This is a genomic window from Collimonas sp. OK607 (genome assembly GCF_900111995.1).
Taxonomy (GTDB): domain Bacteria; phylum Pseudomonadota; class Gammaproteobacteria; order Burkholderiales; family Burkholderiaceae_D; genus Collimonas.
On the sequence record NZ_FOKF01000012.1, the window covers coordinates 57672 to 115342 of the forward strand.

Consider the following 57671-nt stretch of genomic DNA (forward strand, 5'->3'; position numbering starts at 1 on the left):
TCAAGATCGGCGATCAGGATGCCTTCGCCGCTGCGCAAAGGTTCTGCCAGCAACTTACCTTCAGGAGAAACAATTGCGGTGCAACACCCGCCGCGCAAGGCTTTCTGTATTTCGCTATCTGGAGTGATGGCAGCGATTTGCTGGTCAGTCAGCCAGCCCGTGGCGTTGACCACAAAACAGCCTGATTCCAAGGCATGGTGACGTATCGTTACTTCCATCTGATCAGCAAAAATTTGTCCGACCATGGAGCCGGGGAATTGCGCACAATGAATTTCTTCGTGCTGGGCCATCAGCGCATAGCGCGCCAACGGGTTGTAGTGTTCCCAGCAAGCCAGCGCCCCGAGTCTGCCGACGGCGGTATCGACCACCTTGAGGCCACTGCCGTCACCCTGGCCCCAGATCATGCGTTCGTGATAAGTCGGCGTGATTTTGCGACGCTTCAGGATCAGTTCGCCGTTCGCGTCGAATACCAGTTGTGTGTTGTACAGGGTGCCGTGATCGCGCTCATTGACACCTAGCACTACAACCACGCCAAAGCTGCGCGCGGCGGCGGCTACCGCTTGGGTAACCGGCCCGGGAACCACCACTGCACGTTCATACAAAAGCAAGTGCTCCGGACCGGATGCGAAGGGCGGCCTGACAAACGAAAAATAGGGATAGTAAGGAACAAAAGTTTCCGGAAAGACGACCAGATCGGCTCCTTTCGCCGCAGCATCGGCAATGGCCTGGCATACCTTGTCCAGCGTGCCGGTCGCACTGTCTAGGTCGGGCGCGATCTGTACCGCTGCTGCCCGTACCGTTTTTTTCTTCGTTGTCATGATCCGCTCTTTCGTTGCTTATAGGGTCCAGGTATCGAGGATGAAAGCGTTGTCGCGACGATGCAGCAATACCAGGTCCAGAACATCGAGCGGATTGATCGGGCGAATGCCTTCGATCAGGGATGGTTCGCCGTGGCCGTACAACGCTTGCAGAGCGAAACGGCAGGCGTAAACCTTGCCGCCTTCTTCCATGAACTTGGTGATCTGCTTGTTGAAATTGAGATGTCCTGGAAATGCTTCGTCGCCCAGGGTGGGGAATCCACGCTGGACGCCCAGAGTGACGCCGGGGCCATACAGCAGGATCGATGTTTCGAAGCCCTTGCGCTGCAGACGTGTGGCTTGCAGTAAATTGACGAAGCCGATCGAGCCTTCGAATGCCACTGTATGGAATGTCACAAGCGCTTTTTCGCCCGGCTGCGCTTTGACATCTTCAAATACTTTCTCTTCGTAATCGACAAAAAAATCACCCTTCGCGTGAGCGGATTTGGATACTGCTGGCATGGTAGAACTCCTGGTAGAAATTGAAAATCGAGACTGCGCCATTCCGGCGAATCGGTCCGGCAAGATGCCGCGACACCACAATTGAATGCATGCGCTGTGCCATCCAATCGGGTCGACTGATGAAATTGAATGGAATATTTTCCGGTCAATTCAGATGTCGAAAGTCGGTCTGCATGCCACTGTTGATTTTGCGCCGAGGCGCTTGCAGTAAGACTTTCCATCGAAAAATGGAGATCCATACAATGTCTGCATTCAATTTGAAAAAATTCCATGCACTCACTTGTGGCAAGGTGTTTTCTGTTGGTGCGAGAATGGCGTCCGTTAGCGCTGCATTGGTGCGTATGTACGCTGATTGTATGGAACGCGAATTGCATGCAATTACAGGTATCAATCCGGTCAATAAGGAAATATCGTCATGCCGAAATCACATCAGATGTGGGTGCCGAAACTCAAAAAGGGTTCGGGCCCGGTCTATCTTTCGATTGCCAAGGCGATCGCAGAAGATGTCGCGACCGGGCAGTTGGCGGCTGAGCAACGCTTGCCCGCCCAGCGCAAGCTGGCTGAAGCGTTGGGTCTGGACTTCACTACCGTCGCACGGGCATACAATGAGGCGCACAGACGTGGCCTGGTTGATTCTGTGGTCGGACGCGGCACATTTATCTGCGGTCGTCGACGCCCCATAATTCCGCGCGTGGTCGAAGGCCGGCCCAACGTCGATATGTCGATGAACATGCCGCCGGAACCAGAGTCCGCAGAATTGCTTATATTGATGCAAGCAGGGTGGTCGCATGTCAACGATAGAATGCGCGATCTGATGCGCTATCAGGATTTTGGCGGGTCGCAGGATGATCGTGAAACTGGCAGCCTGTGGATGAGGCGCCGCGGTTTATCGGTGGAGACTGATCGCTTGCTGGTGGTGCCAGGAGCGCAATGTGCCTTGTTGTCCATACTGACTATGCTGGTAGGTCACGGGGCGGTAATTTGCTGCGAAGAACTGACCTATCCCGGTTTGCGGGCGCTGGCAGGGCAACTTGGTATCAAGCTGGTCGGTTTGCCGATGGATGCGGAGGGCATTGACGCGGTGGCGTTTGCCGGCGCATGTGCGCAATATGCGCCCAAAGCCTTGTACTGCAATCCGACCATACTCAATCCCACCACCCACACGATTTCATTGGCGCGTCGCCAGGCGCTGGTTGAAATCGCCCGGCATTACGGCGTGGCGATCATAGAAGACGATGCTTACGGCTTTTTGCCGCGTTCGGCACCGCCGGCAATAGCCAGCATCGGTCCGGATTTGACATTCTATATTGCAGGTCTGGCCAAAAGCGTGGGCGCCGGTTTGCGTGTTGCCTATATGGTCGCGCCGGATGCGTATTATGCAGGGCGGCTGGCGTCTTCGCTGCGAGCGACTACGGTCATGGCGTCACCCATTACTTCGGCGCTCGCCACGCGCTGGATACGGGACGGGGCGGCTGATCTTGCATTGACCGGGATTCGTAAGGAATCCATGTTGCGGCAAAAGATGGCGGCGCGCATTTTACCCGTCGGCAGTTATATCTCGCAACCGGAAGCTTTCCATCTGTGGATCAACCTGCCGGCATCGTGGAACCGCAATGACTTCTCCGCGCAAATGAAATCTTCGGGCATCGGCGTGGTCGCCAGCGATGCGTTCGCGGTATCGAGCCAGCCACCGGAAGCCGTTCGCGTGTGCATAGGCGGCGTCGCTAGCCGCGACGAGATACAGCACGCTCTGGAGATGATCCGCGACACCTTACGGGTGCGGCCGCTTGCCATGCCTGCGGTGGTGTAAGAAGCAAAAATGTTCTATCGCGTTAAGCAAAGTGATCGAGTCGCTCATGTAGACTGCTGCCTTTGAAAAAAGGGCGAACCGACATGCTCAATACCAAAGGGATGCGATTTCCCATCGACGTGATTCTGGTCTGCATCCGAGGGCGTACAGCCTACACATTGAGTTACCGCCACCTGGAAGAAATGATGGAAGAACGCGGCGCGGTTGTCGATAACTCATCGATCAATCGTTGGCGATCAGATTTATACTGCTGCCGGAAAAAGTAATCCGCAAATACAAGCTGGATAAGAGCAGCGCTAACAAGGCGGCGATCGATGATATAAATTCCGACAGAGAAATTCAAATCGTGGTTCGGCAGGTCAAATACCTCAATAATGTCGTCGGGCAAGGCCATCGTGCGGTCAAGCGCGTGATCAAACCGATGCTCAACTTCAAATCATTTCAGCCCGCCAAAAAAACCTGGCTTGGACACGCGCGCAGAAGATCGCCGTACCGTCTGCTAGCCGGATTAGTCAGATCGATAGCATCGCCGCCTGAGCGATTCAAGTTGGACCGAGGAGACAGTGTTCGCCAGGAAAATAGATCGCTGTTTCCTCATGCCGATGAGCACCAAACCGCTCTCGATCGCTCAGCGGTAACCACAGTCATTGTCTTATAGTCCTTGGCATATTTATTCGACATATTTATTTTAAATTGCATTATAGTGCTTGGTGTGTCCATTCTTTGAATTCATCAATATGCATTATAGTGCATATTGATGAATTCTACGGATATGTTTTTTTGTGCGCATGAGCGCATGATAAGCGGGCACAACCCGCTTATCCTTGAATGTGTCACATTGCGTGCGACTGACGAGTGATCCCAGTCTGACGGCGTCGTTGCGCTGCGTCACCGCGGATATATGGGGCAATGACAGCATCATTCTGGAGACAAAAAATGGCAGACATGCGTGTCGCTTCACCGGGGGCAAAGAACCGAACAGCTTCTGTCGACTCGGAGAGAATCCTCGCAGCGCAAAGGCGACTCAGGCGCACTTTGTTGGATTCGCGGTCCTTGACTTGGCGGGCATCACGCGAGCTGGCCGCGCGAATGATGCTTTGTCTAGACGATCCACAGTCCTGCTGGATGGTTGCATTGGAGTGGTTGATTGACGAACTCGGAGTCGAGCGGGTCGACGGCGGTTGGGCGCACCCTGGCGACAATGTATACCGCGCCGGTCAATTCGAAAAGGTCCGTGACACGGCTATGCCCACGATGGCAGGTCTCACAGTAAACAGTCAGAGTCGGACGATCCGCCTCCTCTGGGATTCCTCTCGGCCGTTGGTTCAAGAAGACATGGATTCGACATGCCTTTTCGATGACGACCTTCGACACTACTTTTTGAAGCAAGGCGTCTACACAAAGATGACATCATCCATTATTCACGAGGGACGCTCCCTCGGCTTAATCTGCGTCGACCGAGTGACTCGCCAGCGACGGTGGAATCAGTGGCAATACGAATGCTTCGCCAGTGTCGTCATCGAAGTCTTGGCACCGATTCTAGATGAGGTTGACCGGATTCGGAGACCGTGCTCATCCAACGTATCTACGGTCGGCTTGGATGCCGAACCAAATCGGGTTCTTAGCCCTGCAGAATCTAGAATCTGCGAACTGGTGGTTCAGGGATGGAGCTACAAGGAGATCGCTCGACATATTAATCGATCGGTTTTCACCGTTGATCACCACTTGCGCAATGTGCGCGAGAAGATGGGCGTTTCCTCCACCGCAAGACTAATAATCGCGCTTGCTGGCAGGCATCCATCGCCGAACGATGACGCAATGGATGCGACCTGACTAGCAAAGCGGCATCAGGGAACTTCTTGGACGCGCTGAACTATTGACGTTTCTGCGCGACGAGACGCGCTTTAAAACTTGGTTGCGAGTTCGACCACGCATTGGAGAATTTTTGACCTAGTCATGAGCGGTTTTATGTCACAACTAGCTACTTGTCGCATCATTTCGTCCATTAGGATGCACCTTGGGCAGCGTGAAACGCGGGCGGGCGAACATCAGATTTCCAAAGGCAAACGGGTAAATAACTGCGCGGTGTTCTTTGCCAGACTCCGTTCACGCGTTTTGCGATGAGGACATAGATTCTTCAACACATGGAACGGATGCTAGACTGTCGTCCGCATGTTCTCCTTGAAGTGTTCCAGCTATTCACGCCACTGGTCAAGTTTGCACTGCGGCAATTGCTTGCGATTGTTCAGACTCGTCGCCATACGCCAAGTGACTTCAGGGTGGCAGTTTTCTTTCCTTCTTTCGACACACTGATAGTCGGCGGCGCCGATCGCCACGCACTGGCAGCTTTGCCGCAGCGTATGCTCCTGTGCGATATTGGCGACGTTGCTTGCCGTACCAACGAGTGTGTGAACCAGTCCCGACGTTGCATCAACGCCGATGTGTGACTATATCCAGAAGTGCTTGACCTCGCCGTTCTTCGACTGATGCTTTTCCGGCTCGCGCTTGCCGTCTTGGTTCTTAGCCGAGGGTGGTGCTGCGGACAGCGTGGCGTCGACAAGCAAGGGAAATTGACGTCGGTTATATCGGTACCCCCCTAGTCTGAGGTATGAAGAACCTACGATTCTTCGCAATAGCGCGGGCAGTTGAATCGCCGTAGAGTTCTTCTTCAGGGTCAATCCGATCCTGAAACGAGGAGACAACATGAATGATTCAACCCCCCAGGATTCCTATGCCACCTACATCCGCTGCGACGACGACCCTTGGCTCCTGCTAGATTCCACCAGCGGCGCAGAGATCAAGCTGTGCCGCCTCACGCCATCCACCGGCGAAATCGTTTGTCTCATCCGTGTGCCTGCCGGTCAAACGCTCGCCAAGCACTATCACGCCGGTACTGTCGTGGTGTACACGATTGATGGGACCTGGTCCTATAACGAAGGTTGGAACGCAAGTCCCGGGGATGTGGTGTATGAACCTGCTGGTTCCACGCACGCTCCAACGATGACTGGCACTGGGCCGACGACCATCTTTGCAATTATCCAGGGCGGATTCGAGTTCGTTGACGAACAAGACCAAATCACCGCTCGCTGTACTTGGAAAAATCTTAACGACATCTACGTCGACCACTGCCAGAAGAACGATTTGAAGATGCGAGACCTAACGGCCTGATATCCGCTTTAGATTCGATCTATTTCAACACGGTTCCATTGCTGAGGTAAAAAATGAAAGTATCCAATAAAGTCGCATTCCTTACTGGCGGCACCGGCGGTCTAGGTGCCGAAGCAGCCCGGGCGCTAATTCGTGAAGGAGCGAAGGTTATCATCACCGATGTCAACGAAGAAGCTGGTACTGCTTTGGCGAGACAGATCGGCGCAACCTTCTACAAGCACGACGTGACCGATTTGAACCAATGGCAAGAGTTGGTCGCTCGTGCCATATCTGAACATGGTCGTATCGATATACTTGTCCAGTTTGCCGGCATCGAGGGGGATATCACCAAGGATGTCTTCCACACAGAGCCTTCAATGTGGAACAAGGTCATTGCGATCAATCTCACCGGCACATTCTATGGCTGCCGTACCGTTGTGCCACACATGATGGAGCGTGGCACGGGCTCGGTTATCAATATCTCCTCAATCGTATCCTTTATGACGACCGCGGGTCCGGCGGCTTATGGCGCCAGCAAGGCCGGTGTTCAGCACCTGACCACGAGCGTGGCAGTGGCGGCGTCCAAGGGTGGCAACCGAGTGCGCGTCAACTCGGTTCATCCAGGTGTGATCAAGACGCGCATGACCGACAACATTATCGCCCAGATGGCACAAAACCTCGGTGTAGATGAAGCTGCAGCAGAGGCTCAGTTGATGTCGGGCTGTCCGTTCCAGAAACGCGGTATGCCTGTAGATGTTGCAAATTTGGTTCTTTTCCTGGCATCGGATGACTCTGAGTATGTGACGGGCTCCGCCTTTCAGGTCGATGGCGGTTGGCACCTCAAGGATACTGGCGCCTGAATTTCCCCGGAATGTGCTGGCCAAAATATGCCTTAACTGTTGGAGTGAAAAATGAATAGTAGAGCAGGTACCAAATCGATAGTTGATGTCCAGGTAACGAGCGAGACGACACTGTCGAACAGTTTCATGGGTGAAGCAATGCAAATCTGCGTCGTTACTCGTGACCTCCATCGGACGATGCAGCAGTTCGTTCGACTCGGTGTTGGCCCTTGGCGAGTCTATACATTCGACGAAACAACGGTTAAGGACCTTACCTACAGGGGCGAGAAGCGCCCTTACTCCATGCGACTGGCGCTCGCCTGGTCCGGATCGACCTTTTGGGAGATTATCCAGCCGCTTGATGGGGAATCGATCTACACCGAGTGGCTTGCGAAACACGGAGAAGGCATACAGCACGTGGCTCTGACCTGTAACGGCATCTCGTTTGAGGATCGCATCGCAGAGTTCGAACGCCGCGGGCACAAGTTAACCCAATCCGGCAGCTATTTGGGTGCCGTTCGCTATGCCTATCTGGATACCGAAGAATCAACTGGCTTCGCCGTTGAACTCCTCGATTTTCCAGAAGGCTTCGAAATGCCGGAACCTGAGGAATGGTATCCGGCTGCACCGGCGGTAAAGCCCTGATCGGTCGATTCCTCCAGTGCTGTTGATCGAGTAAGCAGACAGATCAGGAGCAGAAGAACTCGTCGCAATCTCTCAGCGGCGTCCAATGAGAAGGTGGGCTCGACGCCCTGTGAGGCGACGAGACGCTGGCTGAGCTGGCGAATCTGCACGACGTGCATCCAACCAGAATGTGGACTGGAAGCATCAGTTGCTCAAAGGAGCGGCCAACCTGTTCGACACCGAGGTACCTGAGTCAGCCGTCAACCTAAAGGATCTGTACGCAAAGGTCCGCCAACAGTCGCTGGAGGTAGATTTTTCCAGCGTGCTCACCAGGGTTGGCCTGCTGAGCGCAATGCGATGAAGACCGCTCGCAAGCTTTGCCGGTCGCGCGCCAGGCCGAACTGGCGGGCTTGAGCAAGCAATGAATGCGGTGGCAAAAAAAACGATTTCTTCGATGCGATTTAGATCGTAAAGAAAAATGCAAATAAATATTGTTTTGCAAAATACGAAATTATATATGGAGGAAGTACGCAACGGTTATAGAGCCGCATGAGTTCAAACAAGATTCATTGGGAACGTACCTTTCAAGAAAAAATACGCCCAAATTTAGAAATCCAATAAGAGGAGACAAGTATGAATCGTGGTAAACGAAACTCGATATTCGTGCCCAAAGCGATGATTCTGGCAATTACTGCAGGGTTTTCGAGCTATGCCTTTGGGGTCGATTTCCAGGTGGGTGACGGATGGCAGGGCAGTTGGACTTCATCCATATCGGCCGGGTCAAGCTGGCGTGCGAGTAATCCTGACAGCCGGCTTTACGGTCAGGCGAACGGGGCACTGGTTGGCCGCACCAATGGTACCGGCGCTAATACGATCGACGAAGGCAACCTCAACTACGGCAAAGGCGACCAGTTCTCTTCACCTTTCAAACTGTTGACCGAGGTAGAGATCAAGAAGGGCGATATGGGAGTATTTGTCAGAGCCAAGGCATGGTATGACTACACACTGGAAAATCAAAGCGTCAAGTTCGGCAACCAGCCCAACGGCTATAACGGCTACAGCCCGGCCACGAATTCCCTAGGATCGCCGCGGCCTTTATCCGACAATGGTTTTGAGCCTCTGAACAAGTTTCAGGGCATCTCCGTGTTGGATGCATACGTGTACGACACGTTCAATGTTAACGGCAACCCCCTTCAGGTCAGACTGGGAAACCAGGTGGTGAACTGGGGCGAAGGGATATTTATACAAGGGGTGAACCAGATTTCTGCGATTGACGTCCCGTCCTTCCACAAGCCCGGTGCGCAGTTGAAAGAGGTTTATCTTCCGGTGCCGATGCTGTTCGCAAGCCAGGGTCTCGGTGAATTCGGAAACGTTGAGGGATTTTATCAATTCAAGTGGCGAAACACACCGATTGATTCCGGATGTGGGAATTATTGGGCCCTGGCCGGCGGCAGCATTTCTTCGACCCCAGGCGGATGTAACAACGCTGTGACACTTACCGGTTCCAACCCGTTGGGCTATAACACCGGCGCCTATGTCCCGACAATTGCAGGCAGGGAGCCCAAGAACACTGGCGAGTTCGGGTTAGCGTACCACTTCGATGTGAAGCCGCTTGATACGGAGTTTGGGCTTTACGCGATGAAAATCAATCCGAGAACTCCTGTCGCTACGGTTAATTTCGGAAACTACGCTAGCTTAAATACGGTAAGTCCAATTTCAATCTCCTGGGATTATCCGAAAGATATGAAGGTATTCGGTGTCAGCGCAGCCACGAATCTATTTGGCTGGTCGGTCGCTGGAGAGCTCAGTTACACGAAAGACTTTCCTGCCCAACTTGACGGAAATGATCTGTTGTTTGCAGGTTTGGCTGCTGGTGGTTTGATCGTACCTGGCTCGTCGATACCCCTTGGACCACTTGGGCCGTCCGCAGTGGCTGCTGCTGCGGGCAACGGCGTATTGGGTGGCTACACGCTTGCCAATAAGACTCAGTTTCAGGTGAACGCTATCAAGGTAGGTAACGGTATCTTGGGCGCAAGTCAGTACTCGTTAATCGGTGAAGTTGGGTTTCAGTGGAACAATTTGCCCAACTACAAAGATGATCCTAACGCACCACGGTATAACCGCGCGTTCATTTTTGGTGCAGGCTCCAGCTCAGCGTACGGGGGAAGCACGTGCGGAACGCTCAACATTTCAGCTGATGGCTGCAAGAACGATGGCTACGCTACGCCCTTCGCATGGGGCTATCGGCTGAAGGGCGAGTTGACTTACCCAGGCCTGTTTGCTGGAGTGACCGTGCAGCCGAGCGTGTTCTGGTCACACGACGTTCAAGGCTACTCGATAGACGGACAGTTTCTTCAAGGTCGTATGGCCTTGGGACTCGGAGCACGCTTTACCTACGATAAGAAATACGCTTTAGAGCTAAATGCGGTTCAGTACAACAGGCATGCTACCTATGATCCTTTGAGCGATCGCAGTTTCTTCTCGGCCATCGCCAGCATGAGTTTTTAAATTACAAAAGGAGACCGCATCATGAAAACCATAAAAATCGCTACGACTCTTTTCATTGTCGTATTAGCATTCGCCACTAGTTCCACAAGAGCGGAGCTATCGCCGGCAGACGCCGAGCGTCTCGGAAAAGACTTGACTCCTAACGGGGCAGAGAAGGCTGGCAATAAAGACGGCACCATTCCAGAATGGACCGGCGGCATGACTAAACCGCCGGCAGGCTGGCAGCCGGAGATGGGCTATACAGATCCATTCGCTAGCGAGAAACCGCTTTTTATTATTACCGCGCAGAACGCTGAGCAATACAAGGATAGGCTTTCAGCCGGATTGATGGCAATGCTGAAGAAATATCCGACCTTTACCATCCCGGTATATACGACACATCGTACCTTCGCATTGCCTCAAAGTGTCTATGACGCGACAAAAGCGCAGGCGTCCAAGGTGAAACTCGATGGTTTAAGCATTAAGAACTACAGTTTGCCAGGTACGCCTTTTCCAATTCCGAAGAACGGCGTCGAGGCAATGTACAACCACTTGAACAAGTGGTACGGGAGCTATAAGCGCTGCGCGGAGTGGCTGCCGGTCAAGGCTAGTGGCGACTACTACCGTGTTGGGTTCTGTGAAGATTCAGTTCAAGGACAAAACTTCGACAAACCCGAACCGAATCATATCTTTTCCTTTTATGGGTATTACGATGCGCCGGCGGCCCTTGTAGGTACCATCTATCTTATAAAAGATCCGATTGACTACACGATCAAAAGCCGCGAGGCGTATATCTATAACGCCGGCCAGCGCCGCGTTCGCCGTGCACCCGATGTCGCCTATGACAACATCGATGACGGTACGGAAGGCATACGGGGAAGCGACGATTACTGGGGGTTTAACGGTGCAATGGATCGCTACGACTTCAAGCTTCTGGGAAAAAAGGAGATGTACATACCGTATAACGCCTACAAGCTGATCGATGCAAAGCTCAAGTATAAAGATATGGTTCAGAAAGGTCACCTCAAGTCTGACCTTTTCCGCTATGAATTGCACCGGGTCTGGGTCGTCGAGGCAACCCTCAAGCCGGGTATGTCGCATGTGGTCGCCAAGCGCACGTTTTATCTCGATGAGGATAGCAATATTATTGCTCTTGTCGATGGATACGACGGCCGCGGAAATCTTTGGCGCGTCTCTACGCTGCCACTCGTGCAGGCTTATGACGTGCCGCTGATGTTCCAGGCTCCATACATCGTGAGTGATCTGAGCAACGGTAGCTATTTGGTCACGGGAGTCACGAACGAACGAAAACAACCCGCTTACGTCTGGAATGCCAAGGCCAAAGTGGATGACTTCACGGTCGATGCAATTCGACGAAAAGGTACCCGATAAGGGCGCTATTATCCTGCCGGTGCCGAACTAAGAGCCGCCTGCCAAACCGATGCGGTGCGGCAGAGGTTCTTCCATTTTTTAACCGGCAATTTCTCACAGCAGGGTCAGACATCCCATACCTACATGGATACAGTTCGATGAAAATCTTTTTGCTAAGCGTGGTGTTCCTCCTGACGCAGCATTTTTCTCTGCCGGCTTTGGCAGATCAGGCGCCGTTGCCAAGCGGAGCGACCAACGTGTTGACTATTTCATTATCAGATCTAACCGCTGTCGGCGGAAAACTGATCGCCGTCGGTGAACGCGGCTTGATTATGCAATCGGCGGATCAAGGTAAAACCTGGTCAGGGGTGTTCGCGCCTACGACGCGCATGCTGACAGCGATTGCCTTTGTCGACGGGAGAGGTGGCGTTGCCGTTGGACATGGAGGCACGGTTCTGCGCACAGAAGACGGTGGTAAAACTTGGATTTCGGTTGCAGTGGCCGATGCCGGCAAGGACGCCATACTTGGCGTGACTGCCATGAAGGACGGGCGATTGGTTGCCTATGGCGCGTTTGGTCTTTACATCGAATCGGTCGACAAGGGAAAGACTTGGGTACGTAAGAAAGTCGTATCTGATGATTTTGAACGACATATTTCCAAGGTTATTGAAATAGGCGAAATATTGTTGCTCGTAGGTGAGTCGGGAACGCTTGCCACATCGGCTGATCGCGGCGTGACCTGGACGCGGATCGAGTCGCCTTATGTGGGATCTTTTTTTGGCGCACTGAAACTGAGCGACGGTGCCGTGCTGACCTACGGGATGCGCGGGAATGTCTTTCGATCAGCCGATGCGGGCCTGACGTGGACGAAGGTGCCGTTTAAATCAACCAGCACGCTGAACGGCGGGGCGGTCGGTCCAGACGGCAAAATAGCGCTTGTAGGCAACAACGGATTAATTGCCATAAGTACAGACGATGGTCAGACTTTCAGCATTCAAACTGCGCCTCAGGGAACACCCATTGCACAGGCCATTTATGGAACAGATGGTGCACTTGTGTATGTGGGTTATTTGTCCGGTGGACGCATTCAAAATGCCAAAGCAGGGGGCGCACAAAAGAGCCCGGTTTTGCAAACAAAGAGACTATGAACAGACATAATATAGGTGACCTTGAAGTCGAGGAGCCGGCAAACGCAACGACCGAACGCAACGGATCGGTTCACGGCGAATTCAAGTCTGAAGGATTTGCTAAAGGAATTATTGGCAGGATCGGCTATGTCATCTTTCATTGGCGGAAGTCGTTGCTGATTGCGGGCATCCTCATCACGCTGGTACTAGGTTTCTTCGCCATGCAGTTGAAAGTGACATCGGGATTTACCAAAATGATTCCGCTGCACCATGAGTTCATGAAAACTTTCCTTGACTACCAGGGTGATTTCGGTGGCGCGGACAAGGTACTGATTGCGATCAAGGTCAAGCATGGCGACATATATCAGAAAGATGTCTTGGATATCGTGCGTCACATTAACGACGACATTTTCTACATAAAAGGCACCGAACGCAGTTCGATCGTCTCGCTGTTCTCGCCAAATGTCCGCTATAACGAAGTTGTCGAAGATGGTTTCAAAAGCGGCAATCTGATTTCGGCAGATTTCGTGGGCCGCCCCGATCAGCTAGCGCAGGTCAAGCAAAATGTGCTTAAGTCGGACTGGGTCGGTCGGATTGTTTCCAACGACATGACTGCGACTATCGTAGCGGCGTCATTGCTGGATAAAGATCCCGATACGGGCCAGCGCCTGGACCTTAGGGACGTCGGAGCGCAACTCGAGAAAATTCGCACCAAATATGAGGGCGATAAAGTCTCTGTTCACATTATCGGTTTCGCCAAGTCGAGTGCCGATATCGCAGAAGGTGCGGCGAAGGTTCTAGGTTACTTTGCTGCGGCATTTTTTGTGACAGCCGTGCTGCTGTATTGGTACTCAGGATCGTTAATGCTGACCGCCTGGACGTTGGTGGCTGCGGGTATTCCTGTCGTATGGCTGCTTGGCTTGCTGCCGCTGATGGGCATCGGTCTCGACCCGATGTCGATCCTGGTGCCGTTCCTGATCTTCTCGATTGGCATCTCCCATGCCGTGCAAATGACGAATGCGTGGAAACTGGAGACGCTCAATGGCGCTGATAGCATTACCGCATCGCGTAACTGTTTCAATAAGCTATTTATTCCGGGCGCCACGGCGCTATTGGCCAACGCGCTTGGGTTTATCGTGATCGCTGTGGTGGACATTGAGATCGTGCGGGAACTTGCACTGACGGCGACCGTCGGCGTGACAGTCATGATCATTACCAACAAAGTGCTGCTGCCGATTCTGCTGTCGTATATGAAGTTCTCGGCGGTCACGGCGCAGAAGTTGCGTGGCAAGGAGACTTCGGGAAACTGGCTGTGGATCCGGATAGGCGCTTTGGCGACGAAGCGGGGCGCAATTCTACCTTTGCTGGCGGCTGCGGGATTGACAGCATTCGGATTATCCCAACTGCATAACCTGAAAATTGGCGATCTCGGCCGGGGCGTGCCGGAATTACGCCAAGACTCGCGCTACAACCGAGATGTTGACATGGTGACGCGTAACTTTGCGATCGGCGTCGACATGCTGCAAGTCATCGCGGAAGCAAAAGGGGGGGATTCACCATGTGTCGACCGTGCGGTCCAGGATAAGATCGAGAAATTTGACTTTACTATGCGTCAGGTCAGTGGGGTAAGTGCGGTTCGTAGTCTTTCATCTTTCATTGGTGCTGTGACGCAAGATTTTGCAGAGGGCTGGGTCAAGTGGCGGATGCTGCCGGAAACAAAAGAGCAAATTGCGCAAGGTGTGGGTTTTGCCACACGATTAGGCAGCGAGTATAAAAACTCGAGCTGTACCGCTATGCCGATCTCGATTTATACCACAGATCATCAGGCGACAACCATCCGCAATATCGTCGATAAAATTCAAGCATTCAAGGTAGCCAACGACTCTGATGTTGTGAAGTTCCGTCTTGCATCCGGCAATGTGGGTGTCATGGCCGCGACCAACGAAGTGGTGGAGCATGCGGATAGGTGGGTGAACATCACCTTGTTTGCTGCGGTAACGCTGCTTTGCCTAGTTACGTTCCGCTCGATTCGGATCACGCTTTGCATCATTCTACCGCTGGCGCTGGTAACGCTGCTCTGTAATGCCATCATGGCAATGCTCGGCATCGGCGTGAAAGTAAACACGCTGCCCGTAATTGCGATCAGCGTCGGGGTTGGGGTCGATTACGGCATTTATCTGTTCGAGCGCGTGAAACATGAGTTAAAGGAACGCAATCGCCCCCTCAAGCATGCGTTCGTAGAGGCACTCAAGCAAAGGGGGACCGCATCGTTTTTCACCGCGGTCACAATGAGTTTGTCGGTGGTGACCTGGGCATTTTCCACGCTCAAGTTCCAGGCCGATATGGGCATCCTGCTCGCGTTCATGTTCATGGTGAATGTGTTCGGTGCGATCCTGCTAATGCCTGCTCTGGCGGCGTTCATCGTAGGGGACAGGTTGCGTCCTGCTGTTGACGCCAAAGCGCCCTCGTGACAGATTCATGAGGCCAATGGTGATGCCTCGCGCGATTGTCTGGATTGACTTCGCCACCTTCTGTCGGGAATTGATTGAACGTATCAAGCTTAGCGGCGACTTTTCTCGAAGGCGTTGATTAGCCTGATCAATTCTTCCATGCGGCTCTGTTCCTGATTTGTGGTGCGGCGATTCCACAGGATGTCGAATTCGACCACGGTCAAGTGATATTCAATCTCGCTCAGCTCGTCTATCTCGCCGATAGCGTCGGCGTTTGTTTCTTGCTCAAACATATGCACCTCCTTACATGCAGATCAATCTCAAATTTTCGACAACAGTTTATGCGGAAATTCTTTCAGTCTGTTGGTTTCGTCCTGGCTGAAATCCGCCAGGACCTGGCACAGTACATGGATGATGCATGCCATCAGTTTCGGAGAGATAGACCAGCCCGTCGAGGTTAGTTCGAACGTGATCTCCAATAAATGAACTGCTTTTGACGCATTTCGAGAAAATATCGGTAATCCAATCTTCTTGGATCTCTCGGGGAATTTCTGCGCGTCGGATTGTTCAGTTTTTAGACACGGATTTTCCGGTGGTACTGTGTCATTAGAGCGGAAAGACGCGATCGCCATCGCCAGGTCGACAGCCGCCGGCGACCGGTGTCCAGCCACGGTGCACGACGATCTGCCGGTCGTCATGACACACTTCAATGCGTTCGCTGCCGGGCAGACGCTCTCGAATGAAGGTCTCTATTGTTGATGGCAGGCTGATCTTCAGTTTCATTGCGAAGAGATCGTCCTCCGGATGATCGTCGAGATGGAGCAACGGTACAAATGTTGCTGCGAACATCAGTGCGTGCGAACCGACATCCACCGGTTTGGGGGCGTAGTCCACCTCTTGCAGCCAATGTTGTGCGCGCCCGCGCAAGTCGTCGCCGTCGGCTAGATTGCCCCAAGCTACAGCGAGCATTTCCATCACCCATTGATTACAATTCTGGTGGAGAGTACTGAACGGGTAGGCGTTGGCACTGTAGCTCGTAGCCAGCAGATGCTGGACGCGCGGCGTATCGAGCGATGCGTCTCGCAGCGATTGGGCGGCGTCGGCTGGCAACTGCACGATCGAGACGTAGCCGAGCGATGGATCGTCAGTGCCCATGACGAAACCGGCGAGGCCTTGATCGTAGATCCGCGGTCGGCCTTCATCGCAGGTGTAGTAAAGCTGGCGTGCTGACCATGTGCCGGCCTCACCACGCCAGGTGACGGCGGCGTGCGAGTAACGGATGCGAAAGCGCGAGAGATCGAGTCCCGAGCGACTGATCAGTGCAGTGTTGCCTTCCATTGCATCGAGTTCATTACGGACCACGGCGGCAAAGCGCAGCAGCCGATCCTGTTGGCTGGCAGTAAGCTGCTGCGCGCGGTCACAGAAGGCTGAAGAGGTCGAGTAACCAGACGGACCAGATTGCGCCTGAGCAGGGCCCACCGCGACTAGCGCTATCAAAGCAAACGCAAATGCAAACGCGTAGCAGACCTTCAAAGGCTCACCGGTCGCGCTGCAAGTTCGTTGTACCACTCGTCGGCGAGCACGAGATAGAATGCCTCCTGCGTGTCGCCGCGCGCGAACTCGAAGCCGTACACGCGGTGTTGCGCGTGCACAAGATCGCCTCGGCCAAGACTCTGCTTCTCGACAATGGCATGCGGCATGTCGAGCACTATGCGCTGCTGCGAATCGTCGACTTGCATTGTGACACGCGTGATGCCTACGCGATCGGGCGCCGCGGCGACATCGATGATGCGATAGTTGCCATCGGCAGTCTTGTCGCCGCCGGTCGAGCTGTTACTTGAGCCGTGCAGCGATGCGGACACACTGTCGCTAGACGCCGAACCGGCGCTGGCGGCCGAAGAGGTGAAACTTTCGGCATGCGCGTGCAGCGTGACGCTGATGGCCGCGGCGAGGCAGACGAGGCGACAGGTGGTAAGGAAGTTCATTGAATACTCCTTAGTAATGTGAGATGGTTGATGTGTGGCGCAGCCAGGGCGTTGTAAGTAAACGGGTTTCATATCAAGAAATTTCCTGCTTCTCGGGAAAGACGTGATATTGGTTGTAACGTGTCAAGGAATTTCCAGTTTCTGAGGAAATAAGTGATATTTTTTGTGATGTACGTATTGCCGTTGCAATATCGGCGGCGGCGGCGATGACAATGTGTTGATATGCGGCTACCACGCTGTCCAACCCGCCCGGCGTCGGCAATTCCACCTGCGTACGGCCCGACGTCACTTTACTGTCTGGCAACCGCTGTACCGTCCAGTTGATGATGGCGTCAGCGCGCCCGCCGAGTTCGGCATCCATGCGCACCACCTCGACGGTAACCCGATACAACGGCGCGTTGCCGGACGTGCCTTGATGGTAGATGTCAACGGCATTCAGGCTGGCTTGCAAATGCTGCGACAGTGCGTCGCGCAACTCATCGGGAAACGGCGCTGACCAACGATCCTGTTCCATCACTTTGAGCCTGCTATCTCCCCTGTTCAAAAGCAAATTGGCGCGATTGAGACGATCAGGTACGCGAACTGGGGAAACCTCGATCAATACTGGTTCTTGGCCCTGCTTGGCAGCGGGCGCGGCAGTCGCCGCAATGATCGGCCTCTGTGACAGTGTGTAATAGCGGGGCTCGGGCGAGACGCAGCCGGCCAACATGGCAGTAACCAGCACCAACTGCGCAGATAGTACGGACAAACTGACGGTTGTGGTCATGGTTTCTCCGTATCCACCTTCCCGCGCAGCAAAGCTTCGGGATGGCGCTCCAGGTAGTCGGTCAAGGCGCGCAGCGAGGCCGCGCTGCGCGTCAGCTCCTGCATCATGCGGCGCGCATCTTGTTGCAGCGGGGCATTTGGGGCAAGCGTATCGTTAGCCATCTGCAGAGTCTGGTGTGCGTCCTGCAGGGCTGCTGTGATCTGCGGTACGACATTGCCATCGACCTGCCTGACCAGTTTGTCGGCGTTATTCAAGGTTTTGTCCAGCGCTGCCATCGATGTATGCAGATCCTGGCCGATTTGCTCGAATGGCACCTTGTCTATCTTGTTGACGATGGAGCCTAGCTTGGCTTGCAGTTCGTCAAACGCGCCGGGAGTGGTGGCCAGTTCGGGCATGGGACCGTCGACGCTGATCTTGACCGGCGGCGCCTTGGGGAAAAAATCAAATGCCACGTAGAGTTGACCGGTCAACGGATTGCCATTGCGCAGTTGCGCACGCATACCGCGTTTGTTCATGGTTTCAGCGATATCGTATGCCTGCTGTTTATCTTCCAGGTCACGCGGGCTGAAGCCCATACGGGATGGATAAAGTTCCACTATTACGGGAAAACGGAAGGTTTTCTTATCGCGCTGATACTCGATCCCGATCGAGCGTACCTGGCCCACCACTATGCCGCGAAAATCTAGCGGTGCACCTGGCGCCAGGCCACGCACGGATTGGTCAAAGTTGAGGACGGCAAGCGCCGGCTTCAATTCTTCAGGAGCCTTCATGGCCTCGGTCTGGTCGCCGGCCAGCATGAATTGGGTATTCTCGCCGGCTGCGGTGGCGGCCTTGGAATCGTCGGGATCCTGGAAGGCCACGCCGCCAAGCAGCATGGTAGCAAGCGCCTGCGTATTGACCTTGAGGCCGCCGGCGTCCAGCTTGATGTCAAAACCGCTGGCATGCCAGAAGCGCGTGTTGGCCGTGACCAGCTTGTCGTAGGGCTGCTCGATAAATACGCGCAAGGAGAGATCTTTGCCGTTTGGTGCGAGCTGGTAGGCCACTACCTGCCCCACCCGCACGCGCCGGTAGTAGACCGGGGAACCGATGTCGAGCGAGCCGAGATCCGCGGCTCGCAGCACGAATTGCTTGCCGGAGGTGTCGGTGGCTACCGCCGGTGGCACTTCCAGTCCGGTGAAAGTGCGTATACGCGTTTCCGACGTACCTGCGTCCACACCGATATAGGTACCGGACAGCAGCGTCTCCAGGCCTGAAATACCCGAGAAGGCAAAACGCGGACGCACGACCCAGAAGCGCGTGTCCTTGGCCAGGAAGCTTCCGGCATCGTTGGTCAACGCTATGGTGGCAATCACGTGGGAACGATCCGGCGCCAGGCGCAAAGACTTGACCACACCGATATCCACTGCCTTATAGCGCACAGGAGTCTTCCCGGGTGCGAGCCCATCGGCGGTACGGAAAGTCACAGTGATTTCCGGGCCGCGCTCGGACAGCGTGTGTATCAGCAGCGATAACCCGACTATAGCGGCAACGATCGGGATCAGCCATACCAGCGATGGCAACCACCGTGCGGGCTTGTGACGTTGCGGTGGCATTGGCAACGGTAGTGCCGGAAGATTAGAAGAGTCTCGTTCAGTCATTGCGTTTAGCCATTGTTTTCATCTAGCGAATCCCATAGCAAGCGGGAATCGAAACTCAGGGAAGCGAGCATGGTCAGCACTACCACCGAGGCAAAAGCCAGGGCTCCGGGGCCGGGAATAATGGTAGCCAGCTTGCCGGCGCGTACCAGCGCGGCCAGCATGGCCACGACGAAAATATCGAGCATTGACCACCGCCCGATCACTTCCAGCAGGCGGTACAGCCGGGTCTGCTGGCGGATGCGCCAGGTGGAGCGGAACTGTACCGAGAGCAGCAGCATCGTCAAGGCCATCATCTTTAACAGCGGCACCACCACGCTGGCAATCAGCACCAGGAGCGCTAACGCCATGGAATCCGAAATCCAGAAATAGACGATGCCGGAGAGGACGGTGTCGTTCGAGGTCCCGAAAACAGACTGCGTGGTCATCATTGGGAGCAGGTTAGCGGGAATGTAGAGGATTACGGCAGCGATCAGAAAGGCCCAGCTACGCGCCACGCTATCTGGCTTTCGACGGTGCAGGACGGTCCCACAGCGCGGGCACCTCAAGCCTTCGAGCGCCTGTGCGCTTAGCAAGTGGCAGGCGTGGCAAGACACCAGTTTCATCGGCGTGGCCGTCGACACGGCGGCGGCAGGCAGCGGCACGCTCATCGCGGCGGTTCCGTCTTTATGTATTGCCACAGGTCGCGCGGATCGAACGACACCATGGCCGCCAGCACCACCACTAGTACACTGAACGACCATAATGCAACGCCCGGCAGGATATCCGCAACGCTGGACAGCTTGACCAGCGTCACCACCACGCCCAGTAAATAAACCTCGATCATTCCCCACGGCCGTGTGTGTTGGATGGCACGCATGATGAGCTCGAAGCCGGCCGGTAACCGGTGTCGCGCCATCAGTACCAGCAGGTAGAGCATCATCAGCATCTCTGCCAACGGAAACAGGATGGTAGTCGCAAACACCAACAAGGCCACCAGCACCATGTGATCGGCATACAGTGCCTCTACCGCTCCCCATAAGGTGGTCTGCGTGCGAATGCCCTTGAGCTCCATCTCAACTATGGGAAAAACGTTGGACAGCAAAAACAGGATGAGCGCGGTTACCACTAATGGCAGCAGGCGATGATAGACGCGCGTGCTCTCGCGGTATAGCGTAGCGCCGCAACGCCGGCACTGCGCACGCTCGCCCTCAGCAACGCCGGTGCGTTGGTAGACAGCGTCGCAGTATTCGCAGGCGATCAGGTGCTGGCGGTCGGCACCTGAAGCCGGCGCATCGCGCGCAATGTCATGGTTTGTCATGGCATCTCTATCTGCGGATTTAGTCGTTGCAGAGCTTTTATCGCGCCGCTTATTTCAGGTACGCAACCAGCGCATCCGCACCCTTGTCGATGCCAGTTTTGGCAGCATGGAGCGAACCGAAGGTCGCCGCAATATTCATTGCATTGGGATACTGCTTTGTCACGAACGCCTTCAGGAGTTGGTTACTCGTCGCATCATAGATTTCGACCGAATAGCTGACTGACCCCATGAACATTCCTTCTTTTCCACGTATGGATTGGACGACGTTGTAAGGCATTCCAGCCAAGTCAAAGCGGGTCACCGTCGATGCCACCGCAGTGTTTGTCCCCGCGCCGGCCAAGGTCACTCTGAGCTTGAGAGTATTCGATCCGGGATTGGCGACTACTTGAAATCGCTGACTTAATGCTTTTCTGAACGTCGTATCCATGTAGCGGGCGAGTTCCTGCTTGTCCGCCTCTGACAAATCTCCAAACTGATGATCTGGCCCTCTGTAGATCGCGACCGGATCAATGATGATCGTGTTGTATTTCTGCCATTCCACAGAAGTCGAATAGCTGTACGGAACACGGCCGGTATCGTCTTTCTGATTCGGTACCAGCTTGGATGACGAGGCGATTCCCGAATACGCACTCGGTTGCGTGGTCCCGCAAGCGGCAAGCGCCACGCATAACGCTGTAACCGCTACCGGCCGGATTGCATTGATGGATATGTTCATTTCGATTCCTCTTCAGATTTTTCCAGGAATGACTGTCATCGCCTGCTACAACTTGGTAGACGAGCGGGGCATGGCCGTGACGGAGATCAATGTCTAGCGGTTTGTACGAACCTGGCTACGACATTCAACTGATAACGAGATCAACCTCCGGCCGCCCCTTTCGCGCTAGCTCAGGGAGCGAATATAGCATTGAATATTGAATTTGCAAACCGGTTGGTCGGTTTTATTTTGATTTATAAAATATGCTGAAATCTTGCAGTAGAGAAAGGGGGCGGTCATTTATAGCAAAGGAGCGAGCCCAGGCTCGTTCAGCGAGCTATGCTCTGTGACGCTGCGTCAGCTATCGAACAACCTTTGAGGAATGTCCGACATGTGGAGATCAAAGAAAAATATGATCAGCTTATCGCAGCCGAGCACACGGTCTCCTGCGACAGGGCGTGCACGAGGAGCGTTCTTCTAAGTCTTGTTATGAGTCAGCCATTGCTGGCTGTCGAGCAAGCGATCAAAAAGGCGCTGGCGCTCATCATCCGAAAGGGAGCATTGCCCGAGCAGGGCGCTCAGAAGCATTCCCCTGGCAGCATACCAGCGCAGGGTCGCTAATTCAGGATCAACGGCCTCTGTCTTGATGGATTCAATTTTCTTGGCATCAATCTCTTTAAACATGGACAAAAGCCCTGGTTCTTCGCTGATGGCACCGAGCATTGCAAACGCAACCGATTTTTGCGTAGTGACAGCTTCGCGGGCTACCGCGATCTGTGTCGACAAGTTGGCTTCGGGCGACGTAGTACCTGCCTCGGTCATGTAGTGCTGAGAAAATGTATCGAAGTATTCGGCCTGATATTCCAACATCGCCCTTAGCACAGCCTCTTTCGACCGGAACTGATGCATTAGCCCGCCTTTACTGACACCGGCTTCGCGTGCAATGGCATCAAGCGTCAAACGACGAGGGCCATCGCGTCCGATGATGATCAGGGCCGCCTGAATGATGGCGTTGCGTGATAGCTTCGATCGAGTAGTGTTATCCATTATCTATTTCCATTGCGGGATGGAGAGCTCCCAAACCAGTGAAGATACCTCGGAATGGCGGAAAAAACAATCTTTCTGGTCGGTTTTTGAATTGCCTTGGTATTCATCTGCCGTTTACGTTATGGCGAGACTTTGAATAGCGCGATGAGGATCCAGACTGCCATCGTCGCATCGAAATGCCACAGCAATCCTTGATCCAATTGAGTTGGTTTTTCGACCAAATCGAATACAGAAATGATAAGGGGGATTGGCGAACTTTCGGCATCGAAGCAGAGATCCAGGGCCAGTCGCCGGTTAGACGCCCGCTGGCGCGGCGCGCTCGATCATGTTCCTTATGCGGAGCTCGTATATCTTCGCACCAAAAGTAATGTACTCTATCGATCCTGATAACTCACTAGAACTTGCCGTGACGCGCGTAGCGCCGGCGGCCCATAGCCAGCTTCTACGTCACACAAAACTATTTACAATGGACAATCCGACACGTTCAGAGACAACCCGTAGAAAAGCAATTGAAGCCGCATTTGCGATCCTTACCAGAGAAGGCGTGAAAGGGTTGACTTTCGATTCGTTGGCGCAGGAAAGTGGCATAAGCAAGGGCGGGCTTATGCACCAGTTCCGTACGAAGAACGGGGTGCTGAAGGCCTTGCTTGACTTCCAGAAGCAGGACTTCGATCGCATTGCACGAAACCATCTGGCGAGTGAGGGAGCATCAAAAACTGAGCAAATCCTCTCTATGCAGATCGCAACGTATAGGGCTGCCTCCAACCAGTCACACTCGGTGGCGCGCGCTATATTGGCAGCTCTGGTTGAAAATCCCGAATTACTGATTGAATCCCGGGAGTCGGAGATCGCCAAGATGAAGAAGCTGCAAGACGATGCAGTCGACCCGGAGCTTGCTCTGCTTCGCTATTTTGCTGCTAGTGGCATTGCGTTCAACGTTTTACTCGGACTCTCACCGATTTCAAAAGCAGCACGCGAACGGTTGTTCGCCAGGCTGATGGACGACAATAACTGGAAAATAGAACCTCGTCAGGAGCGGACGAAGAAGCGGCCAGCCCGCTGATGGCCGAAATACGATATGGTGACACGCATGTCTTTAGTGCGAGTTAAAGGTAGAGACACTGTTATAAGTCTCTCATGTCGGCTTGTTTTAGATCCAGGAACAACTGCTCCGCACGACGCTGCTTTGCTGCAACCTGTCGAATGAAAGGTGCAGTATTGCTACCCATTTTTCGCCACTCGCTATGCTGTGGTTCCCTGAATTTTTCCTCTGTTTCGACCATATGATCGGCCGCTGGCCACGCCTTGCGACGCTCCCATGTTTCCCACGAAATTGCCGAGATGCACCGGCTCGTTTGAATAAATGGGTCTCTTCGATAAGGCGTGGCCGATCGTCATCCTTTAGGGAGGGAGGAGGACAAGCGGGCTGCATTCGCAAAGCGGCGTGAAATTTGATTAGCGATCCAGACGACGATCGAAAAATACAATGCGCCGAGCGCCATGGAGATCATTAGCTGCGGATATTGGCTGCTTGCCTGGATCGAGGGGATCGTGGCAACCGTCAAGAAGAGCATGGTGGTCATATTGATCGCCACCACGAACCAACCCATGATTTGGAAAAATACCAAAACAATCACGCCGGCAATGCACGGCGCCAGCGCAGCTGCTCCCAAAGCCAACGGCAGTGCATGCAAAAAGTAGGCTACCGTCAAGCCAACGGCGGCGCCTACGATGCAATTAGATAGCTTCTTGAAATTGGAACGCTCAAGTCCGCCCCAATAGAGCGCAAAGAGAAACCCGACCCACATATCGGCGACTGCCAACGCATAGTTCAAAGCTATAAACGATCCCACTACGACCACTGCGGTGATGAGGGTAAACAGCCCCTTGCCAACCGAAGTTTTGCGGACATGGTCGTTCGTCCGGACAATCTTGCGTGCCGTATCTTGCTGCTGTGACATTTTGTCTCCTCCAATTGTTTGCACATCAAAAATTTTTTGTGGACTGCTGATGTGTGAGGTGTAGCGTAGCACTGAATTTTAATAACGTAAACCGCCTATCCGGATTGTTTTGTGTTAGCTTTGCATGAATCGCAGCTGTGCAAAACAGGTTGACTGGAATTTTCTCGAGAAACTTGTATCAGTGCTTGACGCCGCTGGGTTTCAGCATTTATATTAAATGAATACTGGTTCATGAATCATAGTTCATTTAAAGTGGCGCCTTATTTTGTCGTTTGATTTCCTCGAAAAAAGAAGCGCCGTCAACGGTGCACAAGACGGAGACACGGAATGATTCGACTACCCGGAACAGCCGCCATTTATCCAGGTTCTGGCAATGGGGCGACAGAAGCAGTTCTGAATCTATCGGGAGTGAAAGCCACATATTCATTCTCATCGAAACATCACCACGCCAGCGTGGAGCAGAACATCGCGGTCTCCGGGTACGTCGAATCCGAAGGCAAACCGCGGTTGCAGATCTTAGAAACCTAAGACCTGCGGAAGTCTAGAGATTCGACGGAAATAATAGAAAACAAAATAATTTAGGAGACGAGCAAATGAGTTTCAATACTATTGGTATCGCCCATATGATTCGCTTATCCGGGCGGAGTTCTGTCGATGTAATCTCCGGGCGAAAGAAAGTCGAGCGCTTTCGATGTCGATCGCTCGCGTATTCTGGAGTCGCGCTGAGTGCACTTGCGATCAGCGCGTGGCCGGCCAAGGCTGCTGAACAATCCGTCACAACGCAGGTTTCCGAGCTTCAGTCACCTGTCGTCGTGGTACCGGAGTCGCCTGTTGCATTGAGCATGTCGGCGCCACCGACGTCTGCTGAGCGAGGCCGTGCTTTGGACGCGAAGTATGGATACAAAGGATGGAATGTGATGTTTCCATCCTACGGCGACAGCCTGGTGGCCGACGATGGAAATTGGCGGACTAACCTGGCTTCCCATGGCTTTGGTTTTTCGGTACAGGGTTCAGCAATATTTCAGAACAATCTCCTCGATACGCCAGGCCGGATTCCTTCATCGGGCTATGCGCCTTGCGGGCAGAACAGTCTTAACTACAACTGCGCGGGCGGGCGTTCGTATTTTGGTCAACGTCCCAGCATCATGGTGGCGAACTCTGCATTTTTGACGTACGACATGAGTCAGTACGGGGTGCCTGATGGGCAGATTGCGGTTGGAGCGAATTTCGGCGCCAGTACAGACCAACAGTACAACCCAAATACATTTCGTTTCAATGGCATATCGTGGTACCAGACGTTTCTGGACAAAAAGCTGGAAGTCAAGGCAGGCTATTTTGCAAACCTGCCGGAATTCGCCGGGACCTTCGTCGGTGGAATGGTCGTCAATCCATTCGGCCCGTCGGCGTCTATTCCAATTGTTTTGGGCATGTCGCCAAACAGCATAAGCACGCCAAATTTGCGTATTAAATGGAACATCACAGACAAGCTGTATGCGCAGGCGGCAGTTCAACGCAGTCTGCCGGTCCTTGGACCTACGGGAAACTCCATTTATGACGAGGTGAATGCAAATCCATCTGGCCTTGCCTTCAATTCCTCAGTTCCGGGAACGCGCGAATTGTACATCAGCGAGATCGGCTACAAGCGCCCATCTGCGACGAACACGCCATTTACGTGGCTCCGTGCCGGGTACATGTACAACACATCGACGTTCGCGGATTACAGCCGCATGCTGCAAGATCCCCACGCAACGAAGAACGGGGCGTATGGACTTTATGCACTCGCGGATTATCAAATTACCCAGTCGGCTCCTGCGTCACCATATACGGCCTACAGAGGCGTGTATGTAGGCGGAAGTTTTATGTATGGCGATCAAAAATCGACCCCTTTTACTCAGTACGTTGAGGCGCGCGCTTACTTGGTAGGGCCATCTGCGAGTAGGCCAAGCGATATGCTTTCGTTCGTCTATAGCCACAACAAGGCGAACAAATATCTTCAGAAAGCCTTGAACGTCTATTCCGCCTTTACAAATTTCTATCCCATCGGCGAATCGAACAGCATCACTGCCGCCTATACGTATCACGTCATGCCGGGCCTTTATGCCACTGCCGGACTGGGCTATACGGACAAGCCAAGCTTGTCGCAATTTAAAGGGGAGGGGAGTTCGCTTAGTGCCCTGCTCAGTTTGTATTGGATCTTTTGAGAAAGGCAGATCCGTTGCTTCGGGAGCGAAGCAACGGGGCACTGCACTATCGCTCCACATGACTTACCCGCTTAGCTCAGCTATCGGAAAAACAACATGAGCTAAGCAACGAAATTCGCGGTAGAGCATGAATGGTTGAGTATCAAAAAAGGAGAAGATTTATGACTAGCACGTTCGACAAAAATATATCGCTCGCCGGGAGGACCGCCCTGATCACCGGGGGGGCTTCCGGGATGGGCCGAGCTTCAGCGCTGCTCTTCGCTACTCAAGGAGCACATGTCGTCATCGTCGATCGAAATGGCTTGGCTGCAGATGAAGCCGTCGCCGAAATTCGACGTGCGGGAGGTTCGGCTGAGTCGCATCATGTGGATCTGGTCAACCAGGCCGCCCTCAATGATTTCGTCGACGCGTTCCTGCGTGAGCACGATGTCTTGGACATCTTGTTCAACCATGCCGGATTGCCGGCACCGGCCGGTTTCGATTACGACGCACAGAGCTTCAACACCTGCATGACGATCAATGTCTGGGTTCCGATGATCCTGACAAAGCGGTTTTTGCCGCTGTTACGCAAGTCACGTTCAGCGTCGGTCATTTGTACTTCGTCGATTGCCGGTCTGAAGGCAGTGTCGTTCTTCCCGACCTATTCAGCGAGCAAGGCCGCCCTGATTCAGTACGTCAAGTCGATCGCTCAACTGTTAGCTCCTGAGGGCATACGGGTGAATGCGATCTGTCCGGGGGCGACAGATACGCCTGCGCTAAGACGCGACATTGCAGACGGAATTGTGAGGGCGACGATGGAGGAGATCTCGGCCTCCGTTCCGCTACGGCGAATGGGAACTCCAGAAGACATGGCGCATATGGCGCTATTCCTGGCATCTGACGCATCGAGTTTCATGACCGGTGTCGCGGTGCCCGTCGACGGCGGTGCGACTGCCTGATACCACCTTGAATGCATGCAGAGGATGGGCTTACCCACTTCCGCAGAGTAATGAGAAACCAATATTAGAGGATAACAACATGACCGATATTCAATTACACCGCCCCGGAAAGCTGGGCAATCCCGATCTCGTAATCAGGGACGACCCGCGCGCTGACCGACGTCTCGTCGCCGCGCTGGACACAATGCAAATGGCCGGAGATCCGCCGGTCTATATCAACGCAAGTACGCCGCTTGAGGGTATTCGCCAGTATCTCAAAGCGGCCGAGGAAGGTTCCGTCGAATTTTTTGAGTCGTCGGTCGCAGGCATGCCGCCGGTAAAGGGCGTAACTACCACGGTCGAGAAGATCGTGGGCGTTGATGGAAACGAAATTACACTGTTCATCCATCACCCGACCGGTGTCGACGGTCCGGTGCCCGGCGTGCTGCACTTGCACGGCGGCGGTATGTGCATCCTCGATGCCGAAGGCCCGCTTTACACCCGCTGGCGTAACGACCTCGCCGCCAAAAAGATGGTCGTCATTGGCGTCGAATTCCGCAATGCCACGGGACGATTGGGCGTGCACCCATTTCCGGCGGGTCTCAACGACGTCTCATCCGCGCTCCGGTGGGTAAGCAAACACAAGGCGAGACTCGGCATCTCAAAACTGGTCATATCGGGCGACTCCGGAGGAGCTAACCTTGGCCTGGCAGCCACCCTCAAGGCCAAGCGTGACGACAGGCTGCATGAGGTTGACGGCGTCTATGCCCTTTGCCCGTATATCTCGAACTCCTACGTCAACAAGCGGCCCGAACTGCAGTCACTGTATGAGAATGATGGCCTTTATACGCCTTTGGCCGTGGTCGCAGCGACCGCCATCGCCTACGACCCGGACGGGGAAAATGCCACCAATCCGCTGGCATGGCCTTATCACGCAAGCGAAGCCGATCTGGAAGGACTTCCTCCCCATGCTATTTCGGTAAACGAACTGGATCCGTTTCGCGACGAAGGCCTCGCTTATTACCGCAAGCTCCAAGCCGCCGGCGTTCCATCGAGAGCGAGGATGGTCATTGGTACTTGCCACGCCGCCGAAATCAATTTCATGAAGGCGATTCCGGACGTGTACCACGCTACGCTCAGCGACATCGCCGTTTTCGCATACTCACTCTGACAGTCAAAAAGGAAAAATCATGACATCACTAGCTACTCATGACTCTTTTGCCCCGCCCCGCGTAGAAATGCTGATCGTCGGAGCAGGCATTACCGGACTCTACCAGTTGTATCGGGCGCTTGAAGCCGGTCTCAGCGCCGTGCTGCTGGAAGCCGGCGACGGGGTTGGCGGCACGTGGTTCTGGAATCGTTATCCGGAGGCCCGATTCGATTCGGAGAGCTATACCTACGCCTACCTATTTTCTAAGGAACTCTACGACGAGTGGCGCTGGTCGGAGCATTTTGCCGGGCAGCCCGAGATTGAACGCTATCTTAATCATGTCGCTGATCGATTCGACCTGCGGCGTCACATCCGGTTAGGAACGCGCGTCACTTCAGCGGTGTTTGATGAGAAAAGTGGCAGCTACACCGTCCAGGGGAGCGACGGAACGAGCTATCAAGCTCGCTACCTGGTAGCCGCCACCGGCGTACTGTCAGTGCCGTATTATCCTGCTGTCCTGGGTCGTGAGGACTTCACCGGAGAGTCTTACCACACCGGGCTCTGGCCTACGACGCCCGTGGACTTCAAAGGCAAACGCGTTGCTGTGATCGGTACCGGATCCAGCGGAGGCCAGATCATTCCCGCGATCGCGGACGAGGTGGCTTCGTTGACCGTCTACCAACGTTCGCCGAACTGGTGCACACCGCTCAACAACCGGCCCATCACCGAAGAAGAACAGCAGGAACTGCGCGCCAATTTTGAGGCGATCAAGCAGACACTGGACACCAGCCTCAGTGGCTTTTTGCATCAGCCGTACGACCGAGCCTCCACCGACGACAGTGTTGAAGATCGCCAGGCTTTCTATGAAAAGCTATGGAACAGCCCCGGCTTTTCGAAGATGACTGCCAATTACAGCGACTTCTTCACTAATCCTGATCTCAGGAAGGAGTTTTCCGATTTCATCGCAGGCAAGATTCGCCGAATCGTCGAGGATCCGGCGACGGCCGATAAGCTGATCCCCAAAAGCCATATCTATGCCCAGAAACGTCCACCCTATGCAACCGGATTCTACGAGGCGTTTAACAAGCCGAACGTCAAGCTGGTCTCACTCAAGGAAACGCCGATTCAGAAGGTGACGGCAAAGGGCATTGAAACCGAGGATGGTTTCCAGGAATTCGACGTCATCGTATGGGCAACCGGTTTCGATTTCGCGCGTGCGCTTCAGCGTATGGGTATTCGCGGCAATAACGGTGTCGCGCTGGAGGACGCATGGAAGGACGGGCCACACACGTTCATGGGGATTCAGGCCGCTGGCTTTCCCAACCTTTTCTTCCCCGGCGGGCCGCATGGCGCCGCAGCCAACAACCCTCGCTATAACGGCGACCAGGTCGACTTCACCATGGAATTGCTCGCCTACATGCGCGAGCATGGTCAGAACGTCGTCGAACCGAGTCGGGCCGCAGAGGATGAGTGGAGCAACATGGTCAGCGCCATGGCCGCCTATTCGCCCTTTAGCCCGGAGCACAGCTACTACTTCGGCAGCAACATTCCGGGAAAACCGCGCACGTTCTTGATTAATCCGGCAGGTCGGGGCGTGCTGTTCGACGTCATGACGAAGAGTCGGAGCAGTCAATTCAGTACTTTCACCATGTCGCAATCTGGTCATGATGGCAACGACGATAAAGTGGCGCAGCGCACCGGAGAGTATACGTTATGAACAATTCCGCCAGCAAAGAGCCAACCGATTTTCGCGTCGCGCGGCTGTTCCATCCGACTGCGCAAACGCCTGACCTGGCACAAACCGAACAATGGTTTGCAAGCGCCTTCGGGCGAAAGAGCACGCCGCTGACGGCGATCCTGCCGTCAAAGCCCGAGTATCCCACTGAGTATTCGACCTTTACGGTAATCCGCGACGTTTTTTTTGACAGCATCGACCCGAAGCTGCACTTCATTAACGGCCGACAGCGCTATCCAACTGTGCAGACGCCTGGCCTCAGGGGATTGGGCTGGTACATCGATGGCATGGAAAATTTCTATCACGCGCTGCGGCGCAATGGCATCCGCTGCATGGATCTGTCGGATAAGGTCGCAGAAGGCGACGAACCACCGCTCTCACCGGGCGGAGGCGTCGTGACCTTCTTCGCGGTTCCCGAGGACGCCGGGATGCAATACCAGTTCTTCCGCGAAGGTCCGTTCCCGCTTGATCCGCGGGCCACCCCGGGCTGGACGCTCGGTCCGGTTGAGGCGGATGATCCGCTGGGAATCGAGCACTGTTCGCACCATACTATTCTGACTAGTCAGCCCGAGCGCGCGCTACGCTTTGCAGTGGACGCACTTGGCGGTACGGTCGTGCATCAAGGCCGCAACGAACTCCTTGGCACTGCCAGCATTTTTGTCACGGTCGCTGACGTGTTGCTCGAATACGCTGTACCTGATCCAGGAACACCCGCCCACGCGGATCTGGTAAAGCATGCGCCGAACGACTCCTACTATGCCATTACCTGGAAGGTGTCAGACCTCGATCGGGTAGAGCGTCATCTCGCCACATTGGGTGTCGGCATCCGCGAGCGATCTGAGCAAACCATTGTCACCCGACCGGACAGCAGCCACGGCATCCCATGGGGATTCACCACAGCGCTGCAACCGGGCGATCCTCGGGGGACCCCTTCTGGAGCAAGCGCGTTCAGCACGTTGGACGATGCATCCGAAGGCGGTGAGGTGAGCCAATGAGTGCGCCTGATAGCGTACTGATCGTCGGCGCGTCGGCCGGCGGTCTCTGCACTGCAGAGGCGCTACGACGTGGAGGCTACAAAGGGAAGATCACCTTGATCGGCGACGAGCCACATGCGCCCTACGATCGTCCACCTTTGTCCAAACAAGTCCTTCACGGCGCCTGGGAGCCAGAGCGGGCAGCACTGCGGCCCGCGCAGGCTATATCTGCACTCGATGCTGATTTCGTCCTGGGTGACGCGGCGGTGGCGCTGGACGTAAACGCCCGAACCGTACGTACGGTGTCGGGACGTTTTTTTGAAGCGAATGCGATTGTAATTGCGACGGGTGCCCGCGCGCGACATTTACCGGGACAGGAATCTCTCGCCGGCGTGCACGTTCTTCGCTCGCTCGACGATACGCTAGCGCTTCGTGCCGAACTGCTTTCGGCTTCGCGGGTTGTTGTAGTGGGAGAGGGAGTGCTCGGTTCGGAAATCGCTGCCACCGCACGCATGTTGGGGTTGGATGTGACTCTCGTGGGGCCGCTCGCCGCGCCTATGGCAGCTCAGATTGGGCCACTTGCTTCCGGATTGCTTGCACAGGTGCACCAGGAACACGGCGTGCGGCTGCGTCTGGGCTCAAGCATCACGAGTCTGACCAGTCATCGAGGGCGCGTCACCGGCGTGTGTTTGGCAAACGGTGAAGAATTGCCGGCAGATGTGGTGGTGGTCGCGATCGGAGCATCGCCCGCAACCGAATGGCTCGCCGGTAGCGGGTTACGCATCGACAACGGCGTCGTTTGCGATTCCCGTTGCAGGGCTGCGGACGGAATTTATGCGGTTGGGGACGTCGCGCGTTGGCATCACGAGAAACTGGGCCGTCTGACTCGCTTCGAGAATCGGACCAATGCCACCGAGCAGGCTGAAGCCGTCGCGGCGGGAATCCTTGGCAACGACGCGCCATATGCTCCGGTGTCCTATTTTTGGACGGATCAGTTCGACGTCAAGATTCAAGTGTTCGGTGTTATCTCGGCTGGGGTTGAGGCGGAAGCGGAAATTATCGCGGGCGACCTGTCTGCGCGCCGGTTCGTCGCGCGATACACGAGCGCCGGAGTCGTGACAGGTGTCTTGGGTTGGAACATGCCAAAGCAAGTTCGTCAGCACCGGCAGGATGTGATTAACGCGATGGACGCAAATCGAATCAGTCATTGAGCATGTTCGCAGGAGGGCAGGGCTGGTTCAGTATGCCAAATTTTTTTCGATCAGTTTAAAGCAACCATAAAAGGAGTTTGAAATGAAGATTTTCATCGACCAGGAAAAGTGTGTCGCAGCAGGGCAGTGCGTGCTCTACGCGCCTAATGTTTTCGACCAACGCGAGGAAGACGGCATCGTCTTCTTTGTGAACGAGAACCCTCCGCCGGAAGAAGCGGCGAACGTCCGTCAGGCTGCCGCAGCATGCCCGGCGCTCGCCATTCGCGTTGAGGAATGACCGTCGCTGGCTGAATTTATCAAATAAACAAGGAGACAACATGACCGCCACCGTAAGCAATTCACCCGGGAAAATCCTCGACTATCCGACCCCGAGGGATCCGGCAGCCCCATTTATGCCGTCACCTGAACTACGCGCGCTGCAAAATGCCGGGGTCGAGATTACCCGGGTCCGTATTTGGGACGGCAGCACGCCGTGGATTCTTCTGTCGCATGCGGCACAGCGTACTATCATGTCCGATCCACGTGTCAGTGCCAACGATCATCTGCCCAACTTTCCCTTCATGAACCGGGCGATCGCAGAAACCATCCACGACCGGCCGAAGACGATCTTCGATACTGATGGCGAGGAGCATTCGCGACTGCGTCGGATGATGACGAACTCGTTCACGCGCCACCGGATGGAAAAGATCCGCCCAAAGATCCAGCAGACTACCGACGATCTGATCGACAAAATGCTCGCAGGACCGAAGCCGACCGATCTGGTCCAGGCGTTATCGCTTCCACTGCCGTCGTTGATGATATGCGACCTGCTCGGTGTTCCTTACGAGGATCATGATTTTTTCGAGAAGCATTCGAGGGTTGCCAATGCCCGTGACCAATCTCCCGACGACAACCGCGCGGCGACGCAGGCCCTTGGGGAATATATTGGCAAGCTGATTCAAGAGAAGATGGACAATCCCGAAGAAGACGTGGTTTCCGATCTCGGGCAACGTGTGAAAGACGGCGATCTTGAGATGGCGGATGCGGTGCAGCTAGGTGTCATTCTTCTCATCGCAGGGCATGAAACCAGCGCCAACATGATCTCGTTAGGAACCGCGCTGCTGCTCGATAATCCCGACCAGATGAAGCTGCTGCGCGAAACCGACGATCCGAAGATCGTAGCCAGCACTGTCGAGGAGCTGTTGCGCTATCTGACCATTCCTCATTTGCTGCAACGACGTATCGCACTTGAGGATATTGAATTCAATGGCGAGGTCATCCGCGCCGGCGAAGGTATCGTATCGTCGCTGCCCGCAGCCAATTTCGACCCCGAGGCATTCCCCAATCCGACCAAGGTCGATATTACTCGCGATGCGCGTCATCACCATGCCTTCGGCTGGGGACCGCACCAATGTATCGGGCAGCAGCTCGCACGCATTGAGCTTCAGGTCGTTTATCCAACCCTATTACGTCGTATTCCTACGCTGAAATTTGCTGTGCCGTTTTCAGAGCTGCGGTTCAAGCACGATTCGCTGGCATACGGCATCGAAGAACTACCGGTGACCTGGTGAGGCGGAAGCGCCTCTAGCATAGGAGAAGAAAGATGACCGTTGAAAAGAAAGCGACGTCCGGTGTGAAAGCAACCCCCGATTTGCGCGCGGAGGGAATTGTGGCGTTACGCGCGGCATTGCCGGGTGTTTTCCCGGACGGCGACATTGATCTGCGCGACGGCAAGTTCGGAGAAGAGCTCGTCGAGATTGGCCTCGTGAGTGTCTGGGGAGCGTTATGGGCACGGGATGGACTCAGCGCCCGTGACCGCAGCCTGGTCACGCTGGCGATCCTGATTGCCCTTCATGCCGACACCGAATTGCGCACGCACGTCAAGATTGCTCTTACGAATGGCCTGACCGAGGATGAAATCGCCGAAGTGATTTATCACTCATCTGGCTATGTCGGTTTTCCCGCTGCGGTCGCCGCCCGTACTGCAGCTCGCGAAGCACTGAGCTCCTGACCAGAGCGCATGCCCGAGCATCATCAATAAAAGGAAAAATAGAAATGCTACTTAATGGAAAAAATGTTGTTGTTACTGGCGGCGGCCGTGGAATCGGCCGCGGAATCGCGACAGTGCTCGCCGCTCGAGGCGCAGCTGTTGCGGTCTGGGATCTCAATGCAGAGGGCGCGGAACAAACGGTCGACATCATTCGTAAAGCGGGCGGCAAAGCAATCGGCATAGTGGGAGACGCTGCGGACGCCGGCGCTATCGCCATCTCTGCGGCGCGCACTCGAACAGAACTCGGCGCGATCTCGATTCTTGTCAACAATGCGGGGATCAGCAGCTACGTGCCCTTCACCAGCCTTACCGAGGACGTGTGGGACCGGATCATCGGCGTCAATCTGAAGGGACCATTCCTGGTGACGAAGGAATTTATTCCCGACATGCTGGAAGCTGGTTGGGGCCGGATTGTCAATATCTCATCGTCTTCCGCGCAGACCGGCGCGCCCGCGATGGCGCATTACGCTGCGTCCAAGGGTGGGGTGATCGGGTTCACCAAAGCCCTTGCGATCGAATTTGCCGACAAGGGAATCACCGTCAATCATGTCCCGCCTGGCTTCGTCGACACGCCGCTGGTGCGCGAAGGCCCCATCGACGTGGAAGCAGTGGCCAAGGGGATGCCAATGAAGCGTGCCGGGCAACCGAACGATATTGCTTACGCGGTAGCTTATCTCGTGTCCGAAGAGGCTGGCTATGTGACCGGACAGACACTCAGTGTCAACGGTGGGCGTTACCTTTTTTAACCGGAAACACAATGACAAAACGTATCAAACAAGACGGACTGTTGCAGCGCTATCGCACCATGCGCCTGATCCGCACGGTCGAGACGCAGCTGTCACGACTATTCGCGGACAGTGAAGTGCCGGGTTTCATCCACCTGAGCATCGGCCAGGAAGCGATTGCAGCCGGTGTCATGGCGGCGCTCGACGAGAGGGATTCGATGGCCACCAATCATCGCGGCCATGGCCACGTGCTGGCACGTGGAATCGATCTCGATATGTTCTTCATGGAAATCATGGGCAAGGCCGGCGGTATCTGCGGCGGACGCGGAGGTTCCATGCATGTGGCCGACATGGCGCTGGGCATTATCGGCGCCAACGGTATCGTCGGCGCCGGCATCCCGATTGCACTGGGCAGCGCGATCGCGCATTCGGTGCGCAAGACCGGTGGCGTGGCGGTCGTGTTCTTCGGCGACGGCGCGATGGCGGAAGGGGTATTGCACGAAAGCCTGAACATGGCTTCACTATGGAAACTGCCGATTCTGTTCGTGTGCGAAAACAATGGCTGGTCGGAATTCTCGCCGACCAAGGACCAGTTCGCCGCCGAGCTAGGCAAGCTGGCGCAGGCGTTCAAGCTGGAGCACGTTCTGGTGGACGGCAACGATGTCGAAGCGGTCGCAGCGGCCGCACAGAAGGCGGCGACGCTAGCCCGAGCCGGGCAGCCGCAGGTACTCGAATGCAAAACACATCGTGTGCGCGGCCATTACGAAGGCGACCCACAAAAGTACCGTCCGCAGGATGAAGTGGCAGCGACCGGTGATGTCGATCCGCTCAAACGTGCTGAACAGCTTCTTCTCAAAGGCGGACTCGGCGGGACCGGGCTGCAGCAAGTCATTGATGAAATCGAACAACGTGTGGCTGCATCAATTGAAATCGCCAGGGCCGCGCCGCAACCGGATTTCGAACTGGCGCTGCAAGATGTTTATACCGTAGCAGAGAAGGAGTTGCAGCATGTCTGAGTTACGTTTTGCCCAAGCCGTCAATCTGGCGTTGACCGATGCGATGCGCAGCGATGACAGCGTGATCGTGCTGGGCGAGGATGTTGCCGCTGCCGGTGGCTCCTTTAAAGCTACCCGCGGCCTGGTCGAGCAATTCGGCGCTGCACGCGTTCGCGATACCCCGATTTCCGAATCGAGCATCGTATCGGCCGCCGTTGGCGCCGCCATGGGCGGTCTCAAGCCGGTGGTGGAAATCATGTTCATGGACTTCATCACATTGGCCATGGATGCATTGGTCAATCAGGCAGCCAAGGCGCGTTTCATGTTCGGTGGCCGTAGTCATGTGCCGATGGTATTGCGCACCCCGCATGGCGGCGGCTTGAGCGCCGGCCCGCAACATTCGCAATGTCTGGAGGCATGGCTGGCTCATGTTCCGGGCTTGAAAGTGGTGTGCCCGTCGACACCGCAGGACGCCTATTCACTGCTGCGCGCCGCCATCGACGATCCCGATCCGGTGATCTTCGTCGAGCACAAAGGCATGTACGGCAAGAAAGGCGAAGTCGACCCGAACCAGCGCGCAACCATTGGCAGCGCCCGCATCGCGCGTGCCGGCACAGATGTCAGCATTGTTACTTACGGCTCGACGGTCGATCACGCATTGGCGGCGGCAGCGCAGCTGGAGAGTGATGGCATCAGTGTCGAAGTGCTTGACCTGCGCTCGATTCAGCCCTGGGATCAGGCTGCCGTGCTGGCCTCGGTGGCACGCACGCATCGGGTGGTGGTGGCGCATGAAGCGGTACAAGCGTTCGGCGTCGGCGCCGAGATTGCCGCCTGGATTGCAGAGCATGGCTTTGATGAACTGGATGCGCCAGTCGTGCGGGTGGCGGCGCCATTCATGCCGGTACCGTTTTCCAGCGCATTGGAACAACACTACATGGTTACCCCGGCGCGACTGGTGGCGGCGGTACAGAAGACGCTGGCCTGAGCGCATCAGCTCGGCGCCGCAGTTTAGCTATTCAACTTAGTCTGGAACGGATACTCACATGACCCTGCATACCGACAACATATTGACTGAAATAAAACAACGTATCGGCATCATCACCATCAATCGGCCGCACCAGCTCAACGCCCTTGATGTCGCCACGCTGGAACAAATGGAACAGGCATTGACCACGCTGGAAGGCGATCCCGGCGTGCACGTGATCATGATCACCGGCGCCGGCGACAAGGCCTTTGTAGCCGGTGGCGATATCGTCGATCTCAACAGCCGTCAGGGGCTGGCGCACTACAACGAATTCGCCGAAGTGATACATCGCGTGTTCCGTCGTTTTGAAAACAGCGATAAGCCGACCATCGGCGTGATCAACGGCTGGGCGCTTGGTGGCGGCACTGAATTGCTGCTGACACTGGACATTCGCCTGATTGCCGAAGAGGCGCGTATTGGCTTGCCGGAAATCACACTTGGCCTGTTTCCCGGCGCCGGCGGCACACAGCGCGTGATTCGCCAGATGCCACTGTGCCGGGCCAAGGAACTGATGTTTACCGGCGATCAGATCACGGCGCAGGAAGCGGTGGCGCTGGGCTTATGCAATCACAGTGTGCCGCGTGCCGCTCTGATGGATGAGGCCTTGGCAATGGCAGCCCGGATTGCAGACAAATCGCCGCTGGTGCTGAAACTGCTCAAGCGCAATTTGCGGCACGGCGCCGAAATGCCGCTGGGCGCAGCGCTGGCGCATGAACAGGCGATGATCGGACTAGTGCTCGATACCCGTGATGCGCATGAAGGTTGCCGCGCGTTTCTGGAAAAACGCAAAGCCGATTTCAAAGGAGCCTGAGCGATGACCAATGCATTGCTCATGCCCAAACTCGGCCTGACCATGACCGAAGGGTTTTTGGCAGAATGGAACGTCAAGCCGGGCCAGGCGTTCAAGGCCGGCGACAGCCTGTTCGTGGTGGAAACCGACAAAGTCGCCACCGAAATGCCAGCCGAAGCCGATGGCGTGCTGGACAGCATAGCAGTAGAAACCGGAGCTACCGTGGCCGTCGGCGTGATCGTCGGTTATTGGCGCAGCACCGGCGTTGCTGCCGATGCATCCGCAGCAACGCCGCCACAGACGAAATCTGTTGCGATCATTGAAGCTAACCCGGCAACGAGTGCAGGCATTGCCGGGGCGCAGCCGCAGCTATCACAGCCAATCGTGGCGGTACCGTCGACCGCAGGCCGGATCATATCGACTCCGCTGGCGCGCCGCATCGCGGCTGAACGCGGCATCGCTATCGCCAGCGTTACGGGATCAGGACCACGTGGCCGCATCAAAGCCGGCGATATACCGGCGCAGGCCAGCGCACCGAAGCCAGTGGTGGCCCCCGCAGTTGCAAGCGCAGTGGCCGGTCGCGATATGGGAATCGGCAGCAGCCCGGATTCGATCCAGCAGACTACCGCGCGGCGCCTGACCGAAGTTAAACAACAAGTGCCGCATTTCTATCTGGCGGTCGATGTCGAGATTGATGCCTTGCTGCAGTTGCGCAAAGAACTCAACGCATTGCAACAGTTGGCATCGCGCCCACCATTCACGCTCAATCACTTTGTGCTGGCGGCAGTCGGGCGTGCGTTGGCAGATTTGCCGCAAGCGAACCGAATCTGGGCCGATGGCAAGATCGTCAGTTTCCGCAGCACCGACGTTGGTGTTGCCGTCAATACCGACCGTGGTTTGCTGGTGCCGGTGCTGCGCGATGCCGGTCGCCAAAGTCTGGATCAGCTCGGCGTGCAGGCGCGGCGGCTGGTTGATGGCGCCCGTAACGGCAAGCTGACGCTGGCCGACACTGGCGGCGGCGCTGTCACGGTATCGAATGCCGGCATGCATCAGGTGCGTTACATGACACCCATCATCAATCCTGGCCAGGCCATGATCCTCGGCGTCGGCGCTATTGGCAGCGTGTTTCGTCCCGATGCCGAAGGGCGGCCGTCGCTACGGCAAGAAATGGGGCTGGTGCTGGCGGCCGACCATCGCATTCTGGATGGCGTATCCGGTCTTACTTTTCTTAGTCGCGTCACTGCTTATCTGGCGCAACCGATGACGCTACTGGTCGGTGTTCCACATTCCAACGGAGAATAAAAAAATGGATTTTTCTTTATCAGACGAACAGCAGATGATGGTCGAAACCGCACGTCGTATCGGCACCGAATTCGGCGTCGAATATTGGCGTGAACAAGATGCTGCCAAGGCCTTCCCGCATGCCATCTGGAAGGCCATCTGCGATGCCGGTCTGTGCGGCGTGGCATTGCCGGAACAATATGGCGGCAGTGGTCTCGGCATGTTCGACATGGCGCTCATTGTCGAGGCACTGTCGGAAGCTGGCGGCGGGGCCACTTTGGGCCAGTTGTTCATGGTCAACCCGATTTTCGGCGGCGTTTCGGTCTCCCGTTTCGGTTCCGAAATGCAAAAAAGCGAATGGCTGCCGCAAATCATTGCCGGCAAGATGCATTGCTGCATGGCGCTGACAGAACCGGACGCCGGCAGCAATACGCTGGAGATCCGTACTTTCGCGACTCCCGACGTCGATGGCTGGCGCCTCAACGGTCAGAAGATCTGGATCACGGCGGTACCGACTTCGCACAAAATGTTGGTGGTTGCGCGGACGCTCAAACAGGACCAGATCAAGCGCCGCACTGAGGGCATCAGCATGTTCATGATCGACACCGACCGCGCCGGCATCAGCCATACGGCCATCGACAAACTGGGCACCCATACCTTGCCGTCGAGTTCTGTATTTTTCGATAACGTCCGAATCAAGCCAGACGAACTGCTCGGCACCCTGGATCATGGCTGGAATGAACTGCTGGATGTCCTTAATACCGAACGCATCGTGACTACCGCCGGTCTGGTGGGGGCGGGCAGGCTGGCGATCAATCTTGCGGTGGAGTATGGCAATCAGCGTAAGGTATTCGGCGGCAAACCGATCAGCTCCTACCAGGGACTGCAGTTTCCGCTGGCGCAGGCGTATGCCGAACTGGAGTGCGCACGTCTCATGAACCGTCGCGCAGCAACCTTTTGCGACGAGGGCAAACCGTACGGCAGCGACGCCAATATTGCCAAGCTGATCGCCGCGCAAGCCGCAGCCGACGCCACCGAACGTTCCATGCAAACCATGGGCGGCATGGGATATTCCAAGGAATTCCACGTTGAACGGCTGTGGCGCGACGCGCGCTTGTTCCGGTTTGCGCCGGTGGCAGAAGAGATGGTGCTCAATTTCATTGCCATTCATGATCTTGGCATGCCAAAGTCATATTAATAAAAAAATAATAATTCGGAGACGAAGACATTGTCATGGTTAATCTAAGCGCCCATATTCTGTATCACGCCAGCCGTACGCCGGATCGGCTGGCGATCATTTACGAGCGGCAACGCGTCAGCTATGCCGATCTGGCTGATCGGGTATTGCGCATGGCGGGCTGGTTACAGGCGCGCGGCGTAGCGCCTGATCAGGTCGTGGCCGTGGCGATGAAAAACAGTGCGGCTTTCATCGAGATTGCGTTGGCCGTCAGTCATATCGGGGCCATTTTTCTGCCGATCAATTTCCGCCTGTCCGCCGGAGAAATCGAATACATCGCCGACAATGCCGAAGCTGTACTGTTATTCGCCGACGAAGAATATGCCGCGGTTGTTGCGAGAATATCGTCGGTAGTGCTGGTCGATGCGGCGACACAGAGCGATAGCCGTGTCCTGTCGCAGGATGCTGCTGCATCGCCGATGGCGATACGCCGCCCGGAAAATCTTTTCCGCCTGATGTATACCTCGGGAACGACCGATCGTCCCAAGGGCGTGATGCATACCTATGACAACTACTACTGGAAATCGCTGGATCACATCGCGGCGCTGTCCCTGACCGCCGAGGAGCGTTTGCTGGTGGTAGGGCCACTGTATCACGTGGGCGCTTTCGACCTGCCCGGCACGACGGTGCTCCACCTCGGCGGCATGATACTGATCCAGCGCAATTTCGATGAGGCGGAGGTTTTTGCCGCCATCGAGACGGAGCGGCTTACCGGCGCATGGTTCGCACCGGTAATGGTAGGGCGTTTGCTGGCGCACGAAAAATCTGACGACTACGATCTGAGTAGTTTTCGGTGGGCGATCGGCGGTGGCGAGAAAACTCCCGAAAAACGCATCCTGGCGTTCGGCGAACTGTTCCGTAGCGGCCGTTATGTTGATGCCTATGGACTGACAGAAACCTGCAGCGGCGACACCATGATGGAAGCCGGCCGCGAAATGGAAAAAATCGGTTCGACCGGGCGGGCCATGCCGCATGTGGCTATCCGCATCTGTGACGATAACGGCAACCCGGTGGTCATTGGTGAGGATGGGGAAATCTGCCTGCGCGGCCCCAAAGTCACCCGCGGATACTGGAAGGAAGAAACTAAGACGCGCCAAAGCTTCTTCGGCGACTGGTTCCGCACCGGCGACGTTGGCCATCTGGACGAAGAAGGATTTCTTTACCTGACAGATCGCAAGAAGGACATGATCATCAGCGGCGGTGAAAATGTTGCCTCGTCAGAAGTCGAGCGCGTGATTTTCATGCTACCGGAAGTTGCCGACGTTGCCGTCATCGGTTTGCCTGATCCGAGCTGGGGAGAGTGCGTGGCGGCAGTCGTGGTGTTGCAAAGTGGGCGCAACCTGGATCTGCCGACGTTAGCAGCGTTCTGCCGTACGCACATGGCCAGCTTCAAAGTGCCTAAACATCTGATCCTGCGCGAGCTGCTGCCGCGCAACCCGAGCGGCAAGATTCTCAAACGCGTCTTGCGCGATGAGCTGGCCACCACCGCAACATGACAAGTAAGGAAAACAACATGAGTTTGAGTACGCAACTGGCTGGGCAGTTTGATCTGATCGTGCTGGGCGGTGGGCCGGGTGGCTATGTCGCCGCGATTCGGGCTGCACAATTGGGATTGAAGACGGCGCTGGTCGAGCGTGAGCACCTGGGCGGCATATGTCTCAACTGGGGGTGCATTCCGACCAAGGCATTGTTACACACGGCGAGCGTGTACCGTCAAATGCAGCATGCAGAGGACTTGGGCCTGCGCGCCAGCGGCGTGTCGTTCGATTTCAAGCGCGTGATCGGACGTTCGCGCGAGGTTGCTGCGCGCCTCAATACAGGCATTGGTCATCTGCTGAAGAAAAACAAGGTTCAGGTTTTCATGGGACAGGGGCGTCTTCTTTCGGCCGGCGTACTGGAGGTCAGCCAAGTCGATTCGTCGGGTGTCGCCGGTGGTAAACCGTTGATGCTGCATGCATCTCATATCATTCTGGCGACGGGAGCGAGAGCACGCGATCTGCCGGGCATGGCCACCGACGGCGATCGCATCTGGAATTACCGGCATGCGTTAGCTGCTGATACGCTCCCCGAATCTTTGCTGGTCGTAGGCGGTGGCGCTATAGGTATGGAATTTGCCAGTTTCTATAGCCACATGGGCAGCAAGGTGACGGTAATTGAGGCAAAAGATAGAATTCTGCCGATTGAGGACGAGGATATTTCCGCCTTTGTGCAAAAGGCGTTTGAAGGGCAGGGCGTGCGCATCTTGAATACCGCCTCAATGACTAAGCTGACGTCGCATGCGAATGGGGTTCAGGTATTATTGCAACACGACAAAGAGGATATCGAGATTGATGTTGAGCGGGTATTGCTGTCGGTCGGTATTGTCGGTAACACTGATGGATTGAATCTCGCAGATGTTGGCGTGAAGGTGGAATCAGGGCATATCGTTACCGACGCCTGGGGTTTTACCGGTGTTCCGGGGCTGTATGCCATCGGCGATGTTGCCGGCGGTCCGTGGCTCGCGCACAAAGCCAGTCACGAAGCTGTGGTCTGTGTCGAACGTATTGCAGGGCATGGAAGTGCCCATCCATTGCAGGCGACGCAGATTCCGTCTTGCACATATTGCCATCCGCAAGTCGCCAGCATTGGTCTGACGGAAGCGCAAGCCAAACTTCGTGGCGGAAAGCTGCGGATAGGGCGGTTTCCGTTCGTAGCAAACGGCAAGGCGATTGCGTTGGGAGAAGCAAACGGCTTTGTCAAAACCGTGTTTGACGATGCAACCGGTGAATTGTTGGGAGCGCATATGTGTGGTCCGGACGTCACCGAACTGATTCATGGCTTTGGCATTGCCCGTACACTGGAAGCGACAGAAGCGGAATTGATGGAAACGGTGTTTCCGCATCCAACCTTATCGGAAGCAATGCATGAAGCGGTATTGGCCTCTTATGACCGTCCTTTGCATTTTTGAATAAACTAATCGTGAATAATAATGGAAACAAAAAAAAAGCCAGGCCGTAAATCAACCGTTAGCGCCCCTGGTCCGGACCAGACGCCGGAACATTGGCGAACGGGTCGCAACCGCATCGAAAAATCAGAATTGATTCGCAATGCCTTATTGCAGGCAGCTGCCGAAGTAGTGGGCGAGCTAGGCTATGCGGAAGCATCGATTACGCGCATCACGCAAAAGGCCGGTGTAGCGCAAGGTACTTTCTACAATTATTTTGAAACTCGCCAGGATATTCTGGACGAGCTGCTGCCCGCCTTGGGCGCCAAGATGCAGCGGCATGTCAAAGATTGCGCATTGGGTGGGCATAATTTTGCGGAGCTGGAAGAGCGCGGGTTTCTTGGATTCTTTTCTTTCCTCGAGCAAGAACCGCATTTTTTTCGCATCCTCAACGAAGCCGAAAGTTTCGCTCCGGTTGGTCATAAATCTCATTTCGATTCTGTAGTCAAACAATACACGCATTTTTTGCAGCATTCGCAAAAAGCGGGCGAGTTCTCCAATTACGAATCCAAGGAATTTGAGGTCATCGTATTCATGCTGATGGCCGCACGTAGCTATCTCGCGATGCGCTACTTCTATGACGACACAAAGAAGCCTGGCTTACCTGCGTGGGTCACGGAGACGTACATGAAATTTGTCCGCTATGGACTGGAAGGCGTTCCGCAAAGCGGTGAAGCCAAGCCGTCCGCAGGCAAAAAGAAAACGCGCAGCTGAGGCCTGTTTCCAATTTCCTTTTTTTCCGAATGAGACTGACATGAAAGTATTAGTCCCCGTCAAGCGGGTAGTAGATTACAACGTCAAAGTACGCGTCAAATCCGACGGTAGCGGTGTGGACACCTCCAACGTCAAGATGTCAATGAATCCATTTGACGAAATTGCGGTGGAAGAAGCCACGCGCCTGAAAGAGGGCGGCAAGGTGACGGAAGTGATCGCGATTTCCTGCGGCGTCGCGCAATGTCAGGAAACCCTGCGCACCGCGATGGCGATTGGCGCTGACCGCGGCGTGCTGGTCGATACCGGCGAAACCGATCTGCAACCGCTAGCGGTGGCCAAGTTGTTGAAAGCCGTGGCTGACAAAGAGCAACCGCAGCTGATCATCCTGGGTAAGCAAGCGATCGACGACGATTGCAACCAGACCGGGCAGATGCTGGCTGCGCTGCTGGGCTGGCCACAAGCCACCTTTGCATCCAAGGTTGTGCTGGAAGACGGCAAGGTTACCGTTACGCGTGAAGTCGACGGCGGCCTGGAAACCATCGCCCTGACACTGCCAGCCATCATCACCACCGATTTGCGCCTGAACGAGCCGCGCTACGTGACGTTGCCGAACATCATGAAGGCCAAGAAGAAAACCTTGGACGTGTTCAAGCCGGCCGATCTGGGTGTCGACGTTACGCCGCGCCTGAAGACGCTGAAAGTGGTTGAGCCAGCCAAGCGCAGTGCGGGCATCAATGTACCGGACGTGGCGACGCTGGTAGCGAAGCTGAAGAATGAAGCCAAAGTAATCTAAGAGAGACTGGGGAAAACACATGACCGCACTCGTCATCGCAGAACACGACAATGCCAGTATCAAGGGCAGCACACTGAACACCGTTACCGCAGCTGCGCAAGCAGGCGGCGACGTCCACATCCTGGTTGCAGGCCACAATGCCAAGGCTGCCGCCGAAGCAGCTGCCCAGATCGCAGGTGTGTCGAAAGTCTTGCTGGCCGACGCACCGCAATTCGCCGACGGACTCGCCGAGAACGTTGCAGAACAAGCGCTGGCTATTGCCAAGGACTACAGCCACATCCTGGCACCGGCAACCGCTTACGGCAAGAACATCCTGCCGCGCGTGGCCGCTAGGCTGGATGTGGCGCAGATTTCGGAAATCACCAAGGTCGACGGCGCCGATACGTTCGAGCGTCCGATCTATGCCGGCAATGCCATCGCTACGGTGCAATCGACCGACCGCATCAAGGTCATCACCGTGCGTACCACTGGTTTTGACGCTGCAGCGACCGGTGGCAGCGCAGTGGTCGAATCGCTGACCGCTGTGGCAGATTCCGGTAAGTCCAGCTTCGTCTCGCGCGAAGTGGCCAAGTCGGATCGTCCTGAACTGACGGCTGCGAAGATCATCGTCTCCGGCGGCCGCGGGATGGGTTCGTCCGAAAGCTTCAAAATTCTGGAGCCGCTGGCAGACAAGCTCAACGCCGCCATGGGCGCATCGCGTGCTGCTGTCGACGCCGGCTATGTGCCGAACGACTGGCAGGTCGGTCAGACCGGCAAGATCGTTGCGCCACAGTTGTACATCGCGGTCGGTATCTCCGGTGCGATCCAGCATTTGGCCGGCATGAAGGATTCCAAGGTGATCGTGGCGATCAACAAGGATGAAGAAGCGCCGATCTTCTCGGTAGCTGACTACGGCATCGTCGGCGACTTGTTCGAAGTCGTCCCAGAGCTGGTCAGACAACTGGGAGGGGCGGCGTAGCCCGCTGCGAAGGGGGAGATTTCATTTCCAAGAGAGTGTTTGATACCCAGTTACAGCACAGTCGTGTCTATTATGGATCGCATGAAAGAGAAGTGATTGCGGTGACCTTGCTGCGTGCAACATTCATGCAATTCATCCTGGATAAGTTAAAAACACTGAACGCTTTGCTTTGATTGACGGAGCGATTAAGTTCTATCTGGTCGTAGTGCAGTCTTGTAGTAGTTTTCCCTTTAGATGGATTGATCCGAGGAGATCTTGGCATGTTCGTAGTCAATGCAATTGGATGGTTTATGTCAGGAGTATTTCTTGTTAACGTGCTGCCCCATTTAATTCGAGGCATATCTGGAGACAGATTTCCGTCTCCCTTCTCTAAGCCGCACGGAAAGAAACTTTCCCATCCAACATTAAACGTAGTATGGGCGTTCATAAATTTGTCAATTTTTTTGACGATTTTCTATTTTAATCATTTCTCATTTACGGAAATTTACGGTTTAGTTATGTTGATCGGTGGATTTACTATGGCAATCTATCTTTCTAGATATTTTGCAGAGAAAGACAAAGAATAGAATGTAAAAAAGGGAATCACATAGTCGCCCCACAGGCAATTTTAATGATTGTGCGACTGTTTGTTAGACCGACTCCAAGCCAGTCTCAAATCGATTTGGGCGTAAAGTTAGCGCCCCTGTTCTACGAGTCGGCGCGCAGTTATCAACTTTATTGGCCAGGTACTGGCGAACTCCGATGTGATCAGGATTGTGTCTTGATCTGGCGCAATGGTATGGAGCAATCTTCTTCAGATTCGATGCCCATTCGATATGTCTCTTTTATCGACTTAAAAAAGTCAGCCACAAATTAGTATTATTATTTTCGATAAAATAATGAAGTCCGCCCTACAACGCGCTCTGCAAGCGGTTTAGATTCTCGAGTAAATTTGGCGAGGTTCATTTTCGTCAGTAAAAAAAGCCGGAACCAATAGTAATCTATAAATGCTTGGACTCGTTGCCAAGCCAAGTAGCCCATACCTTATTTACTGCCACATTGTCCCTTTCAGCGGTTCGGTAGCCAACCAACGTAATGTCCGTCAATGACCATCGCCTTCAACGCCTGAGCCATATTGCAGCGCTCGAGCTCGTTTATACACTTAACTGCCAATTATTCGGCTTTACGTAAAAGCCTTGCGGGCCCTGACGCCGCTGCGGACTACGGGTTACAAAATCGACTTATGCTCAAATCTGGCGGCATCTTATACATGCGTCACATCTCTTCCTACGTCTTCTCCAACACCGCCAGCACCTTAATAACATCGATTAAACCTCTATCAGCCTTTGCCTGATATTAATAGTCGCAAAATAGTATTGGAGTTTGATTTCGTAGTATTAGAGGGTATCGAAAGCGACTGCTAATATGATTTCAGCAGCACAAAAAAATTAAATTAAACGGAGACAATCAGTATGAAACTCATCGCTAAAAGCGCGTTGTGCCTTGGCATATTCGCCGCAACTAATGCGTTAGCCGCCACCGACCTGGTAGTTGCCACCGTCAATAATGGCCATATGATCGAGATGGCGAAACTTGGCAAGTTCTTCGAAAAAGACAATCCCGATATCAAGCTGAAATGGGTCACTTTGGAAGAGGCGGTCTTGCGTCAGCGCGTCACGACCGATATCGCAACCGGAAGCGGCCAGTTCGATGTGATGACGATCGGCATGTATGAAGCACCGATCTGGGGCAAGAAAGACTGGCTGATTGCGCTGAAACCGGATGCCGCTTACGACGTTGACGACCTCCTGCCGTCTATCCGTGCCGGTTTATCCGTTGGCGATAAATTATATGCAGCGCCATTTTATGGCGAAAGCTCGATGATCATGTACCGTTCCGACTTGGTGAAGAAGGCCGGGATGACGATTGAAGACCGTCCGACATGGGAGCATATCCGCGACGTCGCCGCGAAAATCCATGATCCGGCAAATGGCGTCTATGGCATTTGTTTGCGCGGCAAGCCAGGCTGGGGCGATAACATGGCTTTTATCACCACCATGGCCAATTCGTTCGGCGCGCAATGGTTTGATATGACATGGAAGCCGCAACTGACAAGTCAGCCCTGGAAGAATGCCGTCAATTTTTACGTCGATCTGTTGAAAAAATATGGACCTCCAGGCTCTTCTTCGAACAGCTTTAATGAAATCCTGGCGTTATTCAATCAGGGAAAATGCGGTATCTGGATCGACGCCACTATCGCTGCGTCGTTCATAACCGACCCGAAACAGAGCAAAGTCGCTGACAAAGTGGCTTTTGCACAATCGCCCATTGCGACCACCGACCGTGGTGCCAACTGGCTATGGGCATGGTCTCTGGCAATCCCGAAAAGTTCGAAGAACGTAGACGCGGCACAAAAATTCATCCGCTGGGCAACCTCGAAGGAATATATCGCCCTGGTTGCAAAAGAATCCGGCTGGAATAACGTACCGACCGGCACCCGCAAATCCACCTATGCCAATCCGGAGTTCCAGAAGGTCGCTAAATTTGCGGCTGCCGAACAAAAGGCGATTTACTCTGCCGATCCGAATAACAGCACGCTGCCAAAGTCACCTTATGTCGGCATACAGTTTGCCGCGATTCCTGAATTCCAGTCGATCGGCGCAGCGACGGGGCAACAGCTGAGCGCGGCCTTGCTGGGTAAGCAAACAGTGGAAAAAGCGCTGGAAGTGTCGCAGCAGGCAGCCGATCGCGAAATGCGCAAGAGCGGTTACTACAAATAATCCCGACCAAAGGATTGTTCCGATTGACCGCAAGGAGCAGGCCATCTATTCCTGACCTGCCTCCTGCTTACTTACGAGATACACCATGAAACGACTCACATCACGGCTGCTGCTCACGCCTGCGGTGGCGACATTGTTCGTCTGGATGATCGTCCCGCTCGTGATGACGATCTATTTTTCCCTGTTGCGTTATAACCTGCTGGAGCCGGGCGCGCATGCTTTTTCCGGGCTCGATAATTACCGTTACTTCTTTACCGACGATGCCTTTGCCCCTGCGGTGAAAAATACGCTGGTGCTGCTATTTTCAGTGATGGGGATCACAGTTGTGGTTGGCATTGCTCTGGCTTTGCTGATTAACGAACCATTCCCCGGCCGCGCCTTCGTCCGCGTGTTACTGATTTCGCCATTCTTCGTGATGCCGGCTGTGAACGCGCTGATGTGGAAAAACATGATGATGAACCCGATCTACGGGCTGCTAGCGCAACTCAGTCACTTCCTTGGTTTTGCACCGATTGACTGGTTGTCGGAATATCCGCTTTTCTCCATCATTCTGATGATCGCCTGGCAGTGGCTGCCGTTTGCCTGCCTGATTTTCATGACGGCATTGCAATCTATGGACCGTGAACAATTGGAAGCGGCACGCATGGATGGTGCGAATTACATGCAGCAACTGCGTTATTTGTATATCCCGCATCTCGGACGTTCGATTGCCGTTGTGATCATGATCGAGATGATTTTCCTGCTGTCGGTTTTCGCCGAAATATTCACGACGACCGGTGGTGGTCCAGGTTTCGAGACGACCAATGTCGCTTTCATGATCTTCAGGCAGGCATTGTCCAGTTTTGATGTTGGTGTCGCTTCGGCTGGTGGTTTGTTTGCGGTATTGCTGGCGAATATCGCAGCCATTTTCTTCATTCGCCTAATCGGCAAGAACTTAGAGAAATAGGAATCCAACATGCACGCAATGACGAATGCGGAAACGCTGCCTGCAGCGCCGACCATAATGCACACCAGAGCGTATAAGCTGGCCCTGCTGTGCCGCTCGGGACTGGCATGGCTGTTGGCTCTACTGCTGTTTTTTCCGATCTTCTGGCTGGGGCTGACCGCGTTCAAGACCGAGCTGCAGGCAATCGCAGTACCGGCGCAACTGTTCTTCACGCCGACGCTGGATAACTTTATCGAAGTCCAGGCGCGCAGCAATTACCTGCTGTATGCGATGAATTCGATCATCACCAGCGTCGCATCCACTTTGATCGGCCTGCTGATCGCCGCACCTGCCGCGTATTCGATGGCGTTCTCCCCGACTAAGCGCTCCAAGGACATCCTGATGTGGATGTTGTCGACCAAGATGATGCCGGCGGTCGGTGCGCTGGTGCCGATTTACGTGCTGTACCAGCAATTCGGGCTGCTCGATACCAGATGGGGATTATCCGTGATTTTCACGCTGTCGAACCTGCCGATCATGGTCTGGATGCTGTACTCCTATTTCAAGGAAATCCCGCGCGAGATTCTTGAAGCGGCACGTATGGATGGCGCCGGCATCTTCAAGGAGTTCCGCTATGTCGTCTTGCCATTGGGTCTGGGCGGCATGGCATCGACCGCCTTGTTGTGCTTGGTGCTGTCCTGGAATGAGTCATTCTGGTCGCTCAATCTCGGCGCTGCGAACGCGGGCACACTGGCCTCGCTAATCGCCTCATATTCCAGTCCCGAAGGGCTGTTCTGGTCCAAGCTCTCCGCCGCTTCGCTGATGGCGATTGCGCCGATCATCGTATTCGGCTGGTTCTGCCAGAAACAATTAGTACAAGGGCTGACTTTCGGCGCAGTCAAATAAGCGGTTCTATTTAAAAAATTCAGAGGACACACGATCATGGCTTTCCTGACATTAAACAAGATCGAGAAATATTTCGAAACGCACCGCGCCATCAAAGGCATCAACCTCGAGATAAAAAAGGGCGAATTCATCGTATTCGTCGGCCCTTCCGGCTGCGGCAAATCGACCTTGCTGCGCCTGATAGCCGGTCTCGAACCAGTGAATGGCGGCAGCCTCACGCTGGACGGCAAAGACATCACCAATTTACCGTCCTCCAAACGCGACCTGGCGATGGTGTTTCAGTCATATGCCTTGTATCCGCACATGACAGTGTTCGAGAACATGTCGTTCGCCTTAAAACTGGCCGGGGTTGATAAAGGAGTGATTCGCGAGAAGGTCAACAAGGCCGCCGGCATCCTAAACCTGACCGAATACCTGGAGCGCACGCCGAAAGCCTTGTCTGGAGGCCAGCGGCAGCGGGTAGCGATCGGTCGCGCAATCGTGCGCGCGCCGAAAGTATTCTTGTTCGATGAACCCTTATCCAATCTTGATGCCGCCTTGCGCGGACAAACTCGCATCGAAATCGCCCGTCTGCACAGAGAATTGGGCGCCACCACGATTTATGTTACGCATGACCAGGTTGAGGCGATGACACTGGCTGATCGCGTCGTTGTCCTGCGCGACGGCAATATCGAGCAGGTAGGTTCGCCGCTAGAATTGTATGACCGGCCTGCCAATCAATTCGTCGCGCAATTCATCGGCACGCCGAGCATGAATATATTGCCGCTCTCTGGCCTGCCGCGCTCGCCGCAAGCCGGCCTGACTTTGCCTGCTGGCGGTTTCATCGGTATCCGCCCCGAATACGTTGAACTGGGCAGTGCGTCCGCCGGCGGTTATACCGCCACAGTGGACGTGGTGGAAGCACTCGGTGCCGAAACGCTGATCTATTCGACGATGGAAAACGGTTTGCAGGTCGTCGCACGGCGCAACGAACGCACTGTGCTACATCGGGGCGACCGCATTAGCCTGCTGCTAAACCAGCAGCACATGCATATTTTCGACCAGGCGGGCAAAGTATATGCAGCCGCGCACTGAACTCAGCCTTATGTCACACACAAATCCGGTATCGACGAAGCTGATACTGCATCTCGGCGTTGGCGCATTCCATCGCGCGCATCAAGCGTGGTATCTGAATCGCCTGATCGACAGCGGTGAAACAAGATGGGCGCTTGCCGCGGGCAATATTCGGCCCGACATGACTCAGCTGTTGCACGATCTGGATACCCAGGGTGGGGAGTACACACTGGAGACCATCACGCCAGCGGGAGCCTTTACCTATGAACGGATCCGTTCGATCACCGACATTCTGCCATGGTCATCCGACTTGCATGCGGTGGTTGCGCTGGGTCGGCGGCCAAATACCAGGATCATCTCCTTCACGGTGACGGAAGCGGGGTATTACCTCGATCAGCATCAACAGCTGGATTTGTCCTATGCAGATTTGCGTTCGGATCTGGAACAAGGTAGCAAACTGACGATTTACGGCGCGATTTGCAGCATACTTCGCGGCCGCCGTGACGATGATGCGGGTCCGGTGACCTTGCTGTGCTGCGACAATATACGCAGCAACGGCGATCATTTCAGAATTGGCCTGCGCGATTTTCTGACCCGTCGCGGCGAAATTGACTTGCTCGCCTGGGTACAGGCCAACACCACATATCCGAACGGGATGGTCGATCGCATCACCCCAAGGCCGCCGGTCGAGGCGAAAGGCCGTGTACAAGCGGTCTTAGATATCACGGATGAATGTGTCGTGATGGCCGAGGATTTCAGCCAATGGGTGATTGAAGATCATTTCTGCAATGGTCGGCCGCCATGGGAAAAGGTGAACGTGGAGATGGTGTCGTCAGTTTTTCCTTACGAAGAAGCAAAGATTCGTATCCTGAATGCTAGCCATAGTTGCATCGCTTGGGCTGGTGCGATACGCGGTTTCGATTATATTCACGAAGCATTGGCAGACCAGACAATCGGGCAGATGGCAAGGGCATATGTCTCTCAGGATGTGATTCCCTGCCTGTCGCCAAGTCCGGTCGATTTGGCGCGCTATTGCGATACGGTTCTAGACCGTTTCAGTAATCCGTACATCAAAGACACCATCGAACGCGTTGCCGCCGACGGCTTTACCAAAATACCGGGCTTTATTGCGCCGACAATTGCCGATCGGATCGCGAATCAGCAACCGTTTGCGTGCACCGCCATGCTGCCGGCACTGTTCCTGATTTTTCTGCAGTACCGCGCGGCGGGGATTATTCCGTTCACCTATAAGGATCAGGCCATGGATGAAGCCGCTGTCAATGACATCCTCGGCGCATCCGATGTTGTACATGCTTTTTGCGGCAATCCCACTCTGTGGGGGCCGCTTGCAGGTAATCAGACGCTTGAGGCGGGTATCCGCCAAGCGTATCTTTCACTTCAACAATGGTTAAAAGGAAATTCATAATGGCAAGCGTTACTCGTCTTCAGGACAAACACGCAATATTGACAGGCGCAGGTGGTGGTATCGGATTGGCCGTTGCAGCGGCATATCTGAATGAAGGGGCGCGTTGTACGGTGGCAGATTTGTCTCCCGAACCGTCGGCAGAAATCAGGTTATTGATGTCTCGCTATCCAGCCACGTTGATTTATGTCGCTACGGATGTGACGCAATCAGCTTCTGTGGCGCAGATGGTCGAACGCGCCAGCCAGGCATTCGGACCAGTGGATGTATTGTTCAACAATGCCGCCGTGTTTGATATGGCACCGCTGCTGGAATCGGATGAGGCGATGTATCAGCGCCTGTTCGATGTGAATGTCAAAGGGATGTTCTTTACCATGCAAAAAGTTCTCGCGCAGATGGTCAGTCAAGGGACGCGCGGCACGGTGATAAACATGGCATCGCAGGCCGGACGTCGGGGTGAAGCACTGGTATCGCACTATTGCGCGACCAAGGCCGCCGTCATTAGCTATACCCAATCGGCGGCGCTTGCGATGGCGCCGTCCGGCATCCGTGTGAACGCGATTGCGCCCGGCGTGGTCGACACGCCGATGTGGGGCCATGTCGATGCCCTATTCGCACGCTACGAGGGGTTGAAGCCAGGGGAAAAGAAAGTGGCGGTAGGTCATGCGGTGCCGCTTGGCCGCATGGGACATCCTGACGAAATCGCCGGTGCGGCCATCTTCCTTGCAAGTACGGAGTCTGCCTACATCACGGCCCAGACGTTGAATGTGGATGGTGGTAATGTAATGAGTTGAACCAGAGTAATCGCTTGATTCCAAAAGGAGTGAACATTGGTTACGAAACTCCAATCCCGGCCCCCAGAGCTTGAATTCCTCGAATTCAGTGAATTTCTACGTTTTTTGGAGCATGGGGTGCCGGATCCGTTAATCCGCTGGCATTACCACGATGCTTACGAATTGCATTTCATTATCAAAAGTAGTGGGAAGCTGTTTGTTGGCGACTATATAGGGGAGTTTTCACCAGGCAACCTGGTGTTGACGGGGCCACGTTTACCGCATAACTGGATTTCTACCGACGTTCCCAAGGAGGGTATTCCAACGCGCGACATGGCAATACAGTTTGGACATGCGCCGTTGGAGCTAATCGCTAAATATATTCCGGAATTACGTGAAATCATGCCGCTGCTGGAACGGGCAAAGTATGGAATTGAATTCTTCAACATGAGCGACCAGGTAGAGCAGTATTTTTATCAGATAAGGAATGCAAAAGACGTGAATCGATTTGCGGAATTCCTGAAGCTGCTTGGATTTTTGGCGAAAAGTCATACGTATCGTCTTTTGTCTAGCGCTCAAATGCAATCGTTTGATGATGATGCATCCATGGCAAAAATCAATACAGTGTTCAATTACATTACCGAAAACTACCGCACGCCGATCTCAGCTGAAATATTGGCGGCCCGATTGGGTATGTCGCAGACAAAATTCTCACGCTTTTTTCGCAAAGCAACCGGGAATAGCTTCACTGATTTCGTGAATCAACTCCGCATTAACAAAGCTTGTCAGTTGTTAATGAATACAGATCAGTATGTGACGAACATCTGCTATGAAGTCGGGTTCAATAATGTGGCGAATTTCAATCGCCGTTTTCTGGAAATGAAAGGGATCACACCGAAAAAATTCAGAGCGCAATCAGAGGGTAGATTCGGTAGTGACTGATAGGTAATCCTCGAACAAATTTTGAAGTCGAAACTCTATATCAAATCGACCCGATAGCACATGTGATTGCCGCGGAAAACGCACAAGCGTCTACGCAGATATCTGGAATGAACACGTCACGACGGGTGTTAACGGTTACGCAGTTGGCATAAGCCATACGTTTTAAATGGAATAGATATCAGCCAATGGTACGACGTCCTTCGCTCCTTCCTGAACAACGGGATGGAACATTGGTTAGGTTAGAACCTTAACTGGCCGGCGAAACAGTCTAAATTTTTAGATATAGCATACTGATCCAACTGCCACGTCATCGGCGGTGGATATTCCATTGGAAGCGGACAGCATGCTGATCTACCACGCTCATCTTGCCGGCACGGCATGGGCAAGTGAGGCGAATATGAAGTTCATCTCCCGTGTATTGATCAACGTCATTTGAATGCAGACGAGCTGCAAAAAAAATTGCAGAGAGGGGAATTGAGTCAAGCGAGGTTCGCTTGACTCATCGTGGTGGTGCTAATTGCAGTTGCGCCAATTTCAGCGCCGCTAATGCAGCCAGCCGCACCGGCCGCTGTGCCAATGGCGCCGCATGTTCTTTTAGCGTAGTCGTGGGTGTTGAATAAGCACCTCGTCTGCACCGTCGTTGACAGTCTGTCCAAGGTGCGATTGAATTTCAGCCGGCCGTTAGTTTAAGGCGGTCGGCGACGTTCCAAGGCAGGAGTTCATCGACGCGATTGACTGGATGGTCAGCGATGTAGGCGAACACGTGGCGCAAATAAGCTTCGGGATCGATGCCGTTCATGCGTGCACTGCCGATGAGGCTGTACATGGCTGCGGCAAGTTCTCCGCCACTGTCGGATCCCAGAAACAAGTAATTTCTGCGGCCCAGGCAGCGTCCGCGCAATGCATTCTCTGCGATGTTGTTGTCGATTTCGGCAGTGCCATCGTCGCAATAATAGATCAGTGCCTGCCACTGGTTGAGCAGATATTTGATGGCTTTGGTCGTGTCCGATTGAGTCGATAGCGTGAGCAATCGTTGACGCAACCAGATTTCCAGACTGTCGAGCAGCGGGCGTGATTGCGCTTGCCGTATTCGCTGACGTTGGTCTGGCGGCTGACCGCGGATCTGCGCTTCAATTGCATACAGTTCGCCGATCCGGCGCAGCGCCTCAGTCGTTGTCGGCGTCACCTTCTTGACATGCAAATCGTGTAGCTTGCGTCGGGCATGGGCCATGCAGGCGGCTTCACGAATCTGGCCATCGGCGAAGATTTTATCGTAGCCCGCATTATGTGTTGCAACACATAACGCCGGTTATGTTGTGCCGGAATTTATGTTGCGCCGCCAACCGGCCGCAGGGGAAATCGTTGGTATTCGCCAGCGATTGACATGACATAAATTTCGGCGCTTTCTGACCTCCCAACCATCGTTCGGAGGTCTGCCATGTCCAAGAAACCAATCCCTGCCAAGGTCGCAGGTAGTCGCCATCGCGAGGCGCCGTTTTTGCAGGAACGGGAGCGATATTTGCGCCACTGCGCGGAGTCGGGTGCGACATCTGGATCACTGTCGGTAAAACGAAATGAGCTCATCTGGATAGCTTGCTTTCTTCCCCCGACAGCGCCGCAAGGTGTCGATATCAATCAGCTACATGAACTCGTGCAGCAGCGCGCAGCGTTGCATACTGGCGTAACAATGGGGTACCGGATGATCGTAGTGGCCAGGCCATGGTTACGGTTTCTCGGTTGGTGGCGTGAGCCAATCATGGTTCTGCCGTTTCAAGGCCATCTCGACAGCTATATCAAATGGATGCGCGACGAACGAGGGTTCAGTCCATCCACAGTCGATCAGTGGCAAGGCAGGATAATGGTGGGCGTTTTTGCCCGAGAACATTTGGACACGCTTGTTTATCCGACCATCGGACAGAAGCCATCTTTCATCGGCGAACTGCAGGGCGGCTGGGAGAATTGCCAACTCAGTGCCACTACTGGTCTACCAGCGATGGCCCTACCCGTTGGATGGACAGCAGATGGTCTTTCTGTTGGACTGGAATTGCTTGGCGCGGAGTTCGCGGAGCCAACACTGCTGAACCTTGCGTACGGCTGGGAAAAGACCATGCGTCCACGCCGAGCACCATATACAACCCCGCCGTTAGTTGCTGGTAAAGCGCCTCGCTTGCAAACGTTAGATACAGTACACTTTGGGAAAAATGGTAATACGGCTGACGTTCATTTTACCTATGATGCCACGACTGGTCGGCTTGAATATCGGGCACGTACACACAATATTAAAGCAACTGACGTAATTGGAATTACTCTACAGCGCGGCGAACCGAATAAACCAGGTCCGATTATTTGGAATATATTGAAAATGGGCCAGACCTCATCTGAGGCATCAATGGTTTTACGTGGCAAGGATCGCGAAGATTTTGTCGCTGGTCAATTATTTGTGCAGTTATATACATCAGATGCTCCCTTGGGAGTTGCTGGACAGACGGTACGGATGTGCTCGATACCATGCAGACCCGAATCGACAACAGCCGCGACAAGATGAAACTCAGGCGATGCACGGTGGAGCATGTGTTTGGAACCGTGAAGTCTTGGATGGGATCAGGGCACTT

53 protein-coding genes and 1 pseudogene (2 of these 54 cut by a window edge) are annotated in these 57671 nt (G+C 54.6%); 41 read left to right on the plus strand and 13 right to left on the minus strand.

Features of this window, described 5'->3' with window-relative positions; genetic code table 11:
- Window positions 1-818, minus strand: partial view of a Nit6803 family nitrilase gene (locus BM029_RS10600; protein ID WP_092435748.1) — the 5' portion only. Its footprint begins 247 nt before the window's first position; only the first 818 of its 1065 coding nucleotides appear in the window; the start codon lies at window positions 816-818; its stop codon lies beyond the left edge, outside the window.
- Between the two features lie 18 nt (window positions 819-836).
- The gene (locus BM029_RS10605) at window positions 837-1319 is read right to left on the minus strand and encodes an MSMEG_0572/Sll0783 family nitrogen starvation response protein (protein ID WP_092435751.1); all 483 of its coding nucleotides are present in this window, start codon (window positions 1317-1319) and stop codon (window positions 837-839) included.
- 415 nt (window positions 1320-1734) lie between these two features.
- Here BM029_RS10605 and BM029_RS10610 point away from each other — a divergent pair, with 415 nt between their 5' ends.
- The 11 genes from BM029_RS10610 (at window position 1735) to BM029_RS10665 (ending at window position 15195) form a co-directional block, all read left to right on the plus strand.
- Complete coding sequence (locus BM029_RS10610) at window positions 1735-3129, plus strand: aminotransferase-like domain-containing protein (RefSeq protein WP_092435754.1); 1395 nt, start codon at window positions 1735-1737, stop codon at window positions 3127-3129.
- 229 nt (window positions 3130-3358) lie between these two features.
- A complete protein-coding gene (locus BM029_RS26255) occupies window positions 3359-3787 on the plus strand; it encodes a DDE-type integrase/transposase/recombinase (protein ID WP_244545000.1) in 429 nt (142 codons plus the stop codon).
- A gap of 278 nt (window positions 3788-4065) precedes the next feature.
- On the plus strand, window positions 4066-4962 hold the full coding sequence (locus BM029_RS10620; protein ID WP_170851046.1) for a response regulator transcription factor: 897 nt from the start codon (window positions 4066-4068) through the stop codon (window positions 4960-4962).
- A gap of 311 nt (window positions 4963-5273) precedes the next feature.
- Complete coding sequence (locus tag BM029_RS10625) at window positions 5274-5576, plus strand: hypothetical protein (RefSeq protein ID WP_092435760.1); 303 nt, start codon at window positions 5274-5276, stop codon at window positions 5574-5576.
- A 256-nt stretch (window positions 5577-5832) separates the two neighbouring features.
- A complete protein-coding gene (locus BM029_RS10635; RefSeq protein ID WP_092435765.1) occupies window positions 5833-6297 on the plus strand; it encodes a 2,4'-dihydroxyacetophenone dioxygenase family protein in 465 nt (154 codons plus the stop codon).
- Window positions 6298-6350: 53 nt separating this feature from the next.
- Window positions 6351-7136: an SDR family oxidoreductase gene (locus BM029_RS10640; protein ID WP_092435768.1), complete on the plus strand. Its 786-nt coding sequence runs from the start codon at window positions 6351-6353 to the stop codon at window positions 7134-7136.
- A 51-nt stretch (window positions 7137-7187) separates the two neighbouring features.
- Window positions 7188-7760, plus strand: coding sequence for a VOC family protein (locus tag BM029_RS10645; RefSeq protein ID WP_092435771.1), 573 nt, complete (start codon window positions 7188-7190; stop codon window positions 7758-7760).
- 612 nt (window positions 7761-8372) lie between these two features.
- Window positions 8373-10247 (plus strand): DUF1302 domain-containing protein, encoded by a 1875-nt coding sequence (locus BM029_RS10650; RefSeq protein WP_092435774.1) that lies wholly within the window; start codon window positions 8373-8375, stop codon window positions 10245-10247.
- Window positions 10248-10268: 21 nt separating this feature from the next.
- On the plus strand, window positions 10269-11618 hold the full coding sequence (locus BM029_RS10655) for a DUF1329 domain-containing protein (protein ID WP_092435777.1): 1350 nt from the start codon (window positions 10269-10271) through the stop codon (window positions 11616-11618).
- Window positions 11619-11755: 137 nt separating this feature from the next.
- Window positions 11756-12745, plus strand: a complete 990-nt coding sequence (locus BM029_RS10660; RefSeq protein WP_092435780.1) for a WD40/YVTN/BNR-like repeat-containing protein — start codon at window positions 11756-11758, stop codon at window positions 12743-12745.
- Window positions 12742-15195, plus strand: a complete 2454-nt coding sequence (locus BM029_RS10665) for an efflux RND transporter permease subunit (RefSeq protein WP_092435783.1) — start codon at window positions 12742-12744, stop codon at window positions 15193-15195. Before BM029_RS10660 ends, BM029_RS10665 begins: the two co-directional genes overlap by 4 nt.
- A gap of 89 nt (window positions 15196-15284) precedes the next feature.
- On the opposite strand, the gene BM029_RS10670 is transcribed toward BM029_RS10665, so the two are convergent.
- The 9 genes from BM029_RS10670 to BM029_RS10710 form a co-directional block, all read right to left on the minus strand.
- A complete protein-coding gene (locus BM029_RS10670; RefSeq protein WP_092435786.1) occupies window positions 15285-15467 on the minus strand; it encodes a hypothetical protein in 183 nt (60 codons plus the stop codon).
- Between the two features lie 313 nt (window positions 15468-15780).
- Complete coding sequence (locus BM029_RS10675; protein ID WP_092435789.1) at window positions 15781-16707, minus strand: DUF2145 domain-containing protein; 927 nt, start codon at window positions 16705-16707, stop codon at window positions 15781-15783.
- Window positions 16704-17159: a hypothetical protein gene (locus tag BM029_RS10680; RefSeq protein WP_092435791.1), complete on the minus strand. Its 456-nt coding sequence runs from the start codon at window positions 17157-17159 to the stop codon at window positions 16704-16706. The genes BM029_RS10675 and BM029_RS10680 overlap by 4 nt, the downstream gene beginning before the upstream one ends.
- Window positions 17160-17232: 73 nt before the next feature.
- Entirely contained in the window at window positions 17233-17925 is a 693-nt protein-coding gene (locus tag BM029_RS10685; RefSeq protein ID WP_092435794.1) for a PqiC family protein, read from the minus strand.
- The gene (locus BM029_RS10690) at window positions 17922-19562 is read right to left on the minus strand and encodes a PqiB family protein (protein WP_092435796.1); all 1641 of its coding nucleotides are present in this window, start codon (window positions 19560-19562) and stop codon (window positions 17922-17924) included. Before BM029_RS10690 ends, BM029_RS10685 begins: the two co-directional genes overlap by 4 nt.
- Before the next feature lie 5 nt (window positions 19563-19567).
- On the minus strand, window positions 19568-20209 hold the full coding sequence (locus BM029_RS10695) for a paraquat-inducible protein A (protein WP_244545001.1): 642 nt from the start codon (window positions 20207-20209) through the stop codon (window positions 19568-19570).
- Window positions 20206-20859, minus strand: a complete 654-nt coding sequence (locus tag BM029_RS10700) for a paraquat-inducible protein A (protein ID WP_092435802.1) — start codon at window positions 20857-20859, stop codon at window positions 20206-20208. Before BM029_RS10700 ends, BM029_RS10695 begins: the two co-directional genes overlap by 4 nt.
- A 49-nt stretch (window positions 20860-20908) precedes the next feature.
- Entirely contained in the window at window positions 20909-21574 is a 666-nt protein-coding gene (locus BM029_RS10705; RefSeq protein WP_092435804.1) for a DUF3313 domain-containing protein, read from the minus strand.
- A gap of 456 nt (window positions 21575-22030) precedes the next feature.
- Window positions 22031-22600, minus strand: coding sequence for a TetR/AcrR family transcriptional regulator (locus tag BM029_RS10710; protein WP_092435807.1), 570 nt, complete (start codon window positions 22598-22600; stop codon window positions 22031-22033).
- A gap of 466 nt (window positions 22601-23066) precedes the next feature.
- Here BM029_RS10710 and BM029_RS10715 point away from each other — a divergent pair, with 466 nt between their 5' ends.
- Window positions 23067-23663: a TetR/AcrR family transcriptional regulator gene (locus BM029_RS10715; protein WP_092435880.1), complete on the plus strand. Its 597-nt coding sequence runs from the start codon at window positions 23067-23069 to the stop codon at window positions 23661-23663.
- A 331-nt stretch (window positions 23664-23994) separates the two neighbouring features.
- Here BM029_RS10715 and BM029_RS10720 read toward each other — a convergent pair whose 3' ends face one another.
- Complete coding sequence (locus BM029_RS10720; RefSeq protein WP_092435810.1) at window positions 23995-24561, minus strand: hypothetical protein; 567 nt, start codon at window positions 24559-24561, stop codon at window positions 23995-23997.
- Window positions 24562-25154: 593 nt separating this feature from the next.
- Here BM029_RS10720 and BM029_RS10725 point away from each other — a divergent pair.
- The 27 genes from BM029_RS10725 to BM029_RS10860 all read left to right on the plus strand — a co-directional run bounded on the left by BM029_RS10725 (window position 25155) and on the right by BM029_RS10860 (window position 55059).
- A complete protein-coding gene (locus tag BM029_RS10725) occupies window positions 25155-26762 on the plus strand; it encodes a carbohydrate porin (RefSeq protein WP_092435813.1) in 1608 nt (535 codons plus the stop codon).
- 161 nt (window positions 26763-26923) lie between these two features.
- Entirely contained in the window at window positions 26924-27700 is a 777-nt protein-coding gene (locus BM029_RS10730; protein WP_170851047.1) for an SDR family NAD(P)-dependent oxidoreductase, read from the plus strand.
- Window positions 27701-27779: 79 nt separating this feature from the next.
- A complete protein-coding gene (locus BM029_RS10735) occupies window positions 27780-28850 on the plus strand; it encodes an alpha/beta hydrolase fold domain-containing protein (protein ID WP_211482463.1) in 1071 nt (356 codons plus the stop codon).
- 19 nt (window positions 28851-28869) lie between these two features.
- The gene (locus BM029_RS10740) at window positions 28870-30546 is read left to right on the plus strand and encodes a flavin-containing monooxygenase (RefSeq protein ID WP_092435819.1); all 1677 of its coding nucleotides are present in this window, start codon (window positions 28870-28872) and stop codon (window positions 30544-30546) included.
- Window positions 30543-31559 (plus strand): VOC family protein, encoded by a 1017-nt coding sequence (locus BM029_RS10745; RefSeq protein ID WP_211482464.1) that lies wholly within the window; start codon window positions 30543-30545, stop codon window positions 31557-31559. The genes BM029_RS10740 and BM029_RS10745 overlap by 4 nt, the downstream gene beginning before the upstream one ends.
- Complete coding sequence (locus BM029_RS10750) at window positions 31556-32749, plus strand: NAD(P)/FAD-dependent oxidoreductase (protein ID WP_092435821.1); 1194 nt, start codon at window positions 31556-31558, stop codon at window positions 32747-32749. Before BM029_RS10745 ends, BM029_RS10750 begins: the two co-directional genes overlap by 4 nt.
- Window positions 32750-32831: 82 nt before the next feature.
- Window positions 32832-33026, plus strand: a complete 195-nt coding sequence (locus BM029_RS10755) for a ferredoxin (RefSeq protein WP_092435823.1) — start codon at window positions 32832-32834, stop codon at window positions 33024-33026.
- Between the two features lie 40 nt (window positions 33027-33066).
- Window positions 33067-34299: a cytochrome P450 gene (locus BM029_RS10760; protein WP_092435827.1), complete on the plus strand. Its 1233-nt coding sequence runs from the start codon at window positions 33067-33069 to the stop codon at window positions 34297-34299.
- Between the two features lie 32 nt (window positions 34300-34331).
- A complete protein-coding gene (locus tag BM029_RS10765; RefSeq protein WP_092435830.1) occupies window positions 34332-34739 on the plus strand; it encodes a carboxymuconolactone decarboxylase family protein in 408 nt (135 codons plus the stop codon).
- A 44-nt stretch (window positions 34740-34783) separates the two neighbouring features.
- The gene (locus tag BM029_RS10770; RefSeq protein WP_092435833.1) at window positions 34784-35524 is read left to right on the plus strand and encodes an SDR family NAD(P)-dependent oxidoreductase; all 741 of its coding nucleotides are present in this window, start codon (window positions 34784-34786) and stop codon (window positions 35522-35524) included.
- An 11-nt stretch (window positions 35525-35535) separates the two neighbouring features.
- Window positions 35536-36519 (plus strand): thiamine pyrophosphate-dependent dehydrogenase E1 component subunit alpha, encoded by a 984-nt coding sequence (locus tag BM029_RS10775; RefSeq protein WP_092435835.1) that lies wholly within the window; start codon window positions 35536-35538, stop codon window positions 36517-36519.
- Window positions 36512-37483: an alpha-ketoacid dehydrogenase subunit beta gene (locus BM029_RS10780; protein ID WP_092435838.1), complete on the plus strand. Its 972-nt coding sequence runs from the start codon at window positions 36512-36514 to the stop codon at window positions 37481-37483. Before BM029_RS10775 ends, BM029_RS10780 begins: the two co-directional genes overlap by 8 nt.
- Window positions 37484-37541: 58 nt before the next feature.
- Window positions 37542-38333 (plus strand): enoyl-CoA hydratase/isomerase family protein, encoded by a 792-nt coding sequence (locus BM029_RS10785; RefSeq protein WP_092435840.1) that lies wholly within the window; start codon window positions 37542-37544, stop codon window positions 38331-38333.
- A gap of 3 nt (window positions 38334-38336) precedes the next feature.
- The gene (locus BM029_RS10790; protein WP_092435842.1) at window positions 38337-39614 is read left to right on the plus strand and encodes a dihydrolipoamide acetyltransferase family protein; all 1278 of its coding nucleotides are present in this window, start codon (window positions 38337-38339) and stop codon (window positions 39612-39614) included.
- Window positions 39615-39618: 4 nt separating this feature from the next.
- A complete protein-coding gene (locus BM029_RS10795; protein ID WP_092435845.1) occupies window positions 39619-40791 on the plus strand; it encodes an acyl-CoA dehydrogenase family protein in 1173 nt (390 codons plus the stop codon).
- 35 nt (window positions 40792-40826) lie between these two features.
- Window positions 40827-42326, plus strand: coding sequence for an AMP-binding protein (locus BM029_RS10800; RefSeq protein ID WP_092435847.1), 1500 nt, complete (start codon window positions 40827-40829; stop codon window positions 42324-42326).
- A 17-nt stretch (window positions 42327-42343) separates the two neighbouring features.
- Window positions 42344-43777 carry a dihydrolipoyl dehydrogenase gene (gene lpdA / locus BM029_RS10805; RefSeq protein WP_092435849.1) on the plus strand — a complete coding sequence of 478 codons (1434 nt, stop codon included), beginning with the start codon at window positions 42344-42346 and terminating at the stop codon, window positions 43775-43777.
- Between the two features lie 21 nt (window positions 43778-43798).
- The gene (locus BM029_RS10810) at window positions 43799-44527 is read left to right on the plus strand and encodes a TetR/AcrR family transcriptional regulator (protein WP_092435850.1); all 729 of its coding nucleotides are present in this window, start codon (window positions 43799-43801) and stop codon (window positions 44525-44527) included.
- Between the two features lie 40 nt (window positions 44528-44567).
- Window positions 44568-45320 (plus strand): electron transfer flavoprotein subunit beta/FixA family protein, encoded by a 753-nt coding sequence (locus BM029_RS10815; protein ID WP_092435852.1) that lies wholly within the window; start codon window positions 44568-44570, stop codon window positions 45318-45320.
- Between the two features lie 19 nt (window positions 45321-45339).
- Window positions 45340-46278: an electron transfer flavoprotein subunit alpha/FixB family protein gene (locus tag BM029_RS10820; RefSeq protein ID WP_092435854.1), complete on the plus strand. Its 939-nt coding sequence runs from the start codon at window positions 45340-45342 to the stop codon at window positions 46276-46278.
- A 1451-nt stretch (window positions 46279-47729) separates the two neighbouring features.
- Window positions 47730-49037: an ABC transporter substrate-binding protein gene (locus tag BM029_RS10830; RefSeq protein ID WP_092435857.1), complete on the plus strand. Its 1308-nt coding sequence runs from the start codon at window positions 47730-47732 to the stop codon at window positions 49035-49037.
- 85 nt (window positions 49038-49122) lie between these two features.
- Window positions 49123-49983, plus strand: coding sequence for a carbohydrate ABC transporter permease (locus BM029_RS10835; protein ID WP_092435859.1), 861 nt, complete (start codon window positions 49123-49125; stop codon window positions 49981-49983).
- Window positions 49984-50040: 57 nt separating this feature from the next.
- Complete coding sequence (locus BM029_RS10840; protein ID WP_092435885.1) at window positions 50041-50868, plus strand: carbohydrate ABC transporter permease; 828 nt, start codon at window positions 50041-50043, stop codon at window positions 50866-50868.
- Between the two features lie 36 nt (window positions 50869-50904).
- Entirely contained in the window at window positions 50905-51942 is a 1038-nt protein-coding gene (locus tag BM029_RS10845; RefSeq protein ID WP_092435860.1) for an ABC transporter ATP-binding protein, read from the plus strand.
- Window positions 51926-53347, plus strand: a complete 1422-nt coding sequence (gene dalD / locus BM029_RS10850) for a D-arabinitol 4-dehydrogenase (protein ID WP_170851048.1) — start codon at window positions 51926-51928, stop codon at window positions 53345-53347. Before BM029_RS10845 ends, dalD begins: the two co-directional genes overlap by 17 nt.
- Complete coding sequence (locus tag BM029_RS10855) at window positions 53347-54138, plus strand: L-iditol 2-dehydrogenase (protein ID WP_092435862.1); 792 nt, start codon at window positions 53347-53349, stop codon at window positions 54136-54138. The genes dalD and BM029_RS10855 overlap by 1 nt, the downstream gene beginning before the upstream one ends.
- A gap of 36 nt (window positions 54139-54174) precedes the next feature.
- Entirely contained in the window at window positions 54175-55059 is an 885-nt protein-coding gene (locus BM029_RS10860; protein WP_092435864.1) for an AraC family transcriptional regulator, read from the plus strand.
- Between the two features lie 670 nt (window positions 55060-55729).
- On the opposite strand, the pseudogene BM029_RS10865 reads toward BM029_RS10860, so the two are convergent.
- A pseudogene (locus BM029_RS10865) lies at window positions 55730-56341 on the minus strand (IS66 family transposase); the annotation flags it as partial.
- A 156-nt stretch (window positions 56342-56497) separates the two neighbouring features.
- Here BM029_RS10865 and BM029_RS26090 point away from each other — a divergent pair.
- Both BM029_RS26090 and BM029_RS10875 read left to right on the plus strand, forming a co-directional pair.
- A complete protein-coding gene (locus BM029_RS26090; RefSeq protein WP_211482465.1) occupies window positions 56498-57604 on the plus strand; it encodes an amidase family protein in 1107 nt (368 codons plus the stop codon).
- A protein-coding gene (locus tag BM029_RS10875; RefSeq protein ID WP_244545004.1) for a transposase crosses the window boundary here: on the plus strand, window positions 57601-57671 show its 5' portion. 130 nt of this gene lie beyond the right edge of the window; the window shows 71 of its 201 coding nt (coding positions 1-71); the start codon lies at window positions 57601-57603; its stop codon lies beyond the right edge, outside the window. Before BM029_RS26090 ends, BM029_RS10875 begins: the two co-directional genes overlap by 4 nt.

Coding starts and splice junctions, on each gene's coding strand:
- BM029_RS10605 (WP_092435751.1), bottom strand. CDS start 1,319: ATGCCAGCAGTATCCAAATCCGCTCACGCGAAGGGTGATTTTTTTGTC.
- BM029_RS10610 (WP_092435754.1), top strand. CDS start 1,735: ATGCCGAAATCACATCAGATGTGGGTGCCGAAACTCAAAAAGGGTTCG.
- BM029_RS10620 (WP_170851046.1), top strand. CDS start 4,066: ATGGCAGACATGCGTGTCGCTTCACCGGGGGCAAAGAACCGAACAGCT.
- BM029_RS10625 (WP_092435760.1), top strand. CDS start 5,274: ATGGAACGGATGCTAGACTGTCGTCCGCATGTTCTCCTTGAAGTGTTC.
- BM029_RS10635 (WP_092435765.1), top strand. CDS start 5,833: ATGAATGATTCAACCCCCCAGGATTCCTATGCCACCTACATCCGCTGC.
- BM029_RS10640 (WP_092435768.1), top strand. CDS start 6,351: ATGAAAGTATCCAATAAAGTCGCATTCCTTACTGGCGGCACCGGCGGT.
- BM029_RS10645 (WP_092435771.1), top strand. CDS start 7,188: ATGAATAGTAGAGCAGGTACCAAATCGATAGTTGATGTCCAGGTAACG.
- BM029_RS10650 (WP_092435774.1), top strand. CDS start 8,373: ATGAATCGTGGTAAACGAAACTCGATATTCGTGCCCAAAGCGATGATT.
- BM029_RS10655 (WP_092435777.1), top strand. CDS start 10,269: ATGAAAACCATAAAAATCGCTACGACTCTTTTCATTGTCGTATTAGCA.
- BM029_RS10660 (WP_092435780.1), top strand. CDS start 11,756: ATGAAAATCTTTTTGCTAAGCGTGGTGTTCCTCCTGACGCAGCATTTT.
- BM029_RS10665 (WP_092435783.1), top strand. CDS start 12,742: ATGAACAGACATAATATAGGTGACCTTGAAGTCGAGGAGCCGGCAAAC.
- BM029_RS10670 (WP_092435786.1), bottom strand. CDS start 15,467: ATGTTTGAGCAAGAAACAAACGCCGACGCTATCGGCGAGATAGACGAG.
- BM029_RS10680 (WP_092435791.1), bottom strand. CDS start 17,159: ATGAACTTCCTTACCACCTGTCGCCTCGTCTGCCTCGCCGCGGCCATC.
- BM029_RS10685 (WP_092435794.1), bottom strand. CDS start 17,925: ATGACCACAACCGTCAGTTTGTCCGTACTATCTGCGCAGTTGGTGCTG.
- BM029_RS10690 (WP_092435796.1), bottom strand. CDS start 19,562: ATGACTGAACGAGACTCTTCTAATCTTCCGGCACTACCGTTGCCAATG.
- BM029_RS10695 (WP_244545001.1), bottom strand. CDS start 20,209: ATGAGCGTGCCGCTGCCTGCCGCCGCCGTGTCGACGGCCACGCCGATG.
- BM029_RS10700 (WP_092435802.1), bottom strand. CDS start 20,859: ATGACAAACCATGACATTGCGCGCGATGCGCCGGCTTCAGGTGCCGAC.
- BM029_RS10705 (WP_092435804.1), bottom strand. CDS start 21,574: ATGAACATATCCATCAATGCAATCCGGCCGGTAGCGGTTACAGCGTTA.
- BM029_RS10710 (WP_092435807.1), bottom strand. CDS start 22,600: ATGGATAACACTACTCGATCGAAGCTATCACGCAACGCCATCATTCAG.
- BM029_RS10715 (WP_092435880.1), top strand. CDS start 23,067: ATGGACAATCCGACACGTTCAGAGACAACCCGTAGAAAAGCAATTGAA.
- BM029_RS10720 (WP_092435810.1), bottom strand. CDS start 24,561: ATGTCACAGCAGCAAGATACGGCACGCAAGATTGTCCGGACGAACGAC.
- BM029_RS10725 (WP_092435813.1), top strand. CDS start 25,155: ATGAGTTTCAATACTATTGGTATCGCCCATATGATTCGCTTATCCGGG.
- BM029_RS10730 (WP_170851047.1), top strand. CDS start 26,924: ATGACTAGCACGTTCGACAAAAATATATCGCTCGCCGGGAGGACCGCC.
- BM029_RS10735 (WP_211482463.1), top strand. CDS start 27,780: ATGACCGATATTCAATTACACCGCCCCGGAAAGCTGGGCAATCCCGAT.
- BM029_RS10740 (WP_092435819.1), top strand. CDS start 28,870: ATGACATCACTAGCTACTCATGACTCTTTTGCCCCGCCCCGCGTAGAA.
- BM029_RS10745 (WP_211482464.1), top strand. CDS start 30,543: ATGAACAATTCCGCCAGCAAAGAGCCAACCGATTTTCGCGTCGCGCGG.
- BM029_RS10750 (WP_092435821.1), top strand. CDS start 31,556: ATGAGTGCGCCTGATAGCGTACTGATCGTCGGCGCGTCGGCCGGCGGT.
- BM029_RS10755 (WP_092435823.1), top strand. CDS start 32,832: ATGAAGATTTTCATCGACCAGGAAAAGTGTGTCGCAGCAGGGCAGTGC.
- BM029_RS10760 (WP_092435827.1), top strand. CDS start 33,067: ATGACCGCCACCGTAAGCAATTCACCCGGGAAAATCCTCGACTATCCG.
- BM029_RS10765 (WP_092435830.1), top strand. CDS start 34,332: ATGACCGTTGAAAAGAAAGCGACGTCCGGTGTGAAAGCAACCCCCGAT.
- BM029_RS10770 (WP_092435833.1), top strand. CDS start 34,784: ATGCTACTTAATGGAAAAAATGTTGTTGTTACTGGCGGCGGCCGTGGA.
- BM029_RS10775 (WP_092435835.1), top strand. CDS start 35,536: ATGACAAAACGTATCAAACAAGACGGACTGTTGCAGCGCTATCGCACC.
- BM029_RS10780 (WP_092435838.1), top strand. CDS start 36,512: ATGTCTGAGTTACGTTTTGCCCAAGCCGTCAATCTGGCGTTGACCGAT.
- BM029_RS10785 (WP_092435840.1), top strand. CDS start 37,542: ATGACCCTGCATACCGACAACATATTGACTGAAATAAAACAACGTATC.
- BM029_RS10790 (WP_092435842.1), top strand. CDS start 38,337: ATGACCAATGCATTGCTCATGCCCAAACTCGGCCTGACCATGACCGAA.
- BM029_RS10795 (WP_092435845.1), top strand. CDS start 39,619: ATGGATTTTTCTTTATCAGACGAACAGCAGATGATGGTCGAAACCGCA.
- BM029_RS10800 (WP_092435847.1), top strand. CDS start 40,827: ATGGTTAATCTAAGCGCCCATATTCTGTATCACGCCAGCCGTACGCCG.
- lpdA (WP_092435849.1), top strand. CDS start 42,344: ATGAGTTTGAGTACGCAACTGGCTGGGCAGTTTGATCTGATCGTGCTG.
- BM029_RS10810 (WP_092435850.1), top strand. CDS start 43,799: ATGGAAACAAAAAAAAAGCCAGGCCGTAAATCAACCGTTAGCGCCCCT.
- BM029_RS10815 (WP_092435852.1), top strand. CDS start 44,568: ATGAAAGTATTAGTCCCCGTCAAGCGGGTAGTAGATTACAACGTCAAA.
- BM029_RS10820 (WP_092435854.1), top strand. CDS start 45,340: ATGACCGCACTCGTCATCGCAGAACACGACAATGCCAGTATCAAGGGC.
- BM029_RS10830 (WP_092435857.1), top strand. CDS start 47,730: ATGAAACTCATCGCTAAAAGCGCGTTGTGCCTTGGCATATTCGCCGCA.
- BM029_RS10835 (WP_092435859.1), top strand. CDS start 49,123: ATGAAACGACTCACATCACGGCTGCTGCTCACGCCTGCGGTGGCGACA.
- BM029_RS10840 (WP_092435885.1), top strand. CDS start 50,041: ATGCACACCAGAGCGTATAAGCTGGCCCTGCTGTGCCGCTCGGGACTG.
- BM029_RS10845 (WP_092435860.1), top strand. CDS start 50,905: ATGGCTTTCCTGACATTAAACAAGATCGAGAAATATTTCGAAACGCAC.
- dalD (WP_170851048.1), top strand. CDS start 51,926: ATGCAGCCGCGCACTGAACTCAGCCTTATGTCACACACAAATCCGGTA.
- BM029_RS10855 (WP_092435862.1), top strand. CDS start 53,347: ATGGCAAGCGTTACTCGTCTTCAGGACAAACACGCAATATTGACAGGC.
- BM029_RS26090 (WP_211482465.1), top strand. CDS start 56,498: ATGTCCAAGAAACCAATCCCTGCCAAGGTCGCAGGTAGTCGCCATCGC.